Origin of the sequence: Streptosporangium canum (genome assembly GCF_900113865.1) — a bacterium.
GTDB lineage: Bacteria > Actinomycetota > Actinomycetes > Streptosporangiales > Streptosporangiaceae > Streptosporangium > Streptosporangium canum.
The window spans coordinates 1-57,254 of the sequence record NZ_FOQY01000040.1 but is presented as its reverse complement, the minus strand read 5'-3'; the positions used below and the strand labels follow the sequence as shown (position 1 = coordinate 57,254).

The following is a 57,254-nucleotide window of genomic DNA, read 5'->3' as shown; positions in this document are numbered from 1 at the left end:
GGTGTGGCCGCCGTTGGCCAGCACGCACACCACCGTCTCGGTGTCGGGGACCGCCCAGAGCATGGCCGCCTGGCCGATGGTGTTGCCGCCGTGGGAGATGACCCGGCGCCCCTGCCACTCGTCCAGGATCCAGCCCAGGCCCCACTGCTTGCCGAGGGTGTACGGGTTGGGGATGTCCACCTGCGGCTCCCACATCGCCCGCGGGTCGGCGAGCAGCCCGGTGCCCAGGTGCGCTCGGGCGAAGGCGACGACGTCGGCGGGACGGGCGCAGATCAGCCCGGCCGGGCCGCAGGAGCGCATCAGGCCCCAGACGGGGGCGGGCGCTCCGTCCAGGTGGCCCATGGCCCCGCGGAAGCGCAGGACGTCCTCCGGCAGGGTGTGGGTGTGGGTCAGGCCGAGCGGCTCGATGATCTGCTCGCGCAGCGCGGCGTCCCACACCTTGCCGGTGAGGCGCTCGACGACGCGCCCGGCGATGGTGAATCCCGCGTTGCAGTACGACTGGGTGACGCCGAGGGGGTGGTTCTGCGCGAGGTCCGCGCAGGCCTCGACGTATTTCTCGATGCAGTCGTCACCGCGGCCGGTGTCGAGGAAGAAGTCGCCGTCGATGCCGGAGGTGTGGGAGAGCAGGTGCCTGATCGTGACGGTCTTGGTCACCTCCGGGTCGGCGACCCGGAACTCCGGCAGGACCTGGACGACCGGGGTCTCGAGCGTCAGCGCGCCCCGCTCGACGAGAAGCATGATCTGGGTGGCGGTCCACACCTTGCTGACCGAGCCGATCTGGAAGAGCGAGTCGGTGGTCACCTCCACCCCGGTGTCCATGTTGAGCACGCCCGCGGCGAACTCGTGGACCTCCCCCTCGTGCAGGAAGGCCAGGTTCGCGCCGGGAACCTCGTACTCGGCGATCAGTCCTGCGAGACGGTCGTGCCAGCGACCGAGATCCATTGCTCCAGCCACGCGACGATCCTTTCGTTGTAGTCCACCCGATGGGACGGGCGGCCGTTGAGGATGAACAGGTGGGAGCCGCCGGGATAGCGGACCAGCCGGACCGGCACGCCCCGCTCCCGCAGGGCCGCGAACCACTGCTCGGCCTGACCGACCGGGCACCGATCGTCGTTCTCGCCGTGCAGGATGAGGGTGGGCGTGGTCACCCGGGCGACATGGGTCATCGGGGACTGGCTCGCCAGGTCGCCGCCGCACTCATACATCTTCAGGAAATATCCCATGTCGGAGGTGCCGGCCATGCTGACCAGGTCGCTGACGCACCCGCCGGGGACGGCCGCCTTGAAGCGGCCGGTCCGGGTCGGCAGCCAGCAGGAGATGTAGCCGCCGTAGCTGTAACCGGTCACCGCGAGCCGGTCGGGATCGGCGAGGCCCTCGGCGACCAGCTCGTCGATCGGGCTCAGGAAGTCGCCGGTGTCGGCGATCCCCCAGGCGCCGAGGGCGGCGGTGTAGAACGCCTCACCGTAGCCGTCGCTGCCGCGCGGGTTGACGGTGAGCACGGTCCAGCCCCGGGCCGCGAGCACCTGGTGGTAGAGGTGCACGCCGTCGAAGACCGGCGCCCACGCGTTGTGCGGGCCGCCGTGCACGTCCAGCAGGAGCGGTCCGGGCTCGGTGAGCCTCTCGTCCCGCAGCACGAACCCCTCGACCGCTGTCCCGTCGGGGGCGGTGAAGGTACGGCTGCGCGGGGTGAACAGCTCGACGTCGGGGAGCGCGTAGGCGGTGAGCCTGGTCACGCCCGGCGCCGTCGCACCGGAGACAGCCGGGCCGCCGCCCGGTGGGACGCCGGTCCGGCCCGCGGGCCACTCCGCGAGGTAGACCTCGCCCGCGCTGTACGGCGTGGCGGCGACGTAGGCGATCCCGCCCTCGGCGGCGCTGACGCCGGAGACCACCTGATCCCCGCCGACGATCTTCTCGCCGGGCGCGCGGTACAGGTGGGTGAGTCCTCTGTCCCGGGCGCAGAAGATCAGGTCGTCCCCCGCGAGCTGGGGCGCCGCACCGGGATAGCCGGGCGCGCCCACCATGACGTTGCGGTCGAGCCCGGTCTCGACCTCCACGAGCCCGTCCGTCCCGAGGCTGAACAGGCGGGTGTGCCCGACGGGGTCGCCGGCGTATCCCGCCACCAGCAGCCGCCCGCCCAGCCACCAGGCACCCGTGCAGATCACGCCGGCGCCGGTGAGCCGCTCGGGCTCGCCGCCCGAGGCGTCGACCGAGTAGACCGCACCCGTGACGGCCAGATCGCGGTCGGGCTCCATGCTCGCGGCGAAGGCCAGCTTCCGTCCGTCCGGCGACCAGGACGGCTCGCCCGCGTGGAAGTCTCCCGAGGTGAGCTGCCGGGTCTGTCCCGTCGCCACGTCCACCACGGACAGGTGCGTGGTCAGACCCCGCAGCAGGCCCGCGCCGTCCGCCTTGTACTCCAGGCGGTCGGCCACGACCGGGGCGTGCGGGTCGGGGTCGCCGTGCGGCGCGCCGTAGGCGATCCCGGTGCCGTCGGGAGACCAGACCGCCGCGCCCGCGCCCAGCGGCGCGGCGGTGAGGACGCGAGGCTCGCCGCCGTCCATCGGCAGCAGATGGATCTGCGGTTTCCCGTCCACGGGACGGAGGAAGGCCAGCGAGTGCCCGTCGGGCGACCAGCGCGGGGAGGAGTCGCGCGGGCCGCCCGTCAGAGGCCGCGGCTCGGCGCCGGGTGCCGCGAGCCAGATCTCGGAACGGTTGTCGTCGGATTCCCGGTCGGCGGTCACGACCACGTAGGCGACGCTGCTTCCGCCGGGACGCAGCCGGGGATCTTCCGGTACCGCGATGCGGTAGAGGTCGCTGAGGGAGAGGCGGGGCATGTCCGAACGTTAGGCCGCGTTCGTCACCGCTTCTTCGGTCTCCATGACGAACCGGGCCCGATCCGTTGTGCTGTTCTCCAATCGCCGCGCGACGCCGCACGCACCACGTCCGCCCGCGGTCTCGGCATCCGCGTCGATCACGCACGGCCCGGCCGCCTCCGCCGTCCGGGCCAACCCGGCGGGCGGCTGAAAGTTACACGCCGGCCGGCACCGTCCTCACAGGTCAGCGGGCCTTCCGTGATCCGGCCGCTTTCCGTTCCGGGAAAAGCACGCCTAGCATCGGCCGGGACGACGGCAGGAGTGAGCGATGCGCGGAAGCGGTTCGGTTCTGGCGGTTCTGGCGGCTGTGGCCGTGACCCTCGGATTCCTTCTGGTGAGTACGGCGGTGCCGGCGCAGGCGGCGGCCGTCAGGATCATGGCGCTCGGCGACTCGATCACCGGCTCGCCCGGCTGCTGGCGGGCCCTGCTGTGGGAGCGGCTTCGCGAGGCCGGCCACACCGACATCGACTTCGTCGGGACGCTGCCCCCGCAAGGCTGCGGGATCGCCCACGACGGGGACAACGAGGGCCACGGCGGAGCGCTGGTCACCGACGTGGCCGACCAGAACCAGCTCCCCGGATGGCTCTCGGCGACCCGGCCCGACATCGTGATGATGCACTTCGGCACCAACGACGTCTGGAGCAACCGCCCCACCGCGACCATCCTGGCCGCCTACGGCAAGCTGGTGGACCAGATGCGGGCCGACAACCCCGACATGAAACTCCTGGTCGCCCAGATCATCCCGATGAACCCCAGCACCTGCGGCGAGTGCGGGCAGCGGGTGTCCGCGCTCAACGCCGCGATCCCCGACTGGGCGGCGGCCAAGACCACCGCCCGCTCGCCCATCGTCGTGGTCGACCAGTGGACGGGCTTCAGCACCGCGGCCGACACCTACGACGGCGTGCACCCCAACGCGGCGGGCGACCAGAAGATGGCCGGCCGCTGGTTCCCCGCCCTGACGGCCCTGCTCGGCACGGCTCCGACCACCTCCCCGACCCCGACCGTCTCACCGACCCCGACCGTGACTCCCCCGGCCGGTGCCTGCGCGGCCACCTACCGGACCGTCAACCAGTGGCCGGGCGGCTTCCAGGGCGAGGTGACCGTCACGAACACCGGGACCGCCCCGCGCACCGGATGGACCACGAGCTGGGACTTCGCCGACCGGCCGATCAGCCAGTCGTGGAACGCGACGGTCACCCAGACGGGATCCGCCGTGACCGCCGGGAACGCCGCGTGGAACGGCTCCCTGGCTCCCGGCGCGACGACGGCCTTCGGGTTCGTCGCCGCCGGGAACGGCTCCCCCGCGCCCGCGGTGTCCTGCACGGCCCGCTAGCCCTGTATTCCGCACGTGACCCTCATCGACCTGGGGCGATTACCCCTGCACTGGACCAGATATAGCTTCTGACCCGCAACGATGCGGCACGTGCGGGAAACGGGGCTAGCCGTACTTCCCGCCCCGGCGCCCGGCCTCCCGCCACGAGGCCCCTACGGCTCCGCGCGCGTCGGCGCATCGCCGGCTCCTACAGCGCCGCGCACATCAGCGCCTGCTCCAGCGCCGCGCGTCCCTGCTCGGGCCGGCCCGCGTCACCGTGGAGATCGGCGACGACCATCCACGCCGCCGATGCCGGCCGCAGCGCCGTCATCCTCTCCAGCGCCTGCGCCGCCCCGGTCTGGGCGAGCGCCGCCTTCTCCAGCCGCCCCAGGGCCCGGTAGACCTCGGCCAGCAGCTCGTGCGCCTCCACCGCCACCGGCCCCACCATGCCCGCCGCCTGCTCCACCGCCGACAACGTACGTTCCAGGGCCACCTGCGGCTCCTCGCGCAGCAGGTCGAGGCGTGCCATCGCGAGCCGGCACGAGACGATGTCGCCCGGGTGCGCCGAGGCCGCCACCAGCTCGGCATGGGCGTCGGTCAGCATCTGCCCGATCCGCTCGACGTCCTGCGGCCCATGCCGCAGGGCGTACTGGGCCATGCACATCCGCAGCCGGCCCATCGCCAGCCCGTCGTCCAGCTCCGCCTGGAGTCGCAGGGCGCGGTTGCTCAGCAGGTCCGCCTCCAGCGGGTCGTCGAGAATGCGGGCCACCACCGCGCTGTTCCACGAGGCCGCCGCGATCGCGCGGGGCGATCCGATCCGGTCGGCCTCTTCCAGCAGATCGGTGGCGAACTGCGCCATCCGCTCCCGATCGCCGCGCTCGACATAGGCTCCCAGCAGGGTCGAGGCCAGCTCCACCAGCCGGTCGGTCCACCCCGAGGGCACCTCACGTTCCAGCGCCTCCTCACCGACCCGCACGGCGGACGGCAGGTCGCCCACCTCCCGGTGGCACCGGCACAGGGCCAGGGCGATCGAGATGCGCTGCTCGCGGAGCTGCGCCTCCACACCCGCCAGCGCGGCCGTCGTCTCCGCGTGGTCGGAGCACGCCTCGTCCAGCGCGACCGTCAGCTGTTCGATCGCGGCCGGCCGGTTGCCGGCGGCCTCCAGCGCCAGGGCGTAGCCGTAGCCGACACGCCGGCACAGGTCGGGCAGATGGCGGAGCGCCGGTTCGGCGATCAGCCGTGCCAGCTCCTGCCCGGCCTCCTCGACCCGGCCCTGGCGCAGAGCCGTCTCCGCCTGGGCCACCCGGGCGTGCAGGGCCGCCACGTACCGGTCGGTGATGCCGTGTCCCAGCTCCGCGGGAGAGCAGCCCAGCCGGTCGGCCAGGATCCTTATCTCCGGGGCGCTCGCATCCCGCATGCCGTCCTCGATCGCCGCCACGTCTTCTTCGCGCAGTCCCGGCTCCGCGACCTGCGCTATCGTCATGCCGCGCTGCTTGCGCAGCGCCTGCAGACGCCCGCCTACGTTCGTGCTGCTCACGTCGGACTCCCTGGATGCCGCACAGGACGCGAATCCACCCTTGATGTGGATCATCTCAACAGCGCATCTTAACGTCGCTTCCCCTCGCTTCACCAAAGCCAATCCGGTATCCATATTCGGGCGTTGTGTCACACCTACGACACAGGAGACAATCTTCATGATGATCCATAAAATGTCACGGAGGTATCTGTGAAAAGGCGTGTACTGGCCGGAATCGCCGTCACGGCGGCCGCATTGTCCGTTGCCCTCGGATCGGCGGGCACAGGCATGGCCGGTCCAGCCGTGCAGAGCCCCCAGGAGGCCGCGGCCCCGCCGGTGAAGGTCTCGCCGCCTCCGAACCTCGAGGGCGGCGGCCTGTGCTGTTACGAGTAGGCGCCGGCCGCTGAGGGGCATGGCGGCCCTGGCCCGCCGACGGGCTCCGCGGCCCCCAGGGGCTGATCGGGCGGGTCTGCGGGCCTACAGGCCCATGCAGGTCAGTGCCCGCTGGTAGGCCGCGACGCTGTCGCCCGGTTCCTCGACCTCCTGCAGTATCCGGGCGACGGCGAGCCAGGAGCGCGTGGTCCGCCGCGTGGAGGGCACCTCCCGCAGCCACGCGGCCACGGCGGCCAGCTCGCGCACCGCTTCGCGCCGCCGCCCGAGTCCGGCCATCGTCTGGCCCGCCAGGAGACGGATCTCGGCCTGCCGGTCGCGCGGCAGATGCTCGATCTGGTCGCGCACCGCCGCCAGGTACCCTTCCGCCGCCTCCGGGGAGCCCAGCAGCAGTTCGGCACGGATCAGGTTCACCGTGCATTCGAGAGCCTCCGCCGCGCCGGCCGGGCCGGTGGCCGGTTCGGCCCGCGCCGCGATCAGCAGCCGGCGCCACCGGCCGGCGTCCGCGGGCCGCGCGCTGAGCGCGATCCCGGCGCACGCGACGCGCAGCCGGTTCAGACCGGGCGGGTCGCCGAGCTCGGACTGGACGGCCAGGGCCCGCTCGACGTGTGCCAGCGCCTCCTCGCCGTGCCCGCTCTCCATCGCCAGCACCGCGGCCGCCCGATGCGCCGCGATGAGCGCCACGGGGGTGCCGAGACGGCCGGCGGCCGCCAGCAGTTCACCGCGGAACTGGCCTCCCCGCAGCAGGTCTCCGCGCTCGGCGTAGGCGAGGAGCAGCTCGGCGCCCAGCCGGACGTGCTCCTCGCTCCAGGCCGGCCGTACCGCGCCGCCCAGGATCTCCTCGGCCACCCGCACGGCCGCCGCCAGGTCCCCCCGCCGGCGGTGGCACTCCGACAGCGCGCGGGTGACGCTCGCGTACAGCTCGGCGGGCATCTGGGCCGCGTCCCGGTGCCGCACTCCGGCCAGCAGCGGGATCGCCTCATCGAGTTCGTCGCAGGCCCGCAGGGCGCCGGCCAGGCCGAGCTCGGCCTCCTGGCGCAGGTGGGGAAGGCTCGCGATGGCGTCCTCGGCGAGCAGGGCGGTGTAGCGGGTGCGCGCTTCGGCCGCCCTGTCGCCGTCCAGCGCCTGCCGGGCATGTCTCAAGCCGAGTTCGAGCTCTTCCTGCTGCTCGGCCGTCACGCCGCTGACCAGGTAGGACAGGGAGCATTCGAGCTTCTCGGCCAGTAGCTCCAGCACCGCCGGCGGTGCGGTCCGCTTGCCGTTCTCGATGAGAGAGACGTAGCTGTCCGACAGTTCCGGATGAGCGAGCTCCGCCTGGGAGATGCCTCGCTGGCGGCGAGCGGTTTTGATGCGCTGTCCGACTGGGGCTGTAGCAGTAGACACGATTATCCCTCGCACACGGACCGTTCGATGGGCAGCGAGCCTGCGCCCGGACGTCTGCGTGCTCGACAAGCCCCAGGCATCCTTCACATCCCGCTACGGCATCATTCGCCACTTTAGGAAATGCTATGACCTTTACCACCCAATTTGCTGATCAACGCCCCTGATCGGCGTGTCATCCGAGCACTCCTGGCGGGCGGGACCGCCGGCCGGGGAGCCGCGGCGGCGGGGCGCGTCTTGCCCGGCCCTTGATGCGCGCGCGGTGGAGCCGTCCGGCTCCGGCGTGTCATCGTCGAGGAGAGGGAGGAGGCGACCCATGACCCCGCTCTACCTGCAAGGCTTCCTCGCCCCGGTGCCCGACGAGATCGACGCCTTCGACCTGCCGGTCAGCGGGGCCCTTCCTCCCGCGCTCACCGGCCGCTACTTCCGCAACGGCCCCAACCCGCTGCCCGGCCGCGACCCCGGCCACTGGTTCACCGGGCCCGGGATGGTGCACGGCGTACGGCTGCGCGACGGCCGTGCCGAGTGGTACCGCAACCGCTGGGTGCGGACCCGCGCGTTCACCGAGGACGCGCCCTTCGTCCGGGACGACCTCTCCGTCGACCTCACCGCGGTGCCCGCCAACACCCACGTCCTCCCGCACGGGGGCAGGATTTTCGCGCTGGTCGAGAACGGCCTGCCGTACGAACTCACCGCAGAGCTGGGGACGGTCGGCCCGTGCGACTTCGGCGGCCTGCTGACCACCGCCATGACCGCCCATCCCAAGCGCGACCCGCTCACCGGCGAGCTGCTCTTCTTCGGCTACGGCTTCATACCTCCCTATCTCACCTACCACCGGCTCTCGGCGGACGGAGCGCTCGTGGAGAGCCGCGAGATCCCCGTGCCGGGGCCGACGATGATGCACGACTTCGCCATCACCGCCGGTCACGTCGTGTGGATGGATCTGCCCGTCGTGTTCGACCTGGCGCTCGCCGAGGGCGGCATGCCGTACCGGTGGGACGAGCGCTACGGCGCCCGCCTCGGGGTCATGCCGCGCACCGGCGACGCCGGCGTGACCTGGTCCGACATCAACCCGTGCTACGTCTTCCACACGGCCAACGCCCACGAGGACGGCTCCGGCCGCGTCGTGCTCGACACCGTCCGCTACACCCCCGCCGAGTTCGCCGCCGTCTGGGAGGACATCGGCGGCAGTGCCCACCCGGCGGCCAGGGCGGCCGTGAGCGGGACGGCCCACCTGCACCGGTATGTCCTCACACCCGGCGCCGCCGCCCGCGAGGAGCAGCTCGACGACCTCGACGTGGAGTTCCCCACGCTGCACGACGGCCGGACCGGCGGCCGCAACCGCTACCTCTACGCGGTCTCCTCCGAGGCGATCGTCAAATACGACGTGCGGAGCGGGGCGAGCGCCCTCCACAAGACAGGACCGGGCCGGATGGCCGGTGAGGCGGTCTTCGTCCCCGCCCAGGACGCGCGAGGAGAGGACGAGGGCTGGCTGATCTCCATCGTCACCGGCGGGCCCGGCGTCGGCTCCGAACTGCTGGTCCTCGATGCCGCCGACCTGTCCCGGGTGGCCTCGGTACGGCTGCCGCGGCGCGTCCCGGCGGGTTTTCACGGCTCCTGGATCCAGGACGGCTGATGGCGGCACCGCGACCGCTCGCGGCGCCCGCCCCGCCGGGGGGATCAGCGCCTGAGCGCGTCGGGAAGCTTGTCCAGCAGCCCCTTGAGGTCGTCGGCGTGCTCCTCCTCCTGGGCGAGGAGGTCTTCGAAGACGCGCCTGGTGGTCACGTCGTCGTCGCCGAGCCACTGGACGATCTCGGTGTAGGAGGCGATCGCGACCCTCTCCGCGACCAGATCCTCCTTGATCATCTCCACCAGGTCGAGGCTGGCGTCGTACTCCGCGTGTGAACGGGTGGTCAGCGTGTCCGGGTTGAAGTCGGGCTCACCGCCGAGCTGCACGATGCGCCGGGCGAGCCGGTCGGCGTGCTCCTGCTCCTCGGCGGCGTGCTCCAGGAACTCCGCCGCCACCGGCTCGGCGTAGATGCCGCTGGCGGTGTAGTAGTGGCGCTTGTAGCGGAGCACGCAGACCAGCTCGGTGGCCAGCGCCTCGTTGCACACCTGGATCACCCGGGGGAGATCGGCGCCGTATGCGGAGGTGATCGGCCCCTTGTCGATCTCCTGACGTGCGCGGGCCCGGATTTCCTTGATATCGGTCAGAAATTCAGCCATGGTCTTCCCCTACCCCGAATCTCCGATCCATCAAGTCCCGCGGACGTCAACAGAAGATCGACGTCAACAGAAGATCTTTGACGCGGAGCGGTGCTCGGCCGGCGGAAAACCCCGGCTCGGCACTTCCGGGAACAGGACCGCGTCGCCTGGTGACGGCCCGGGACACGGCCGGGAGGAGGAGGCGGGCGGTCGGGAGCGCGCTGCCACCGGGTTCGCAGACGCTCACGGCAGAGCGTGGCCGGGCCCGGCGGCGGGCAGAGCGACTGCACCGCGACCGGTCACTCATGACGGCTTCAGCCGCCCACCCTGCCGTCCGACGCGCGGATCGCGTACACGTTGCCGTTCACGCTGCCGACGTGCACCCGCCCGCCCGCCACCACGGGGGTGGTTCCGATGTCGCCGCCGGTCTGGAAGCCCCACCGGCGGGTGCCGGTGGCGGCGTCGAGGGCGTGCAGTTCGCCGTCGCCGGCCGCGACGTACAGGGCGTCGCCGGCCAGGACGGGGGTGAACGGGCCTGGGGCCCTGAAGCCCGCCCCGCCGCCGAGGGAAGAGGTCCACCGGGTCCTGCCCGTGGTGGCGTCCAGCGCGTGGAGCCGGTCCCCCACGCGTGCCAGGTACGCGACACCGCGGGCGACCATGAGGGCGTTCGTGGTGGTATGGACGCCGCGGCCGGCCTCGAAGGTCCACAGGCGCGCGCCCGTGGCCGCGTCGAGCTTGTGCAGCACTCCCCCGCCGCCCACGTAGACGGCCCCGCCGGTCGCCAGGGGGCCGGTGAGGATCGGGGCGCCGATCTGGGAGCGCCACCTCGGCCTGCCGGTGATCCGGTCCAGCCCGTGGAGCCGGCCGTCCCCGGCGGCGACGTAGACGGTGTCGGCGGTCGTGGCCACGCCGGCGACGCCCGTGCGCCCGTCGGCGCGCAAGCGCCAGCGGCGTTCGCCCGAGCCGGCGTCCAGCGCCACCACACCGCCGGGGCCGATGGCATAGACGAGGTCGCCCGCCGCGTGCGGGGTGACGCGGCGGATGAAGCCGCTCGCCCTGCCACGCCATCGCGTCCGGCCGGAGGCGGCGTCCAGGGCGATGACCCGCGCGCCGGTCCAGGCGTACACCGTGCGCCCGTCGATCACGAAACCGCTCGCCTCCGGGGTCCTGCGGCTCCACCGCGTCCGGCCGGAGACCGCGTCCAGCGCGACGATCCGGCTGAAGGTGCTGGCGTACACGGTGCCGCCGGCTCGAATCGGGCCGGACGTGACGAGGCCGCCGGTCTGGTGACTCCATCGCAGGGCGCCGGAGACGGCGTCCAGCGCGTACACCTTGCCGTCGCTGCTGCCCGCGTGCACGAGGCCACCCGCCACCACCAGGTCGTCGCCGATGGGACCGTCGGCGGGGAAGCTCCATCCGGCCGGGCGGGCGGCGAGCGGGCCGTCGTCGGGAACGACGGCTGCCGGCTCGTAGCGGGCCAGCAGGCTTCTTTGAAGCCGCGGGGTGAGCACCCGGATGGCCCGCCGCGAGGCGGACCGCAGGTGGACCAGGGCCGGGCCCGCGGTGACGATGGACTCGCTCAGCATCCCGCTGGGCAGGCGGGGCAGCGTCTGCGACAGGGCGTGGGAAGTTTCGGTCGTGGGGTCGTACCTGCCGGTCTGCTTGACGCGGCGGACCATGGCGGCGAACGCCTCCCGTGCGGCGGCCGGAGTGGAGAACACCCAGGCGACCGAGACGGACACGACCGCTTCCTCGTCCGTCGCCGGTATCCAGTCGCAGTCCGCCGGCTTCGGCGTCGATGCTCCCGCCACGGTCCGCCGTGCGGGGCCGGGGCGGTAACCACCGCCGAGGACGCCCAGCGCGCGGTCGCCCAGGAGGGCACAGGCGTCCGGCCAATCGGACAGGGGGGCACCGCCAGGCGGGGCGGGGTCGCCGGACAGCCCGTGAACCAGCGTGTACGCGACGATCCAGCCGGCCTCGTCGTGGACGAAGGCCATGTCCCCGGTCGTGCCCACCAGGTTGGGCCAGGTGGGGGGCAGCGCGATGGGCAGCGCGCGGATGCGGCCGGTGACGGTGTTCAGGGAGATCAGGAAGGTGGGCGCCGACCGCCTGCCGTCGATCAGGAGCCCTTCATCTCTGAGCTCCGGGTAGTTGCCGACCTGGAAGGGCCGGCTCCATCGCTCCGGTTCCGAGGACCCGGCGGCCGGAGAACGCGCAAGGGCCTCGCGCGCGGTCGACAGCAGCCGGCCGTCCGGCGCGAAGAACGACTCCACGCCTCCGCCCACGATGTCCAGGTACCCGTCGGCGCCCGCCGTCAGCGAGAGCGAGGCGTCGGCCTGCCCGGACGGCGGCAGTGAGCGCGTCCAGTCGGGGCGCAGGGTGTGCGGGTCGACGGAGGCGAGTTCGATCCTGCCCGCGCAGTCGCTGACCAGCACGACCGAGCGGGCGGAGGCGGCGCTGTGCAGCAGGCAGTCGCGCGGGCGGACCGTCTGCGCCGTGATCCTGCCGGTGCGGAGATCGAGGGAGGTGAACGTGTAGGAGCCGCGCGGCCGGTCGAGGAAGGTGAACGTGTAGGGGCCGCGCGCCCCGTCGAGGAAGGTGACGCCGCGCTCGGTCACCATGATCCTGGGGCCGATGTAGCGGGGGACGCCCTCCACGAGCTCGACGGGCTCGACGGTGACCGTTGTGCGCCACAGCGGGGCCCCGTCGGTCAGCTCGTAGCCGGACAGGCGGCGGTCGGCCTCGCCGGGCACCTGTCTCGCCACGACGATCGTCGTGGCCGCGACCCACACACCGGCGATGGGGACGGCGTCGGCGGGGATGGCGTACCGCCGCCTGCCGGTCCGAGGGTCGTGGACCGTCACCGCCCCCTGCGGCGTCGCCACGGCCAGGCCCCCCTCCGCCACCCCGTGGCGCGGGTTGTTGAGCGAGAACGAGGCCTTCTCCTGGTCGGGCATGGACCAGGCGGTCCGCCAGGCGGCGGGCGCCCACGGCAGGCGCGGCGCGTCCCCTGCCACGACCGGGCAGACCGCCAGCGCCAGGAGGATCGCGAGGACGCGCAGACCGCGCACCATCAGCATTTCCTGGTCTTCGGGAACAGCTCGCACGCCTCGGCCGCCGGCATCGGCGCCCATCCGCCCAGCGATGACGTGGTGGAGAAGGAGCGATAGGTGTCGCCCCCGCCGGTCAGCCGGAACGGGCCCCCGTCCGGCCCGTTGATCACGAGTTGCTCGGCCCGCTCCTCCGCCAGCACGGTGGCGAGAAGGTCGAACTCGTAGTACGCCTCCGTGCCGCTGATCGTCATGCTCAGCGTGACGCGCTCGTCCCTCGTCAGGTCGATCTGCTTCGTGGAGAAGTATCGGACGCCGGGATCCTTGGCGGTGACGAAACGGGGCGCCGCCTTGTCGAGGTCCGCGCGGAGCTCCACGGTGCCGACCTCCCCGCTGCCGCTGGCGGCTTTCAGATACGCGCCGTCCGACACGGATTTACGCGCGACAATCCGCGGCTTCAGGTCGACGATGCGCATACTGCTGCGATTTCCCACGAGGACGACCGTGATATTCATCCAGTCGATTACGGCAGCCCGGTGGCGGGTCAGCAATGCCTGCCGTTCGTCGTCCGTCGCATGGGCGCCGAGGAAAATCCTCCGCTCCTCCGGATCCGTCACCGGCTCTCTCAAAGCGATGTCCCGATCGTCGGTTTCCACGGCCACGTGGCCGATCGTGACGGGCGGAGCACCGCTGACCCGGTCGATCACATCCGTGCCACGGGAGCCGAGCCAGGCGGTGAACACCGCCCCGGCGGCCGCGACGAGCACCGCGCCGACAATTCCGGCCACCCACGCACGCGCCGCTTTCCACCCGCCGCCTTCGGGGTTCTCTTCTGCCGGCGGCGCATTCTCGCCGTCCTGGCATTTCTTTCCGGGCTTTCCTCCTCGACCATTTCCCATGGTGCGATGTCCCCCAGTCAGAAAACGCGAACAGGGTGAGCACGAATATGCCGATCATAACGTCGCGTGCCCGGCCGGTGACGTGATTGCGGCAAGAAACCACCCCACCGCTCGCGGGTTTCTCCGAGATCGGCCAGGATGAGTCGTTTCGGTGCTCCGCCCGGCCGGTGTCGCGTTCGTTGATCCCGGTCGGGGGTGCGGGCCGGCCCGGCGTGGCGGCGGCATCGTTGAGATGTCCGATAGCGGCCATCACCCGAGACGGCCATGCGGAGGCGGGTACGGTCCGGGCGTGGTATCCCTACGTAGGACTTTTGGCAGCAGCGTACGCATTCCGGCCATCACCTCCGCGCGTCTTGCGCGTGGACGGCTGGGCCCGAACGGCAGCACGGAGATCCGGGTGCCGGTCGGCGGCCAGGCCGGACGCCGGCCGGAACCGCGGGATGGGGGCTTCATGCGGCGGATGGGTGCGATGGCGGCGGTGTCTCTCGCGCTGGTCTCGGGCGGGTGCGCGTCAGGGGCGGACGATCCGGAGGGCACGCCCACCAAGGCGGCCGCGCCCGTGGTCCCGCCCGCCGTCGGGAGCGCGGAGGCGGTGGTCGTCTCGCAGCGGGACTGCTCCGAGCCGGCCCGCGCCGCTGACGGGTTCCAGGCGGCCTCCGTCCGGCCGAGTTGGAAGCCGCTCTCGGTGACCGGTGAGGCGGGCGCCCTCCATGGCGGCGCGATGGCCTCGGACGGGGCGTTGTGGGCGCTGCGCGACACGGGAGAGGACCTCACGACGCCGGTCCGCTGGAAGGACGGCCGATGGGAGACGATGGCCCCGCCGCCCGGAGTGAAGGTCGTCAAGGCCCTGGCGACGAGTCCCGGCGGCGAGATCTGGGCGGTCCAGCCGGGGGCGGAGACCTGGCAGGGGGGCGTGCTCGGGAGCGCCGGGTGGCGGGAGTCGACGCTGACCGTGCCAGGCAATGTGCGGGAGGACGGCCCTGCCGACGCGCACGGCGGCTGGGTGAGCTTCGGCGCCGCCGCCGTCCACTGGGACGGCACGAGCTGGAAGCGGGTGGACCTGCCCGCCGGCCAGGGAGGTGAGGGGGCCCCCGTCGGATACCGGCTGTCCGGCTCGGACGAGGAGGTCTGGGCCGTGCCCGCCGAAGGGCACAGAGCCGTGCGGTTGCGCGACGGCGTGTCGCAGGTGGTGGAGTTCGCGCTGCGGATCGATGCGAAGGAGGCCATCCACGACACCCAGGGCGGCGCCTTCTATCCGCAGGCCGTCGCGGTCGTCGGCGCCGACGAGACGTGGGTGCTCGGGGCGGCGGCGTTCGGTACCCATTACCTGGAGGAGGGCGAGGACACCGAGGCCGGACGGGTGGTGGCGCTGCGCCACACGCGGGGCACGTGGCGCTGCACGTGGGGTCCCTTCCACCGGGAGAACTTCGAGGGCGCGTTCACGGACGCGGTGCCGGACGGGGACGGCGGGCTGTGGGCGGTGACGGCGGAGTCGACGCTGTGGCACCTCAGCGGCGGGCGCTGGACCAGGGAACGCCTGCCTGCCGGCGAAGGCGCGGAGCCGCACGTCACCGACCTGGTGGCCACCGGCCGTGAAATCTACGCGCTGGGCTCGGTCGCCTCGGGGGAACAGTCCCACGGGGCGCTCTGGCGCGCCGGTTAGGTGGTTTCCCGCCGCCTGCCGGTGACGGGCGGGCGGCGGCCCCGGCCGGGAGCCTGATATCACCCGCCACGACACGGGGACGAGGGGATCACCTCGCCTCCGGCTGTGCCCGTCTCACTGGTTGAGGCGGGCGGTGACGAGGTCGGTGAAGCCGTTGGCGAGCAGGATCACGGCGATCGCGGTCAGCAGGATGCCCGCGACACGGTCGAGGATCATGGCACCTTTGAGCGAGATACGTCGCTGGACGTGACCGGACAGATACAGCGTCACCCCGGTGACCGCGGCGAAGCACAGGGCGGCGATCGACAGGGCGAGCTTGTCCTGCAGGGTGGTGGCCGCCGCCGCGGCGGCGACGCCGAAGGCGAAGGTGGTGCCGCCGACGGTCAACGGGAAGCTGAGCGGGGTGAACAGAATCGACTTGGGATCCGGGACCGGCTCGGATGACGGTGCGACGCCCGACTTCTCCTGTTCCTGAAGTTTTTCCAGCTCTTCGACGGCGCCGGCTTTGCCGCGCATCAGCGGGATGGAGGCGTACGCGAGGGCGATGCCTCCGGTGGCGGTCAGCGCCGCGGTGCTGATGCCGAGCAGTTTGAGCAGCGGCTCGCCGACCCACAGCGCGGCCAGGACGAAGACGGCGACGTTGATGGCGAGGCCCAGCGCCAGCCGGTTGACCTGTGCGTGACTGTAGGGCCGGACGATCGGCAGATAGGACGCCAGCGCGGCGACGGGGCTGTAGAGCCCGAACAGCGCCAGGAAGAGAATCAGTGCCGGGTGAGTCATCGCGGTCCTCCCGCCGTGAGGCTGATGGCCGCCGATCCCGTGCCGGATCGGCTGCCGCCGGTCACGGGGGGATGGCGCGGGGACGGCCCCGGCCCCGTGCGTCGCTTCGGGATCTAGACCGGGTCGCGCAGGATGGGGCAGGTCATGCAGTGCCCACCGCCGCGGCCCTTGCCCAGCTCGAAGCCCTCGATCTCGATCACGTCCACACCGTGCTCGCGCAGCTTCCTGTTGGTGAACTCGTTCTTGTGGTACCCGACCACGACGCCCGGTTCCAGTGCGACGAAGTTGCTGCCGCTGTCCCACTGCTCCCTGGCCCGCTGGTAGTCGTCTCCCCCGGTGGGGACGATGTCGAGCTTGCCTATGCCGAGCGCGTCCTCGAACGCGGCGGCCAGGTTCGGCTCCCGGTGCACCTCGACGACGCCCTCCTTGTCGCCCGGCCGCAGCGAGTAGACCGCCGCGTTCTCCACGACCGGCGGGTAGCCGGTGGCCTTGTCGACGTCCAGCAGCGTGAACACGGTGTCGAGGTGCATGTAGGAGCGGTGCGGCGGGATGTTGACCGCGAGCACCCGGGTGGCGGCCCCGGCGGCGAACAGCTCCAGGGCGAGGTGCTCGATCATGATCGGGCTGGTGCGCTCGCTGACGCCGATGGCCACGACGCCGTTGCCGATGGGCATCATGTCGCCGCCCTCCAGCGAGGCGCGGCCGAAGTCCTCCTCGTCGAAGCTGCCGTCGTCGCCCATCGGCGGGTACCAGTAGGCGAAGCCGTCGCCGGCGAACATCGGGTGGAAGTGGTAGACGATGCTCTGGTTGATCGTCTCCAGACGGCGGGCGTGATAGTAGAGCGGGTTCAGCGAGACTCCGCCGTACAGCCAGGCCGAGGGGTCGCGCTGGTAGAGCGAGTTCGGCAGCGGCGGCAGGATGAACGAGCCCGTCTTGGCCATCGCGGTGACCAGGGAGCGCGCGTCGAAGCCTTCGCGGCCGGCTTGGGTGGCGGTGACGAACTCCTCCTTGGTCAGCCCGCCGATCAGGTGTTCGGCCAGCTTCTCCCCGCTCCAGGAGGCGAGCTCGGCGCGGACCTCGTCGACGAGGACGGGTCCCACCGTCAGGTGGCTGACCATGCGTTCCACCGCGTGCCGCTTGGCCTCGGGGGCGGCCTCCAGGGCCTCGGCGAGCAGTTGCTGGTGGTGGAAGACCTCGATGCCGCGGCCGCGCATCATGGCCACGAACGCGTCGTGCTCGCTCTGCGCGCGGCTGACCCAGAGCACGTCGTCGTAGAGCAGCTCGTCCTTGTTGCTCGGGGTGAGCCGCTTAAGGCTGAGATCGGGCCTGTGCACGATCACCTGCCGCAGCGTGCCCACCTCGGAGTGGACTCCGTATTTCGTGCTCACAACGCCCCCGAACGTTGTCGAGGAAGCATCTGCCGATGCTCCGCGGAGAAATGGGCCGGGCGTCTGGCGGATCGCCTGCGGCATGTACACGTGGCTTTCGTATGCCGACGTGTTATGTCCGTTGTGCCCCGGGTCGGCCCAGTTCAAGCGTGCTCCCGGGCCGCGGTCAGGTCAGCTCGGCCAGCACCGACGCCAGGTCGTCGTAGGTGCCGCGGAGGCCCTCGGCGTTGCCCAGGCGGTGGCGCTCCAGGCGGATGGCCCCGATATGGCGGGCCTCGTAGATCCGCGAGCGCCACACCGCGGAGGCGGAGCGGTCCAGCGTGCCGTAGCCGTCGCCGTCCCAGAACGCGTCCCGTTCGGTGCCGGGCCTGGCCAGCGCCATCCGGATCGTCCAGTCCGCCGAGGGATCGCCCCACAAGGTCCGGTCCATGTCCAGCACGCCGATGATCAAGGGCTCCGGGGCCGTGTCGTCGAGCATCACGTTGACGGTCCACAGGTCGCCGGAGAGCATGCGCGGCTGCGTGATCTCGTCGAGGACCGTGTGGTGGTCGGCGGCGACGGCCGTGACCTTGCGCAGGTCTGCGGCGTCCAGCCCGAGGCCGTCCAGGTCGGCGGCGATGTCCTGCAGAGACGCGATCACCGCCTGGCTCCAGGTGGTGTGCGGCGGCCCGGCGACAGGACCGAAGTGCGGGCCGCGCACCGCGTGCACCGACTTGGCGATCGCACCCATCTGCCGGAAGAAGCCGGCCCGGGCCGAACGCGGATAGGCGCCGAGGCGCTCCGGGGCGGGCACGCCGTCGAGCAGGCTCTGCACCATCCAGTCCCGGCCGATCACCTCGTGCGACCAGTCCGCCGCGATCACCCGCGGCATCAGCGGCGCGATCGCCGTGAGCCACGGCACGCTCGCGTACTCGTTGCGCATCAGCTGCCGCTCGGACCGGAACTGCCGCTCCGGCTCCGGGGCGATCCGCAGGATCACCGGTCGTTCCTGCCCGGTCACGGTGACGCGGTAGGTGGTGTTGTACATCCCCAGGCCCAGTTCGACGGCCGAGACGGCACGGGCGTCGGCGCCGAAGACCCGGTGACAGATCGACTGGATCTCCTCCTCGGTCGCCGGCCGCTGGAACGCCTGCGCGCCGCGCTCGATCGGCTGGAATCTCATTGCGCGTCCTCGCCTTCGGGAGGGCCGGCGAGCGTGCGTGCGGCCGCCACGTCGTTCTCGTCCCAGCCCCGGTGGCCGTCGCGCCGGTGCTCCCTGGCCTGTTCGTCGATCCATCGGTTGTGCGCCTCCCAGGCCGCCTGCTTGCTGGTTCCCAGGGCGGCGCCGATCTGCGACCACGAGGCGCCGGCCTGGCGGGCGGAGCGCACGGAGAGCTGACGTCCGTAGCCCGCCTTCCGCGCGATCACCTCGCCCAGCGCGAGAAGCTCCAGCGCCTCGCCCCGCGTCAGGGGCTCCGCGCCGGGGTCGGGAGGTGTGGGCGAGTCGTCCTCGTCGGCCGGCGACGCCAGGGCGTCACGGGCGCGCAGCGCGTCGTAGCGCGCGACCGCGGTCAACAGGGTGAACTGAAGCTCGAGTTCGTCGGGAGTGGACATGGCCCCAGTATTTCGTCAGGACACCTTGACGTCAAGGCACCCTGACGTCAAGGTGCCGGGCTCCCCCGAAGTCACACCCCTGAGGGCTGAACAACCTGGAGAAGCGCTCGGGAACCGAAGGCTCACCTCTTACGAGATCGCATCAGAGCGTGGCGCTCAGCCGTTGTTGTTGTTGTTATTGTTCTGCGGCCTCGGGCGCGGCGTGGGCACAGCCGTGGACGTAGCCGTGGGCGTGGGCGTGGGCATGATCTCGACCTGTACGACGGTCGTCCCGAGGGAACCGGCCCCGGCGGCGGGGGTCGCGGTGCCGACCATCGACGCGTTGCCCGACCTGGAGTCGGCCGCGTAGGCGGACTCCTGGACCCGTACGGCGGTGACGGCCTCGGACGTCACCGCCATCGCCGCCGCCGCCACCATCGCGGTGGCCGCCACGGCCGCAAGACGCCGGACGCCGGACGCCGGTCCGCGCCACTGTCGCCGGTCCGTCAGTTCCTGACGGCGATTCTGACTTGTTTTTCTCATCCAACGCGCATGCATTGGAACCTCCTATGTCGGTGATGACAGGAATCCTGTCTACGCCCCCGGGGCGTCACACCCCGGCGAGCGGCGCGCCCGGCTTGCGGTCTCGTGCCGATCAGCTGACACATCCCTGAGCTTGGCCGCAGCCGGACCGACGAGGGGGACGCGGCGTTGACCAGGGGCAGACCGCCGCCGCCCGGGACGGCTACCGCCGGACCCCGCCCGCCCCGCGGACGCGGTGCGTCATATGGCAGCCGCCGAAGACCAGAGAAAGGTCATTATCGGGCAATTGGTTCATAAAGCCGCTTCCTGGGTAGCCGCTCTCCCGACATGGGAACCGCGACGAAAGTGCCGCAGACACGGAGCATGAGCGGCGAGGAGCTCTCGGCCGACCACGCGTGGACGACCCTGCGCAGGTACGGCCGCTGGCACCTCATCCGTGACTCCTTCGCCAGATTCAGGTACGGCGACGGAATGACCAACTCACGGGCACTGGCCTTCCAGGTCTGCCTGTCCATCATCCCCGGCGCCATCGCGCTGGTCGGGCTGAGCTCGGTGCTCGACCAGGAGCAGCTCGGCCAGGTGCTGGAGCTGACCCTGAGCAGGATCGCTCCCGGGGCCGGGGTCGAGGCGGTCGAGGACGTGCTCGCCGACAGCCACCGGCAGGCGGGCCGCACCGGGGGGACACTCGCCCTGTGGCTTGGCCTGGTCACCGCGCTGTTCTCGCTGACCAGCGCCATGGCCCAGGTGGAGCGCGGGGCCAACCGCATATACGGCGTGGAGCGCGACCGCCCGTTCCATCGCAAGTACGGCAAGGCCCTGCTGATGGCCGTCACCGCCGGCGCCTTCATGACCGTGGGCTTCGTGGTGATGGTCGGCGGCGGGGCGATCGGGCGGGCACTCGCCAAGGTCTACGGCTGGGACGACGGCATGATGGGCGCGTTCACGCTGGTCCGCTGGCCGGTCGGCTTCCTGCTGGCCCTGCTGTCCGCCTCGGTGCTGTTCCGCGCCGCCCCCCGGCGCCGCCAGCCGGGTCACACCTGGCTGGCGTTCGGCGCCCTGGTCTCACTCGTCCTGTGGACGGTCTTCACCCTGCTGCTGGCCCTGTACACCGAGCGCAGCGGCACCTTCGGCGCCACCTACGGCCCGCTCACCGCCGTCATGGCACTGCTGCTGTGGTCCTTCCTCAGCTCGATGGCGCTCTTTCTCGGGCTGGCCTTCGCCGCGCAGCTGGAGGCGTGCCGCGGCGGGAGCGCGGGGCCGGTCGAACCGGATCCCGGGCCCACCGCCGAGGAGGAGCGGGAGCCGCTGGTGGGAGCCGTCGGCGCGGCGGTCGCCGAGACCGCGCGGGGACTGGCGCGGCTCTGGCGCGGGCGCCGGAGGCGGGGACCCGGCGGGGCGGCGCTCCGGCGGCGGCCCGCGGCCACGCCCGTGAGTGCGCCGGTCGACCGAGAGTGATCGCGCCGGACGGCGGAGGGGACCGCCGGGTCCGCGCACGGCCCGGCAGGCGGCATCCTGTGAGAATGAGCTACCGCGTATGCGTCGTGTGCATGGGGAACATCTGCCGCTCCCCGATGGCCGAGGTCGTGCTGAGGAAGACGCTGGCCGACCACGGGCTGGGCGATGCCGTCTCGGTCGACAGCGCGGGCACGGGCGGCTGGCATCAGGGCCACCCGATGGACGAGCGGGCCTCGGCGATGCTGGCCGACCACGGCTACGACGGCTCCTCGCACCGGGCCAGGCAGTTCCTGGCCGGCTGGTTCGGGCAGGTGGACCTGGTACTGGCGATGGACACGGACAACCTGCGGGCTCTGCGCCGCCTGGCCCCGGCCGGCTCCGACGTGCGGCTGTTCCGCTCGTTCGACCCGGCCGCGCCGCCCGGCGCCGAGGTGCCCGACCCCTACTACGGCGACCGCGAAGGCTTCGCCGACGTGCTGGAGATGGTCAGGGCCGCGTCCAAGGGACTCGCCGAGCACCTGTCGCGGGCTCTGCGCCGCTGAGGACGATCCCCGGGGCGACGGCGCGGACCACCCCGCCGAACGTCGTCCGGGCCGCCCCGCCGAACGCCGTTTGACCCGCCCCGTCGAATGCCGCCCGGCCCTGCGCGCCGAACGCCGTCCGGGCCGCCCCGCCGGGCACCCCGCTGCCCGCCCAGCGCCGTCCGGGCCACCCCGCCGGGCGCCCTCATGCCCGCCACCCCGGGACGGGCGCCCGGGTGAAGTGGGAAACATCCCGGTAACAGAGCCAACCATGCTCTTGACCCCTCCGTGAGGGGCTCTTATGGTTCCCTCCATATTCTATAGAATCCAGAATCCAGAATATGGAGGGAACCGGATGAGCACAGCGGCGCGAGCAGCGATCGTCGTGGACGCCGCGGGCGCGGTGGAGATCCGGTCCTACGCCGTGCCGGAGCCCGGTCCGGGCGAGTTCGTTCTCAAGCTGGAGCTGTGCGGCGTCTGCGGCACCGACGCGCACATCTACCGGGGGCGCCTGGCCAGCGTCACCTTCCCCGCCCTGCTGGGACACGAGATCGTCGGCACCCTGGCCGCCCTCGGCGACGGGGTGACCGCCGACCACGGCGGCCGCCCCGTGGCCGTGGGCGACCGCGTCGGCGTCTTCCCCGCGCTGAGCTGCGGCCGCTGCCACCAGTGCCAGGTACGGCGCCGCCCCGCCAACTGCCCCGACCGGCGGCCCTCCTACGGATTCAAGTCGCCGGTGACGGGCCCGCCGCACCTCACCGGCGGGTTCGCCGAATACCTCCACGCCGCCAACGCCGGCACGGTGTTCTACCGGACGGACCTGCCCCCCGAGGTCGCGGTTCTGCAGGAGCCGATGTCGGTGGCGCTGCACGGGATCGAGCGGGGCTCGGTCGGCGTCGGCTCCACCGTGGTCGTCCAGGGCGTGGGCGCGATCGGGCTGATGGCCGTGGTCGCGGCCCGCGCCGCGGGGGCGCACCGGGTCGTCGCGGTGGGGGCCCCCGCCGCCCGGCTGGAGCTGGCGGCCGCGCTCGGGGCGGACGCGACGGTGAGCATCCACGATCTGACCGGCGTGACCGAGCGCCGCAGCGCGGTGTTCGACGCCCTCGGCGCGTTCGGGGCCGACTGCGTGATAGGCGCCAGCGGCTCGCCGGAGGCATTCATGGAGGCCATCGGCCTGGTGGCCGACGGCGGCGTGCTCGCCGAACTGGGCAACTTCACCGACCGGGGGACGGTGCCCTTCAACCCCTTCAGCGACCTGCTGAAGCGTGACATCACCATCGCCGGCGTCTACGGCGCCGGTCCCGACATGCTGCGCCGCTACCACCAGGCGCTGCTCATCCTGGAACGCGGCGGCTGGCCGTACGACCGTGTGGTCAGCCACCGGGTGCCGCTGGAGCGGGTGGGCGAGGCCCTCGCCGCCCTCGGCGGCGGCTCCCCTCTCGACGGCCGGGAGATCGTCAAACTCGCGATCGACCCCACCGCCTGAGCCTGCCCCCTTTCCCCAATCCCCCTTCCCTTCCTGTACAGCTTCCTTGAGAGGAGGACCGGCCATGCGCCGTTCCCTCCGGCTGGCCGCGGCAGCCACCGCGCTCGGCCTGACGATCACAGCTTGCGGCTCGACGGCACCCGAGGTCTCCGCCGACGGCGGCGGGCTCGGCACGGCGGAGAACCCCGTGTCGATCAGGGTCATCGCCAACGACGCCTTCGCCAAGCAGTGGCAGGACCAGCTGGTCCCCGAGTTCAACAAGAAGTACCCGAACATCAAGGTCTCGGTGGACGGCGTGCCGTACAACGACCAGCTTCCCAAGACCATGCTGGAGCTGACCGGGCCCACCGCGACGTACGACGTGGTGCTCGGCGACGACTCCTGGATTCCGCAGCTCGCCAAGACCGGCGGCCTGATGGACCTCAAGGCCGACGTGACCAAGTGGACCGACCCGGGCTACGACTGGGCCGACTTCAACCCCTCCCCGCTCGCCGCGGGCGAGTGGGAGGGCAAGCAGTACGCCGTCCCGGTCCGCTCCAACCTGCTGCTGATGCTCTACAACAAGACGCTGTACAAGAAGGCCGGCGTCAAGGAGCCCACGGCGGAGACGACGTGGGAGCAGTACTTCAAGGACGCCGAGAAGCTGGTCCAGGACACCGACGGCGACGGGAAGACCGACGCCTGGGCGGTCGGCACCTACTTCACCAAGGACCCGCTCACCCCGACGATCTGGCAGACCGTCCTGAACTCCAACGGCGTGGCGCTGCTGGATGACAACCTCAAGGTCGCCTTCGACAACGAGACCGGCGTGAAGGCCCTGCAGACCCACGTCGACCTGCTGAAGTACGCCCCGCCGGGGGCGAGCACCTACCAGTTCAACGAGCCGCTCGAGGCCTTCCGCCAGGGCAGGACCGCCACCATGTTCATGTGGGGCAGCGTCTACAAGGGCTCGGCGGTGGACAAGGCGTCCACCACGCTGACGCCCGAGGAGGTCGGCGTCACCACCCTCCCGGCCGGTTCGGCCGGTCCGGGCGCGCACCGCGGTATCTGGTCGGCGGGCGTCGCCAAGAAGTCGCAGCACCCGGCCGCCGCGTGGACGTGGCTGCAGTGGGTCACCTCCAAGGAGGGCGAGAAGTTCACCGGGAGCGCGTTCGGAACGTTCCCGGCGCGTAACTCCTCGCTGGACGGCACCCCGCCGGCCGAGTGGGCCGCCCCCGTCTACAAGGCGCTCAAGGACGGCTACACCGTGGTGGACAAGAACAAGATGTGGCGCCCGCGGCTCCCCGAGTCCGACGCGGTCCAGCAGATCCTCGCCCTGCAGACGAGCCGGGCGATGTCCGGTCAGGCGACCGCGGAACAGGCGATCGACCAGGCGGCGAAGGACGTCACCGAGCTGCTGAAGTCCAAGGGCTACCAGCAGTGAGTGTCTCCACTCCCGCGCGCCGGACGGGGGCCGCCAAGGCCCCCGTCCGGGGTTCCGGGAACACCCCCGGACGGCGGTTCCGGCTCGGCGAGCCCGGCACCGCGTGGTTGTTCATGACCCCGGCGCTCGTCCTGCTGGCGGGCATGCTGCTCTATCCGATCTTCTACACGCTCTGGGTGAGCTTCTCCGACTTCGACCTGGCGCTCTTCCAGCCCACCGGCTGGGTGGGCTGGAAGAACTACGAGGCGGTCCTGAAGGACCCGGGCTTCCTGGAGTCGCTCAAGGTCACCGGGATCTACCTGGTGATCGCGCTGCCGCTGCAGATGATCCTCGGGTTCGCCATCGCCTTCCTGCTCAACGTGGAGTGGCGGGGCCGCGGCGTGCTGCGCGCGCTGTTCCTCATCCCGATGGTGGTCGCACCGGTCGTGGCCGGCGGTATCTGGCGGATGCTGCTCGACCCGCTCTGGGGCGTGGTCAACTACACGCTCGGCCTGGTCGGCGTCGGGCCGGTGGAATGGATCGGCGACCCGAATCTCGCCATGGCCAGCGTCATCCTGATCGACACCTGGCGGTGGACGCCGTTCGTGGTCCTCATCGCCGCGGCCGGGATCATGGCCCTGCCCGGCGACGTGTACGAGGCGGCGAAGTCCGACGGCGCCACCCGGTGGCAGACGATGTGGCACGTCACGCTGCCGCTGCTGGTGCCGGTGATGGCCGCGGCCTTCGTGGTCCGCTGGCTCGGCGCGGTGAAGATGTTCGACATCGCGCTCGCCGCCACCAAGGGCGGCCCCGGCAACGCCACCAACGTGGTGAACCTCTACATCTACGAGAAGGGGTTCCGCGGCCTGGAGTTCGGCTCGGCCTCCTCGATGGCCACGCTGGTGCTGATCATCACGATGATCCTCACCTACTTCCTGTTCCGCATCAGCCGTCGTCTGGAGAACCGATGGTGAGCACCACCGCCCCGGCGCCGAAGGGCCGCGGGACCGGCCGGAGCAGCCTGGGACGGATCGCGACGATCGCCGCCGCGATCCTGGTCACGCTGGCCTTCCTGTACCCCGTGATCTACATGGTCAGCATCTCGTTCAAGCTGCCCAAGGACATCTTCACCGTCCCGCCGAAGTGGATCAGCACGGTCACCTTCGACAACTACGTCAGCTACTTCCACCAGGCCCGCATCCTGCCTCGCATGATCAACACGATCATCGTGGCGGCGGGCGCGTCGATCATCTCGATGGTCGCCGGGTCGATGGCCGGGTACGCGCTGTCCCGGATGAGGATGCGCGGCGCGGGCGTCGTGGGCGGCCTCATCCTGGCCTCGCGCGCGGTGCCGCCGATCGCGCTGGTCGTGCCGATGTTCCTGGTGGCCCGCAAGATGGGGCTGACCGACCAGTACATCACCGTGATCCTCGCCTACGTGACCTTCCTGGTCCCGTACGTCGTCTGGCTGATGCGCGCGTTCTTCAAGAGCCTGCCCAAGGAGCTGGAGGAGGCCGCGATGATCGACGGCTGCTCCCGGTTCGGGGCGTTCTTCCGGATCATCGTGCCGTGCAGCCTCACCGGCATGGTCTCCACGCTGATCTTCTGCATCATCCTGGCCTGGGAGGAGCTGCTGTTCGCCCTGATCCTCACCAACGACAAGGCCGTCACCATCCCGGTGGCCATCGCGGGGATCGCGGCCGACACCGAACACGGCGGGCTCTGGGGCCCCCTGGCCGCCGTGGGCACGCTCACCGTGCTTCCCGTGGTGATCTTCGCCCTGGCCGTGCAGAAGTACCTGATCAAGGGTCTCGCGGACGGAGCGACCAAGGGATGAGAATCCGAGATGTCCGGGCACGCCTCATCGAGCTGCCCTACCCGCGCCCGTTCGTCCCGTCGTGGGCTCCCGAGGGCGCCCACCGGAGCATGTCCGCCGTGATCGTCGAGGTCGAGACCGACGAGGGCGTGATCGGCGTCTCGGGCGGCGACATGGGGCACGAAACCGGACCGCTGCTGCTGGAGACCATCAGGGGATGGATCCGGCCCCGGCTGGTCGGGATGGACCTGTTCGCCACCGGACACATCGCCAACCACCTGCGCTACGTGGCCGAGTACGTCTTCCCGCGCCCGTGGGTGGTGGGCGTGGCCGTCTGGGACGCGGTGGGCAAGGCCTGCGGCCGCCCGCTGTACAAGCTCTGGGGCGGGCACGCCGGCAAGGTCCGCGCCTACGCCAGCTTCGGCGAGGTCCGCGCTCCCGAGCAACGGGCCGAGGACGCGCTGCGCGTGGTGTCGGAGGGCTTCGCCGGGGTGAAGCTGCGCGTCCACGCCGACACGATCGCCGAGGACGTCGCCCAGGTCGCGGCGGTCCGCGAGGCCGTCGGCCCGGAGGTCGCCATCATGGTGGACGCCAACCAGGCGGCGGCGCGCTGGCGCTACCGGCCCGACGGCAGCCGCATGCTGTGGGACTTCGACAGGGCGCTGACCACCGCGCGGGAGCTGGCCGACCTCGACGTCGCCTGGCTGGAGGAGCCGCTCCCCCGCCACGACTACCGCGCGCTGCGCGAGCTCACCGCGGCCTCGCCGATCCCCATCGCCGGAGGCGAGCACAACCGGGGCATCGGCCAGCTCGTCCGGATGCTGGAGGACGACTGCTTCACCATCTACCAGCCGGACGCCAACGAGAGCGAGGACATCGCCGCCCTGCGCGACTTCGGCGCGATGGCCGCGGCCAAACACCGCCGGGTCATCCCGCACGCCTGGGCCACCGGACTCGGTGTGGCGGGCAACCTGCAGCTGTGCGCCTCGCTGCCCAACTGCGACTGGCTGGAATACCCCTACGATCCTCCAGTGATCATTCCGGAGGTTTTCCACGTCATGCTCACCAAGCCGCTCCTGCCCGATTCCACCGGGCTGGTAGCCGTTCCGGATCTCCCCGGTCTGGGTGTAGAGCTGGACCGCGCGGCGATCGAGCCGCTGACCGTCCAACGGGTCTGAGGGGTGTCTGAGACCGATGACAGAGATGTTCCCCCCGCCGGAGCGGCCGCAGCCGTTCCGCACCAAGGCAGAGCTCGCGGCCGAGCACATCAAGCAAATGATCATGTCGGGCCAGGCCCCGCCCGGCACGAAGATCCTCACCAGGGTGGTGGCCCAGGCCGTCGGCATCAGCGACACCCCGGTACGTGAGGCCATCAAGCAGCTCGTCTCCGAGGAGTGGCTCGTCGAGCGCCCGCACATCGGCGCGGTGGTCGCCGACTTCACCGTGGAGAACGTGCGGGAGCTGTACGGCATCCGCGCCGCGCTGGCCTCCCTGGCCCTCCAGCTCCACCCGGCCCCGCTCAGCGGTCAGAGGCTGCTGGCGATAGACGAGGTCCTCGCGGCCTCGGCCGTGGCCATCGACGGCGGCGACGTCGCCTCGTTCGCCCGGCTGAACCGCCGGTTCCACTCGCTGATCTGCGACACCGAGCAGTCCCGGCTGGTGCACCGGATGCTGGTGGGCCTGTGGTCGAAGACCGAGACGGCCCAGCGCGGCTTCCGGCTGGTCCCCTGGCGGCTTCCCAAGTCCCACGCCGAGCATGTGGCGATAAGGGACGCGCTCGTCGAAGGGGACATCGCCCGCGCGAGCGAGCTGCAGCACGCCCACGAGACGGCCGCGATGAACGCATTGATCGAAGCGATGGACGGTGAGACATGAAGACAGGACAGGCACTCGTCGGAGGGCGCTGGCGGGACGCGGCGGCGCGTTTCCCGGTGACCGACCCGGCGACCGGCGAGACGATCGCCGAAGTCGCCGACTGCGACGGGAGGCTGACGGCCGAGGCCGTCGACGCGGCGGCCGCCGCCCTCCCCGCCTGGCGTGCCATGCCCGCCCACGAGCGCGCCGCAATCATGCGCCGGGCCGCCGAGCTGCTGGCCGGACGGGCCGGGGCGATCGGCGCGGTCATGACCGCCGAGCAGGGCAAGCCCCTGGCGGAGGCCACCGGCGAGGTGGTCGCGGGAGCCGACCACCTCCTGTGGGCCGCCGAGGAGACGCGCCGCGTGTACGGCGAGACCATCCCCTCCACCAGCACCGACACCCGCATCTGGCTGCTGCCGGAACCGGTGGGCGTCGTCGCGGCGATCACCCCCTGGAACTTCCCGGTCTCGATGATCACCCGCAAACTGGGCCCGGCCCTCGCCGCGGGGTGCACGGTGGTGCTCAAACCCTCCGAGCTCACCCCGCTGTCGGCCATCGCGGTCGCCGAGTGCCTGACCGAGGCGGGCTTCCCGCCGGGCGTGTTCAACCTGGTCACCACGGCCCGGCCACAGGAGTTCGCCGAGGCGATCATGGCCGATCCGCGGGTCAGGAAGATCTCGTTCACCGGTTCGACGGCGGTCGGCAAGAACCTGATCCGGCAGAGCGCCGACGACGTCAAACGGCTCAGCGTCGAGCTGGGCGGCCACGCCCCGGTGCTCGTCTTCCCCGACGCCGACGTGGCCGCCGCCGCCGCGGGCGTGGCCCGGAGCAAGTTCATGAACGCCGGCCAGGCCTGCACCTCCCCCAACCGGATCTACGTGCACGAGTCCGTCGCCGCGGAGTTCACCGACGAGCTGGTCAAGCTGGCCGAGGCGATCACCGTGGGCAACGGCGCGGACCCCGGCGTCACGATGGGCCCGCTGATCGACGACCGGGCGCTCGCCAAGGTCCGGCGGCACATCGAGGACGCGCTGGCGCACGGCGCCCGGCTGGCGACGACCCGCCGGGAGGGGCCCGGCAGGCTCCACCCGCCCACGGTCCTGACCGGCGTCACCGACGAGATGCTCCTGTGCCGGGAGGAGACCTTCGGCCCGGTCGCCCCGGTCCTGACCTTCGGCGACGGTGAGTCCACCGGGGAGGTCGTGGCCAGGGCCAACGCCACGCCGTACGGCCTGGCCGCCTATCTGTGGACGCGCGACCTGGCCCGGGTCGTGCGCGTCTGCGAGGACCTGCAGTTCGGCATCGTCTCGGTCAACGGAGCCCCGCTCGCCCCGCCGCAGGGGCCGTTCGGCGGGGTCAAGGGCAGTGGATACGGCCGCGAGGGCGGCCATCACGGAGTGGAGGATTTCGTGGAGTACAAGTACGTCAGCGTGGGGCTGGGCCGATGACCGGCGACGCCGCCCCGGCGAAGGACGTCTCCCGCCGGGTCACCGAGCGGGAGATCACCACCCGCGTGGACCTCTGCCGTCCCGACGGGCGCCTCAACCCGGCCGCCGTCGGCTGGAGCCGTACCCCCCTGCACCGGACCAACATCCGCGGCTGGGGCCGCACGATGCGCTGGGAATACTGGTGCCTGACCAGCCCCGAGCACGTCTTCGCCTTCAGCGCCTCCAGCCTCGACTACCTGGCCAGTGAGGGGGCGTGGTACCTGGACCGGACCACGAGGAAGGACGTCTCCAGCCGGAGCCTCATCGTGCCGAGCCGGGGCACCTCCTTCTCCGAGCGCAGCGGCGAGGGCAGCGTCCGGATCGGCAAGGGGTCGCTCAGGATCGCCGTCGACGAGACCGCCGAGGGCACCCGGCTCCGGCTGAAGTCGCCCGAGTTCGACGCCGACCTGATGGTCCACCGGATCGAGGGCAGGGACAGCCTGGCGGTGGTGGTGCCCTGGTCCTCCCGGCGCTTCCAGTACACCGTCAAGGACCTCGGACGGCCCGCCGAGGGCACGCTGGTCGTCAACGGCCGCCGCATCAGGCTCTCCACCGACGACACCCTGGCCACCCTGGACCACGGGCGCGGACGCTGGCCGGGCAACATCCTGTGGAACTGGGGCGCGGCGGCCGGACGGTCCCGCGGGCGCGAGGTCGGCGTCCAGATCGGCGGCAAGTGGACCGACGGCACCGGAAGCGTCGAGAACGGCCTGTTCCTCGACGGCCGGCTGCACAAGATCAGCGAAGAGCTGGTCTGGCGCTACGACACCTCCGACTGGATGGCGCCCTGGAAGATCACGGGTGAGCGGGTGGACCTGGAGTTCGTCCCCGAGCACGTCCGGTCGGCCGACATCACCCGGCTCTACCTGCACAGCCGCGAGGACCAGGCCTTCGGCCACTACCGCGGCACCGTCATCGCCGACGACGGGACCGCCGTCGAGATCGACAACCTGTACGGCTGGGCCGAAGAAGTGCAGCGGCGCTGGTGAGGGAGCGAGAGATGACATCTGCCCACGACGGGCCCGAGCCGTTCGCGGCCGGGCTGCCCTTCGGCGCCGGCGCCGCGCTCGACCCGCTGCGCCGCGACTGCGACCTGACCGAGCTGACCCGCGACCTCCTGGACGTCCTGGTGGTCGGCGGCGGCGCCACCGGCGCGGGAGCGGCGCTCGACGCGGCCTCCCGGGGCCTGACCACCGCCCTGCTGGAGGGCGGCGACCTCGCCTCGGGCACCTCCAGCAACTCCAGCCGCCTGCTGCACGGAGGCGTGCGCTACCTGGAACAGCTGGAGTTCGGGCTGGTCCGCGAGGCGTTGCACGAGCGCGGCCTGCTCCAGGACCTGGCGCCGCACCTGGTGCGCCGGATGTCCTTCCTGTATCCGCTGACCCACCGGGTGTGGGAACGCGGCTACGTGGGGGCCGGGCTGACCCTCTACGACGCCCTCGCCGGGATCGGTGACCGGCACGGCTTCCGCCGCCACCGCCACCTCACCCGGCGGGCCCTGCTCAGGCAGGCGCCCCAGCTCCGCCCGGACGCCGCGGTCGGCGCGCTGTCCTACGACGACGGCCACGTCGACGACGCCCGGCTGGTGCTCGCCCTGGCCCGTACGGCGGCGCGTGAGGGCGCCACCGTGCTCAGCCGGGTCCAGGTCACCGGCCTGGCCACCCGCCCCGGGCACACCGTGGCCACCTGCACCGACACCCTCTCCGGGGAGCAGTTCACCGTCCGCGCCCGCCGGGTGGTGCTGGCGACCGGCCCCTGGTCGGGGCTGACCCAGAAGATGCTCGGCACCGGTCAGGTGCGCGTGCGGGCCTCCAAGGGCGTGCACCTGGTGCTCCCCCGCGAGCGGCTGCCGATGGACAGCGCCCTGATCGCCCGGACGCCCAGCTCGGTGCTGTTCGTCATCCCCACCGGCGATGTCGTCCTGCTCGGCACCACCGACACCCCGTGGGAGATCGGCCCCGGTCCGGTGCTGCCCACCGGCGCCGACGTCCGCTACCTGCTGGAGCAGGCCAACCACTGGCTGCGCGAGCCGCTGGTCCCCGAGGACGTGCTCGGCGTCTACGCCGGCCTGCGTCCGCTGGTGGACCAGCCCGACCGGCAGAAGACTCAGGCGATCAGCCGCGAGCACGTGGTCAGGGAGGTCGCGCCCGGCTGCGTCGTCGTGGCCGGCGGCAAGCTCACCACCTACCGGGTGATGGCCCGCGACGCGGTCGACGCCGCCGTCGCCGGGCTGCCCGCGCCCCGCGCCTCCGCCACCGAGCACCTCGGGCTCGTGGGCTCCAGCGGCTTCGCCCAGGCCTGGGCCCGCCGCGACTCCGCGGCCCTGGCCGCCGGGCTTCCGGTGCGGGCCGTGGAACGGCTGGCGCAGCGCTACGGCTCGGACTACCCCGCGCTGCTCGCCACGGGGCGCCGGGACCCCGCGCTGCTGGAGCCCGTGCCGGGCGCGCCGTCGCTGCTGGCGGCCGAGGTCCTGTACGCCGCGCGGCACGAGGCCGCGATGACCGTCGACGACGTGCTGCGGCGCCGCAGCCGGGCCGGCCTGGAGACGGCCGACGGGGGCGCGGGCGCCGCGCCGCACGTGGCCGGGCTGCTGGCGGGCGCGCTGGGCCGTACCGGGAACTGGGCGGCCGAGCAGGCCGAGAGCTACGCCCGCGCGGCCGGCGTGACGCGCTCGGCGCTGGCCACCTCGGAGGACGCCGAGCTCGTCCCGCTGCTCGCCGACCTCGCCGACCGCTGGAGCGGCGCCGCATGACCCGCCACCGCACCGCTCACGCCGGAACCGGCCCGGCCCGGTCCCGGGGAGACGCCGCATGACCCGCCACCGCACCACTCACGCCGGAACCGGCCCGGTCCGCCCCCAGAGAAGGCGCCGTATGACCCGCCACCGCACCACCGAACCGACCGGCCTCCGGGGAGGCGCCGTATGACCGTTCTGGCCATCGACGCCGGGACCACCGGCGTCACCTCACTCGTGATCGCGCAGGACGGGCGTGTCCTCGCCCGAGGCCACCGCGAGTTCCCGCAGCACTTCCCCGCGCCCGGCCTCGTCGAGCACGACCCGGACGAGATCTGGACCGCCACGCTGCAGGCCTGCTCGGACGCGCTCGCCGCGGCGGCCGTACCCGTCTCCTGCATCGGGCTGACCAACCAGCGCGAGACCGTCGTCCTGTGGGACCGCGCGACCCTGCGGCCGGCGACCCGGGCGATCGTCTGGCAGGACCGCCGCTCCGCCGGGGAGTGCGACCGGCTCCGGGAGCACGAGCCGCGGATCCGCGAGCTCACCGGGCTCCCGCTGGATCCCTACTTCTCCGCCACCAAGCTGGCCTGGCTGCGCGGGAACCTCCCGGAGGTCTGGGCCAGGGTGCGGGAGGGCCGCGTCGCGATCGGCACGGTCGACTCCTACCTGCTGGCCCGGCTCACCGGCGGGCGGCTGCACGCCACCGACCCGTCCAACGCCTCGCGGACCCTCCTGTTCGACCTGGCCACGGCCGGCTGGTCCGCGGAGCTGGCCGAGCTCTTCGACGTGCCGGAGGCCGCGCTGCCGGAGATCGTCCCGTCGAGCGCGCTCATCGGCCGTACCGCGCCCGACCATTTCCTCGGGCTGGACCTGCCGATCTGCGGAGTGGCGGGAGACCAGCAGGCCGCGCTGTTCGGCCACGCCGCGTTCACGCCCGGCGCGATGAAGTGCACCTACGGCACGGGCAGCTTCCTGCTGGTCAACACCGGCGACCAGATCGCTCCGGCCGGCGCGGGACTGCTGTCCACCGTCGCCTGGCAGCTCGGCGGCGACCCGGTCCAGTACGCCGTCGAGGGATCGGTGTTCGTCACCGGAGCCGCGGTGCAGTGGCTGCGCGACGGGCTGGGCGTGATCGACGACTCCGCCGACAGCGAGCGGCTGGCCGCGTCCGTGCCCGACAGCGAAGGGTTGATCTTCGTTCCGGCCCTGACCGGCATCGGCACCCCGCACTGGGACCCGCGGGCGAGAGGCGCCCTGCTGGGCATCACCCGGGGCACCACCGGCGCCCATCTCGCCCGGGCCGTCCTCGACGGCATCGCCTACCAGATCCGCGACGTCGTCGAGGCCGTCAGCGGCACGGCGGGCATCCCCGTGTCCCACCTGGCGGTGGACGGCGGGGCCGCGGCCAACGACCTGCTCTGCCAGATCCAGGCCGACCTCCTGGGCCGGCCGGTGGTGCGGCCGGAGACGACCGAGGCCACCGCCCTCGGCGCCGCCTTCCTGGCCGGCCTGGCGGGCGGCGTCTGGGGCGACCTGGCGGAGGTCGCCGAGGTGCGGGGCGGCGGCAGGGTCTTCTCGCCCCGCGAGATCCCGGAGGACGGCTACCGGCGCTGGCTCGAAGCGGTGGACGCGACCCGGCGGTTCGGGTCGTGAACCCGCCCCCCGCCCGGCGTTCCGGGCACGGCGCCCCGGCCCCCTCCCCCGCCCGGCGGCCCCCGCCCACCGGCCCGGTCCTCCGTCCGGACGGGCGGGCGCGGGCTGTTTCGGGCCGGTGGGAGGGGCGATGACGGGCCCCCTCGACGGGATCCGGGTCGCCGACTTCTCCCGGGTCCTGGCCGGGCCGTACGCCACCATGATCCTCGCCGAGCTCGGCGCGGACGTGGTCAAGGTGGAGCATCCGGAGCACGGCGACGACACCCGGGCCTGGGGCCCGCCGTACGCGGGCGGCGAGGCCGCCTACTACCTCGCCGTCAACCGCGGCAAGCGGAGCGTCGCGCTCGATGTGAAGCACCCCTCCGGCCGCGAGATCGCCCAGCGGCTGTGCGCGGACGCGGACGTGGTCATCGAGAACTTCCGCCCCGGGGTCGCCGAGCGCCTGGGCGTCGGGCACGAGTCGGTACGGCAGGCCAACCCGGGCGTCGTGTACTGCTCGATCATCGGGTTCCCGGGCGGCGACCGGCCGGGCTTCGACGCGACGATCCAGGCCGAGAGCGGCTACATGCACATCACCGGCGAGACCCCGAGCAAGGTCGGCGTCGCGATCACCGATGTGCTCGCCGGGCTCAACGCGGCCGTCGCGATCCTGGGCGCGCTGCACCGGCGGGCGACCCGGGGGCAGGGCGAGCGGGTCGAGGTGTCGCTCATCGGCTCGGCGCTGTCCGGGCTGGTCAACGTGGCGCAGAGCGCGCTGGTCTCGGGCGAGGAGGCGCTCGCCTACGGCAACGCGCACCCGACGGTGGTGCCGTACCAGACGTTCGAGGCGGCCGACGGCCGGTTCGTGGTCGCCGCGGGCAACGACCGGCTGTTCCGCGCCCTGTGCGCGGCGATCGGGCGGGAGGACCTGGGCGCCGACGCCCGCTTCCGCACCAACGCCGGGCGCGTGCGCGACCGCGACGCGCTGATCGCCGAGCTCACCGCCGTCTTCACGGCCCGTCCGGTGGACGAGTGGCTCGCGCTGCTCGGCGCCGCCGGAGTCCCCGCCGGCAAGATCCGGGGCGTCCTGGACGCGATCCGGACGGCCGGCGGCGCGACCCTCCAGGTCCGGCATCCGACCGCGGGCCCGCTGGAGCTCGTCCGCACCGGATTCACCCTGGAGAGCGTCCCCGCCGACCGCGACATCGTTCCCCCGCCGCTGCTCGGCCAGCACACCCATGAGCTGCTGACCGAGCTCGGCGTCACCGACGACCGCATCGCCCTCCTGGAGCGGGCGGGCGTCATCCGTCAAGCCGCTCACCAAGCCAAGCGAGGCCCCGTTGAACCCGCATGATTTCCTGGAAGTCGACCGCGACCTGGACGACGAGGAGCGAGCGATCCGCGACGCCGTACGCGACTACTGCCGCGCCGAGCTCCTGCCGCACGTCGCCGGCTGGTTCGAGGCCGGCACCATCCCCGATCCGCACGCGGTGGCCAAGGGGCTGGGCGCGCTGGGCGTGTTCGGCATGCACCTGGAGGGGTACGGCTGCGCGGGAACGAACGCGGTGAGCTACGGCCTGGCCTGCCGCGAGCTGGAGGCCGTGGACAGCGGGCTGCGCAGCCTGGTGTCCGTCCAGGGCTCGCTGGCGATGACCGCGATCCACCGGTACGGGTCCGAGGAGCAGAAGCTGGAGTGGCTGCCGCGCATGGCGGCCGGCGAGGCCCTCGGCTGCTTCGGCCTGACCGAGCCCGACTCGGGCAGCGACCCCGGCTCGATGCGCACCCGGGCCCGCAGGGACGGGACGGACTGGGTCCTCGACGGCACCAAGATGTGGATCACCAACGGGGCGGTCGCCGACGTCGCCGTCATCTGGGCCCAGGCCGAGGACGGCATCCGCGGGTTCCTCGTCCCCCGGGGCACGCCGGGCCTGTCCGCCACCGTGGTCCACGGGAAGCTCTCGCTGCGGGCCTCGATCACCTCCGAACTCGTCCTCGACGGTGTACGGCTCCCGCACGAGGCGGCGCTGCCGCTCGCCGAGGGCATCAAGGCCCCGCTGACCTGCCTGTCCGAGGCCCGGTTCGGCATCGTGTGGGGCGCGGCGGGAGCGGCCAGGGACTGCTTCGAGGCGGCACTGGACTACGCCCGGACCCGTACGCAGTTCGGACGGCCGATCGCCGCCTTCCAGCTGACCCAGGGGAAGATCGCCGACATGCTGGTGGACGTCAACCAGGCCAACCTGACCGCCCTGCGGATCGGCCGCCTCAAAGACGAGGGACGGGCCCACCACTCGCACATCAGTTTCGGCAAGCTCGCCAACGTCCGCGCGGCCCAGCGGGTGGCCGCCACCGCGCGCGGCGTCCACGGGGCCAGCGGGATCACGCTTGAGTACCCCGTGATGCGCCACATGGTCAACTTGGAGAGCGTCGCCACCTACGAGGGCACCGCGGAGATCCACGCCCTCACCCTCGGCCGGGCGGTCACCGGCCACTCGGCCTTCCGCTGACCCTCGGCCTTCCGCTGATCGTCCGCCTTCGCTGACCCTCGGCCTTCCGCTGATCGTCCGCCTTCGCTGACCCTCGCCCTTCCGCTGATCCTCGCCCTTGCGCTGATCCTCGGCCGGACGGGGGCCGTCTCCGGCCGGCTGCCGGGATGACCCGTGCCGCCCCGATCTCGGCGGGCGGTGCGGAGAAAGCCCCTCTCTCTGCGGATCTCGCCGCAGAGAGGAGGCTTTCTCTGTTTCCATGGACCATTATCCGCGGGCTGTGCGCCGGTTCTATCCGCAGGCTTGTGCACCGGTTTCTATCCGTGGGCTTGTGCACCGGTTCTGCGAGCGGAGGCCGCCACGGTTCTCCAAGCGGGCGCCACCACGATTTCACGGGGGATCTTCCATCTCACCGCCGCCGCCGGGCGGCGGTTCTGGAGTTGTTCCGCCAGTTTGACGGCGGGGCGGGGTTAACTCGCCCGGACGGTTACGCTGCCACCGGTTTCCACATGCACGCGGACCGCCCCCGACCATGAACAGGATTAAGCACGAGATAATCACAGACACGAATGCAACCGGCAGAAACCAGGTCCAAGGACCGCCGGTCGCCGCAGCAGTGGACGGAAAGAGGCTCCCCGCCTCCGTTCAGGCGGGAGAGCCTCTCCGCCGGCTAGTGCGCCGCTTCGTACTGCTCAACGACCTTCGAGGCGATCCGGCCGCGCTCGCTGACGTTGAGGCCGTGCTCCTTCGCCCACGTGCGGATCGCCGCGCTCTTCTCACGGTCCAGAGCACGCCCACCGGCGGCGCTGACCCTGCGGCCACGTCCCGGTCGCTCCTGGCGCACCGGACGGGCCTTGGTGATGAACGGCGCGAGCACCGCACGAAGTTTGTCCGCGTTCTCCTCTGACAGGTCGATCTCATAGGACGAACCTTCGATGGCGAAGGCGACGGTGCCCGTTGCCACACCACCGTCAAGGTCGTCGATGAAAGTCTCCACGATCTGCTTGGCCATGATCACCCTCCAAAACGACGTTTAGATGCTGGCGGTACCTTAGCGGCTCCACTAGACGCTGCGAGGCGAAGGGGCTTAGTCGCTCCGGTACATCTTCTCTTTCATTGCAATTCCATGCGGGCGGACAGGGAAACCAATATCAGCCAAAAGACTATGAGGCATAGGGCCAAGAGTCCCAAGAACCCGCCTCAAGGTCTCATCCGGATCAGATGCCCGCCCGTCTCCTCATGCCCTGGAAGTGAAGCGGATGGCAACAGAGAAGTAAGGAAAGACCGAGGCTCGCGCAGTCCCGTTAGTGCGCCGGCCCCGGTATGCGGGGGATTTTTTCGGCGGCCCGCCGGCCGGCCACGTGTGAGTCCTCTTTCGGCGGCCTGCCGACGAGACCCGGGTGGACCTTCTTTCCGGGGTCCGCCGAGCAGATCCGTCTGAACCGCATTCCCGGAATCGGGCCGTCCGTCAAACTTCTCCGGATTCACCGTCCGCGTCGAGCAGGGACCACACGGCCTGAGGGGTCAGCGGGGTGGCGGTGATCCGGCCGGCGATCTCGGGCAGGGCCGCGGCCACCGCGTTGCCGACGGCCGCGGGCGGGCCGATCGTGCCCGCCTCGCCCGCGCCCTTCATGCCGCCGGGCGTGATGGGGGACGGGGTCTCCATCAGGACGACGGCGATCTCCGGGATCTCCCGCACCGTCGGCAGGAGGTAGTCCGCCGAGGGCTGCCCGTCCGGGGAGTAGACGACCTCCTCCGTCAGCGCCATGCCGATCCCCTGGGCCACCCCGCCCCTCAGCTGGCCCTCGACGATCGCCGGGTTGACCAGCACGCCGGAGTCGCCGACCACCCAGTAGCCCTCGACCTCGACGGCCCCGGTCTCCTCGTCCACGGCCACGGCCGCCGCGTGCGCGCCGTAGGCGTAGGTGTAGGCGCTGGGGTCGTGGGTGACCCGTTCCTCCAGGCCCGGCGCCATCCCCTCGGGCAGGTCCCAGCCGCGCCACGCCGAGGTGGCGATCTCCCGCAGGGTCCGGTGGGCGGCGGGATCGCCTTTCACCCGTACGGCGCCGTCCATGATCTCCAGGTCGTCCGGGGCCACCTCAAGCTGATGGGCGGCGATGGCCACGATCCTGTCGCGCAGCAGGTCCGCCGCCCGGTTCAGGGCCCCGCCGCCGACCACCAGGGAGCGGCTCGCGATGGAGCCGACCGGGGAGTACGGCGTGGCGGAGGTGTCGCCGAGCACCACGTGGACCCAGTCCAGCGGCACGCCGACCGCGTCGGCGGCGAGCTGGGCCAGCGTGGTCTCGATGCCCTGTCCCATCCCCGCCACCCCGGCGTGCACGACGACCGAGGCGTCGAGGTCCATCCGCACGATCGCGGTCTCGAACCCGCCGGCCGCCTGGCCCGCGGCCTTCATCCCCATGGACGGCCCCATGCCGGTGGCCTCCACGTGACAGGAGAACCCCACCCCGCGCCTGCGCCCGTCGCGCGACGGCTCGGCCCGTGCGAGATCGCGCAGCGTCCGCAGGGCGCCCGGATAGTCTCCCGAGTCGTAGGACTGCCAGGTGCGGGTGGCGTAGGGCAGTTCCTCGGGGCCGATCATGTTGCGCAGCCGTACCTCGACGGGGTCGAGCCCCAGGCGCCGCGCCGCCTCGTCGATCAGCCGCTCCCTGGTCCAGGTCACCTCGGGCTGGCCGAATCCCCGGTAGGAGCCGGTCGGCGTGGTCGTCGTGACGGCGGCGCGCAGGCGTGCCCCCACCCTGTCGAAACGGTACGGCCCGGGCAGCATGATGGCCGACACGGCCATCGGGGCGATGCCGACGTTCGACGGGTGGGCGCCCAGGTCACCCAGGATGTCGCAGTGCAGGGCGACGAAACGGCCGTCGGCGTCCAGCGCCAGCCGGCCCCGGTGCACCGCGTCGCGGGCGGGCAGCGTGGCCACGAGGTGGTCGCTGCGCGACTCGGTCCACGTCACGGGGCGGCCGAGGCGGATCGCGGCCAGGCAGACCAGCGCCTCGTCGGGATAGAGGTGCTCCTTCGCGCCGAACCCTCCCCCGACGTCGCATCCGATGACGCGCACCCGGTGGTGGGAGAGCCCGAGGGCCTCGGCCGCGTGGTCGCGCACATGGTGGGGGGCCTGGGCGGCGGCCCAGATCGTCAGCGCCTCCTCGGCGTAGGCCGCCACGATCCCGCGCGGCTCGACCGGGCTGGGCGCGGCCCTCCCGAGCCGGAACGTCATGTCGACGACATGGGCCGCGCCCGCGATCGCCTCCTCGCAGTCGGTGTCGCCGACCGCGAAATCGGTGACCAGGTTGGTGCCCCAGCCGGGATACAGCAGCGGGGCGTCACTCCCGATCGCCGTCTCCACCCCGATCACGGCGGGCGACTCCTCGAAGGTGAGGCCGATCAGCCCCGCCGCGTCGTGGGCGGCCTCCGCGGTCCGCGCGACGACGACGGCGAGCGGCTGCCCGGCATAGCGGATCACCTCCTCCAGCACCGGGTAGGAGCTCTCACGCTGTCCCGGCGCCAGGGACACGCACGGCAGCCGGACCGTGGCCGCGTCGTCGGCGGTGATGACGTCCAGCACCCCGTCGGCCGCGCGGGCGGCCTCGACGGCGCGTCGCGTCACCCGCCCGTGCGCTATGGGACTGCGGACGACCACCGCGTGGACCATGCCGGGCAGGCGGACGTCGCCGACGAACCTCCCCCGCCCGGACAGCAGGCGGGAGTCCTCACGGCGGGGAGCCCGGGCGCCGACGTACGGATGACCATCGCTCATGGCCTGATTGTGAGTGCCGCCGCCGCCTTCGCCAAGACCGCCGTGCCGTACGGCCCCGGCCGCGTAGGCCTGGCCTGGCCGCGTAGACGCAGACCTGACCGGACTGGGGCCTGTGTGATGTTGTGATCAACAGGTCGTCTGCTTGACGAGCGCCCTGTTCTGGAACCGGTGCACCAGCGTGATCGCCGTATACACCGCGGTCTCCTGCGTGGTCGGTTTCGTTGTCGGTCCGCCGGCGGGGTGGGCGTCATTCGCTTACCGACGCCGGGCCATTCGCGCTCGCAGCAGCTCGCGGGCCTGGAGGAATGGCGCGCGCAGGAAGGCCATGTGGTCCTCCTGTCCGTGCCTGTGGCAGGCTCGACCGGGCCACACGCTGCGGCTGCGCTCATCGATGTAGGCCAGGGAACCGTCGATGAGGTTGAGCATGTGCCGGATCGTGGCCTCGTCGAACCTGCCGTAGCCGTCCCCCGTTCGGGCGTAGACGGGCGAGGAGTGCGCCATGATCGGGCGGCCCCACACGTCGTGGTGCCGGGCGACGTCCGCGCCGGGCCCGTAGCACCGTGCCGCGATCCAGGCGTCCTCGGTGACGGGCACGTCGGCGGCCAGTTCGAGCGCGTGCGCCGGATGCGGCGAGCGGCGCTCGGCGACGACGCGGCCGTTCACCACGATCTCGATCCGCTCCAGGTCGAATATGGACTCGGCTCGGGTCTCCACCCGGACGGTGCCGTTCCCGGTCACGCGGACCTCCTGCCCGGGGCGGCGGCCGTCCACGTCCAGGTGTAGGAGCGGCCCGCTCGTCACGAACGTCGTTCCCTGCCGTACGGCCCGGCACCAGGCCCAGTAGTCCAGTTCCTGCTCCGGCGGCACATGGGCGTAGGTGCGGATGAGACCGATCGGCACCTCGCTGCTCATCTTGTCCGTGCCGCCCACCAGGGGGATCCGATAGCCGGCGTTGAGATAGCGGTAGTACTCCTGGATGTTATAGGGGTCATAGGCGATCATCTCGACGGCGTCGAGGCGTCCTGTGGCGAGGAGTGCGGCCGCCTCTCCGTTCGGCACTGGGAAATGCGCCAGCACGACGGTGCCGCCTTGCTCGTGGCATTCGTCGGCCCAGCGTGACAGCGTGCTCTCCAGGCCGCCTCCGAGTTCCGACTCCTCCGCGCCGCCGGTGCACCAGGGCATGATCGGGCGGCGCAGCCCGAGCAGGTTGATATGCCCGAGCATGCCACTGCGGTTCTCCTGCCCGGCGAAGACGTGTGTGTGGCCGTCGGCGGAGGTGTGGGGCCGGCCGGTGAACTCCTCGGTGTTGGTGAACAGGTGGCCCCATTGGCTGAGCAGGAGGTTGGTAATGCGCACGTCCTCGCCGCGCGCCTCCAGTTCGGCGCCCAGCGTCGAGACGAAGTGCACATGGGTGTCGCCGCTGTACCAGCCGGTCGCCGCCAGGTCGGCCATCCGGGTCAGGGTCAGTTCGAGCTCGGCCTGGCCCGGCCGGATCGTGACGACCGTGCGAATCGGCCGGTATTCGAACCCGCGGGCCGCCTCGACCGTGACCTCGCCCAGCGGCAGCCAGCCCTCGCAGGTGCCGTCGATGTAGGAGTACGTCGTGGCCCCGAGGCGGACATCGCCGCCGATGTCGAGGTTCCAGGTGTTGCCGTCTGAGTTGATGTGCCCGTGGTGGCCGTGCGGCGGGTACGGCACGCCGTCGGCGGACCGGAAATGGATCCGGCATGGGACCGGCTCGCCGGTGGCGGCGTCCCTGACCACGGTGCGCACCCAGGCCCGATCGGCGTCGGGAACCCGCCAGGCGACCCCGCCGTCGCTGCGCCGTCCGGCGGTGAGCAGCTCGTCCCAGCCGCAGGTGCCGATGACGGACGTCCTACGGGTGAGGGTCAGCCGCGCCGACGGGGTCGCAGCGACGCGCACGTACGCGCGGTGCTCGTCTTCGACGGGCGCCCCCCAGGCCGGTGTGCTGGCGCCCCCGGCCCTGTCCTCCGAGGCGTCCGCGCTGAGGCGGCGGTAGAGGTAGGTGGCGGAACCGCGATCGACGGTGACCGCCAGGTCCTCCGTGACCGGGCCGAGCGACGGGTCGAGGTCGATCAGGACGTCCCGCCACACCGTGCGTCCGAACGGATCCTCATCCAGGTCGCTGGTGGTCACGGCGCCGATGAGGACGCTCGGTCCCAACGAGCTGATCTTCAGGCTGTGGACCTTCACGCCCGGCCGGGGATTCCTGAAGGGCCACAGATAGAACCGGTAGGGCAGTACGTATGGCGACCTGGCCTGGGGGTCGTCGATGTCGACGAACCGCGCGCCCGCCGCGTCGAAGCGGCCGTGGGTGCGCGGCATCAGCCGGTGTTGCGCATCGGGCACGGCCAGGAACGGGGTCTGCCCCCAGTCGAGGGGGATCGCCCTGTCACTCCACAGCCGCGGCGTCGGGCCGATCTCGAAACGCTGGCGCACCGGCAGCCGTTCGGTGCCGCCGTTCTCGTACACCAGCGTGTAGTGCGCGCAGACGTCGCCGACCATCTGGCCGTCGAACAGGTCGGGCGACTCCAGGGCGTGCGCGATCACCATCCACTCGAAGGCGCGCTCCACCGGTATGGTGACGGCGCCGCCCGCGACCCGCAGCAGCGCCGCGTCCGCGGCGCGCTCGTCGCCGAACAGGAACGGGATGCCGTACAGCGTCCGCGCCCCAAGCGGGTAGGAGTCGCCGTCGTCGAGGATCGAGCGGGGCGCGTTGAGCACGCCCGTTAGGTCCATCGGCCGGTAGCCGCGTTCGGAGTCTGCCGGGTAGCGGCCGGGGTGGGCGTCGTGTTCAGCCATGGTCAGACACCAGTTCCTCCCGCCCGGCGGGCGTCTCGTCGACGGATGTACGGGCCAGCCCGGCGTAGAGCTGGGGAGAGCGGGCGCGCAGGCGCAGCGTACGGGCGACGCCGATGACGAAGGCGGCCAGGCCGACGCCGACGATGACGACGTTGGTGGCGGTGCCCGCGCCAGTCAGCAGCGGCAGGTTGGTCAAAACGAGGAAAAGCACCACGGCCAGGGCCAGGAAGCTGAGGCCGGGGGCGATCGTGGTGCGAAACAGCCCGGCCTCGGGCGCCTGACGGCGCAGGAACCGGATGATCGCCAGGCAGCACAGCGCCCACAGGCTGATGATCCCGAGGAAGCCGAGCGTGCTCCCCCATAGGAGCAGGCCCAGGTAGGGGTCGAGCCCGAAGGCGGCGAACGCGGCGACGGCCACTGCCGCCAGGGCGGTCTGTGCGAGGCCCGCGACCCACGGGGCCTTGGTCCGCGGGTGGACTCGGCCCAGGGCGCGTGGCAGGAGGCCCTCGCGGCCCATCGCGAAGAAGTAGCGGTTGGCCGCGTTGTGCAAGGCCAGCAGCGCGGCGAACGCGCTGGTCAGCAGGAGGACGTGCATCACCTCGGTGATCGGGGCGGGCACGTAGGCGTCGAAGACGGCGACGACGAGGTTGACCGGGTCTGCCTCGGCCGCCGCCGCGATCTTGTCCGCGCCGTACGCCATGACGACGATCCAGGTGATGAAGGCGTAGAAGACGGCGATGAACCCGACCGCGATGTAGGTGGCGCGCCGGACCGTCCTGATGCCGCCGCGTGCCTCCTCGCTGAAGATCGCAGTGGCCTCGAATCCCATGAAGGCTCCGGCGACGAGGGCGAACATGGCCCCGTTGCGCGGGTCGAGGACCTTGCCCGGCGCGAACGACTCGGCGGACCAGTGACCGGCTCCCCCCTTCGCCAGGACATACACCGCAAGCACGACCAGGACGGCCGTCTCCAGCACGAGCAGGACCCCGAGGATCCGGGAACTGGTGTGGATGCCGCGATATCCGAGCCAGGCGACGAGGACCACGCAGACGAGCGCGAACACATACCACGGCACGTCGCGGTGAAAGTAGTTCTTGAAGGTCTGCGTGGCGTAGACGCCGAGCGCGCCGTATGTGCTGATCTGCAGCGCGTTATAGGCCGCGATCGCGAGCATCGCCGCCCCCGAGCCGACCGGCTTGCCGAGACCGCGGGAGATGGTGGCGTAGAAGGCGCCCGCGTTGCGCACGTAGCGGCTCATGGTCATGAAACCGACGGCGAAGAGCGCCATGACCACGCCGGCGACTAGGTATCCGCCCGGTACGGATGCGCCGCCCATGAGGAAGTGCAGTGGCGCGACGGCGACGATCAGCGTCAGGGGCGCCAGCGCGGCCAGGACCGTGAAGATGAGGTCCTTGGTTCCCATGGCATCGCCGGCCAGGGCATTGGGCGCGTTCGGGGAACTCTCGGTGACATGACCTGGCATGGGGTCGCTCCTTACTGCGGGCGGTACACCGGCGCGCGGAAGAAGCAGGAAGAGAAGAGAGAGGAGAAAGCCTGGGGGGCGGGTGCGCGCCGGGCCGATGTAACGCTGGAGCCTATGGCGGGTGCGGCGAGCCGACGATTGACAATCCGTCCAGACTTCGCTGCCAGCGATGTATGTTCCGTACACTACGGCACAGATACCGCGAAACGCCCAGGCTCTGGCCGGTTCGGGGAGAGTCAGATCAAGCTCAGAGCTCTTCGAGGGTCCGGAGGGCGAGGTACAGCTCCACCCGCGTGTCCGCGTCGGCGAGTTGGCAGCCAAGGCTCGCCTCCACCTGCCCGATCCGGTGGCGCACGGTGTTGCGGTGGACGCCGAGCTCATCGGCGGTGCGGTCCCAGTGGCCGTTGTGGCGCAGCCAGACCCGCAAAGTGGTGAGCAGATCGGCGGCGTCCTGCTGGCGGCGCTCGCGCAGTGGCCGGAACCGGCGGTCGGCGTAGTGCCGTAGACGTCTCATGTCCAGCGCCCCCGCCAACCCGTCGATCTCCGTATCGCTCACCACGCAGCTGCCCTGGAACAGCGCCGTACGCAGCGCCTGGCCGGCTTCCTCGTGCGCCGCGCGCAGCCGCGTCACGGGATGGGCCGAGCTGATGCCGGCCAGCCAGCCGGCATGGGTAAGATCATCGGTGATCTGGGAGAGCGGGGCGGATTCGGGCAGCAGGGCGATGAACACCACGCCGTCCTGGTCGACGAACGGGGACGCCAGCAGGGAGGCCAACTCGCCGAGCCGGGTACGGGTGCGGGTGCGGGTGTCGGCCGCCCGATCCGTGGTGCGCGCGCAGAGGACCCGCCAGAGGGATCCCGAGCCCTGCACCCCGAAGACGGCGGCGGCGTGCTGGATCCAGCGGGGCGAGTGCGGGTCGAGCGCCAGCGCGAGCGCCGCCTGGCCGACCTGGTGGGAGGGCCAGTTGTCCGTCGGGTCCGGGATGATCAGGCTGAGCAGGGAGGCCGCCGTCAGTATGAGGGCGTGGTCGGTGACCCCGGCCACCATCGGGGCGCCGACCGCCAGCGCGTAGCCGCAGGGCAGCGGTCCGGCCACCGACTGCACCATGACGCGCTGGTCGACCGAGCTCATCGTGGCGCTCGTCGGGCGAGTGCTCACGCAGATCCGGTCGATGGCGGCGCGCACGTCGGCGTCGATGCGCGGCACCCCGCCGGACCACTCCCGTCCCCTGACCCGGTCGTACAGCACCGCCCAGCCGCCGGTGTGCGCGGCCAGCAGCTGCAGCGTCCTGGTGAGCGGCGACGGGCCGGTGGCGGTCTTGATCAGTGCGCGCTGCGCCTCGGTCAGCCGTCTGATCTCCGACAGCTCCGATGAGAGGAGCTCGCCGTAGAGCAACTCGGCGCAGGACTCGAACGCGACCGAGGCGGGGATCTCCAGCAGCGGAAGATCCTGCTCACAGCAGGCGGTCACGAGCTGGTCGGGCACGCGGTCGAAGACCGGCGTCACGCCGAACCCGAGTGCCGTGATGCCGGCCGCCTTGACTAAACGCACGTACTCCGCGCTTTGCTCGGGCCGTAGGTTGGTGCCCGCGAGAAGCAGCAGCTCGTTGCCCTGCAGATAGTGCGAGGGATCGGTCAGCTCGCTGACGTGCACCCAGCGAACCGGGGCGTCGAGGTGGTCCTCGCCCGACAGGACCGCCAGGCCCAGCTGGGCGACGAACACGCGAAGCGGGACCATGCTGTAACCCTATGTCGTCGTCGTGGTGCCCTCGCCGCCGGCCGTGCCAGCGGCCGGGCTCAGCGACTGACCGCGATGAAGATCTTCTCGCTCGGCTCCACGGTGATCCAGTCGCCGCGGAAGCCCTGCGGGATGTGGAACGACTCGCCGACGCCGAACTCTTTGCGCTGCCCCTCGGCGTCCTGGACGGCGACTCGGCCCTTGAGGATGAAGCAGATCTCGTCGTACGGCCAGGAGTCGAAGCGCACGGCGCCGGGCTCGCCCCTCCAGAAGCCGCCGGTATAGGAGGTCGCCGCGCCGCCGAAGACGCGGAACTCCTCCTCGCTCCACTCCGAGGACAGGAGGTGGTAGTCGCTCAGCGGCGGCACGAAGCGCTCGCCGTTCCGGGCGTCGATGGCCCGGACCTGGTCAATGCCGGCCTCGGAGGCCGGAACGGGGTTCGTCGAGGTGGTCACGAGGCGGCTCCGAAGCGGCGAAGGACGTTATGGGTGATGCGTTCGACGAACGGGTCGCCGAGACTAAGGACGTGGGACCACTCCGTGCTGCCGCCGTTGAAGACCTCGCCGTCCCCGCGGGTGAAGGCCGCGATCATCCCGGCGCCGCGCATCTCGCCTTCGTGCACGTAGTCGGGCAGATCGTCGCCGAGGTCCTGGTTGTAGTCGTAGACCTCTTCCTCGGGCCCGCCGATCGGCACGCGGCCGCCGAAGCGGTCCTCCTCACCACGTACGGCGGGTGCGAGAGCGAGGATCTCCAGGGACTTCGGGGCGCCGTCCTCGAACGTCGGGTACGGCAGGCCGCGCCGGAAGGTGTACTCGACCGAGTCCAACTCGAAGGCGGCCAGGAACGAGGGAGGGCCGCCGAGCAGGTCGCCGTAGTAGAGGTCGGTGCCCTCCATCGCCCAGTGGTGCGGCCGGTAGACGGTGAATCCTCCCGACGAGCGGGGCGTGGCCACGCCGTAGCGGTTGTAGATCCCGCCGAGACCGTTGAGGCCCATGGTGGTCGCGCCAGGTCGGCCGACCGACTTCGCCTCCCACACGGTCGTGGCGAGGTGGGGCGTCTCGTCGGCGGCGGGGTCCAGGGACGGCAGCCGGTAGCAATACTGTGTGGTCTCGTCCTCGCTGAGCCGCACCTGCCACTGGTAGTTGCCGCCGAACCTGGCGAGGTTGCCGCCGCCGTCCACGTAGGCGTCGACGGTGTCGCGCATCGGCCACGACCAGTACTCGTCGTGGCCGATGATGACGACGCAGGAGTACCCGTCGAGCGCCTGCGGGTCGAAGTGCAGATCGTGCTGGGTCAGGTAGTCCAGTTCGTATCCGTTGCGCTCGGCCCACACCACGAAATGCCGCTCGTAGGTCGCCCAGAAGGCGTCGGCATGGTGGCGGCTGTAGCCGAAGAGGCGCGCCCACTCATAGGAGGGGTAGCGGGGGGCGCCGCCGATGGGTAGCACACCCGGGTTGGCCTCGCGCGGCGCCCCGGCCGGCTTGCGGATCATGCCCCGGGCGATGGGCCGCTGCGTCGAGGCGAGCGGCGACCCGGCGTCGTGGCGCGGGTCGTCCCCTAGGCCACGGTAGTGGTTGGCGCCACCCCAGTCGTTGTAGGCCAGCATCGTGCTGGTGGTCAGCACGAGCGCGGTGCGGGCCCGCCGGTGCGCCGGGGCCTTCACGACGAAGAAGTGGTCGCGTTCCCACAGTTCGCCCTCGGGGGAGGTCGCGCGGACGGTCACGATGTAGAAGCCGCTCCGCCAGTCGTCCGGGATCTCCAGCTCCAGCCCCACCGGCCAGCCGCAGCCGGCGGCGTGCGCATCGGCCGGCGCCTCGAAGCGGCCCGCCGACAGGCCCTGCCGCGACCACACCACTTGCGGCTCCAGTCCGTCGCAGACCACCTCCAGGTCGAAGGACGGGACGCTCGCGCTGAGGTGGAATCGCACAGTCTCACCCGGAAGGTAGGAGAACCGGTCGGTGTAGCACCAGACCTCGGCCGTGTCCGGCGTGACGAACGCGCGTTCCGACGGCCAGCCCTTGGGCGACCAGGCGAAGGCGGCCGGAAGCCTGGCCGCTGTGATCTTTTCGCTCACGATTCTCCTCGGCTCGTACGTGAAGACCGAGTCTATGAACGGGCCGGTGACGCGAAAGTGGATGAATCGTACAATGCCTCCCGTCTCTCATGGACGGTCCAGCCAGAGGCGGCGCGCCCCGCTCCGGCTAGTGTCGGCCCGCGTCCGCCGCCTCTTCGTGAAAGGACCGACCACGATGGCCGAGCCCCGAGGACCCGTCGACTCCTCCCGCATCCCGCGCTTCGCCGGCCCGGCGACCTTCGCCCGGCTGCCCCGCCTGGAGGAGGTGGGGCGCGCCGACGTGGCGATCGTCGGCGTGCCGTTCGACAGCGGGGTCTCCTACCGGCCCGGCGCACGGTTCGGCCCTTCGGCCGTCCGCGAGGCCAGCCGCCTGCTGCGGCCCTACCACCCCGGCCTGGACGTCTCACCGTTCGCGACCCAGCAGGTCGCCGACGCCGGGGACATCGCTTGCAACCCCTTCGCCATCAACGAGGCCGTCGAGACCATCGAGGAGGCGGCCTCCGCGCTGACCGCTGACGGCACCCGCCTGGTCACCATCGGCGGCGACCACACCATCGCGCTGCCGCTACTGCGCGCCGCCGCCCGCGTCCACGGTCCGGTCGCGCTGCTGCACTTCGATGCACATCTGGACACCTGGGACACCTATTTCGGAGCTGAGTACACCCACGGCACGCCGTTCCGGCGCGCGGTGGAGGAGGGCATCTTGGACACCGAGGCGCTCAGCCACGTTGGCACCCGCGGCCCGCTGTACGCCAAGAAGGACCTCGACGACGACCGGCGGATGGGCTTCGGCGTGGTGACCAGCGCCGACGTCATGCGGCGCGGCGTGGATGAGGTGGTGGACGCGCTGCGGCAGCGGATCGGGGAGCGGCCGCTCTACCTGTCCATCGACATCGACGTGCTCGACCCGGCGCACGCGCCCGGTACCGGGACCCCGGAGGCGGGCGGTCTGACCAGCCGCGAGCTACTGGAGATCCTGCGTGGCCTGGCGGGGGCGAACCTGGTCGGCGCGGACGTCGTGGAGATGGCTCCGGCCTACGACCACGCCGAGATCACCTCGGTCGCGGCCTCGCACGTCGCGTACGACCTGGTCAGCCTCTTCGCCTTGAACGAGAAGCACGGCACGCCCGCCGAGCGTGGCTGAGCCGATGCCGCCCTCCGTAAGGAATAACCCTTGCAGGTCGCCGCTCTGGAGCGGTCAGCGGGGCCGTCGGCGGGCGGCGGGCGACGGGGTCGGCGGCGGGCGGCGGGGTCGGCGGCGGGGTCGGCGGCGGGTGCGCGCCGGTCTGCGAGGAAGAGCGGCCCGTAGGTTCCCCACGGAGCAGCCGGAGCAAGAGGCGAGCGGTGCCTGTGGCCCAGTGCACGTATTCGGTCGCGAGGCCCTTGGAGGTGACGCGGCTGGCCGCCGACCGCAGGTGCCGCCCTTTGGCGTTCGTCCTGGCCGCGGGACAGGCCGCCGACAGCCCGCACCTCGTCCCCGTGCTCCAGAAGGTGCGCATTCGCCTGCCCGTCGGCCGTCCCCGCCCCCCCGCCCCCGCACCCGGCGTGGTCGCCGGCGACAAGGCCCACTCCTGCCGCGCTAACCGCGCCTACCTGCGCGAACGCCATATCAAAGCGGTCATCCTTCGTGCGTCGATCATCTGGATCGGCGACCTCCTCCAGACGACCTGTTGATCACAACATCACACAGGCCCTAGTCCGGGCTGCAGATCACAACGGGCTCGTGGCGGACCGGGAAGTTGACGGAGTTGGCGATGAAGCACATCTCGTGGGCGCGCCCGTGCAGTGCCGTGGCGCGTTCGACCTGTTCCGGAGCGGCGACGGTCACCCGGGGCCGCAGCACGACCTCCTCGAAACGGCCGCCGCCCCCGGCCTCCTCCAGCATGGTGCCGCGCGGGCGGTCGGTGTAGGCGGTGACCACGACTCCGGCTCCGGCGCACAGGCCGAGATACCAGAGCATGTGGCACTGCGACAGCGAGGCGACCAGGAGCTCCTCGGGATTCCACCGGTCCTGGTCACCTCGGAACGACGGGTCGGAGGAACCGGCGATCGGCGTCTTGCCGTCGGCGCCGATCTCGTGCGCCCGCTCGTAGGCGCGGTAGGCGCTCGTGCCGGTGCCGCTGTTCCCGGTCCACGTCACGTCCACCTCGTAGTGGTGAACCCTCGCCATCGCCTTCTCCTTCCGTCCGAAGCGGCTGTGCCCATGGTGATTGTGCCCGTGGTGACACCGGCTCCGTGGCACCGGGGCCGGGCGGGCACAATTGGGCGGCGACCAGCCTCGTCGCCCGCTCCCGGAGAGCCCGTACGAGGGCGGGTGCACCCTGGACGGCGACCGGCACCCCTCACCCACTCCCGGAGAGCCCGTACTTGGCCCGCGCGGCGGCGGTCCTGTCGGGCAGGAACTCGGTCGGCCACGGCCCCTCGGCCGGGGAGTAGTCGCGCAGCACCCGCCGGGAGATGGAGGCCAGGTGCACCTCGGTGGGGCCGTCCATGATGCCCATCAGCGGCGCGCTCTGCCAGAGCCTGGCGAGCGGCGTCTCGTTGGAGACGCCGAGCGCGCCGTGGATGTGCATCGCGCGGTAGACGACATCGTGGAAGACCCTGGCGGCGGCGACCTTGCAGGCCGCGATCTGCGTGCGGGCCTCCCTGGTCGAGGACTGGTCGATCAGCCACGCGGTGTGCAGGATCATCAGCCGGAACTGCTGGATCTGGATGTAGGAGTCGGCGATGGCGGCCTGCACCATCTGCTTTTCGGCCAGCAACCCGTCGTGCGTCTGCCTGGAGAGCACCCGCTCGCACATCATGTCGAAGGCCTTCTTCACCGCCGCCACCGTGCGCATCGAGTGGTGGATGCGCCCGCCGCCCAGACGGGCCTGGGAGACGGCGAAGGCGCCGCCCTCCTCGCCGAGCAGCGCCTCCGGCGGGACGCGGACGTCGTCGTAGCGGATGTGGGCGTGCGCGCCGTGGCCGGGCCGCTCGCCTATCGTGCCGATGTTCCGCAGGATCTCGACGCCGGGCGTGGCCGTCGGCACGAGGAACATCGACATCCGCTTGTAGGGGTGGGCCTCGGGGTCGGTCACCGCCATCACGATCAGGAAACTCGCCGACGAGGCGTTGGAGGTGAAGTACTTCTCCCCGCTGATCACCCAGTCCCCGGAGGCGTCCCGTACCGCGCGGCAGCGGAACAGGCGCGGGTCGGCGCCCGCGTGCGGCTCCGTCATGGAGTAGGCGGAGAAGCACTCGCCGTCCAGCAGCGGCTGGAGGTAGCGCTCCTTCTGCTCGGCGGTGCCGTACATCGCGATGATCTCCGCGTTGCCGGTGTCGGGGGCCTGGCAGCCGAAGATGACCGGCGCCCAGCCGGACCGGCCGATGAGCTCGTTCATCAGGGCCAGCTTGAGCTGCCCGTATCCCTGACCGCCCAGCTCGGGGCCCAGATGGCAGGCCCACAGGCCCTGGTCCTTGACCTGCCGCTTGAGCGGCTCGACGATCCCGCGCAGCCTGTCGTCCATGTCCCGGTGGGCGTGACCGCCGAAGACGAGGTCGAGCGGCTCGACCTCGTCACGGATGAAGGCGTCCATCCAGTCGAGCTTCCTCTGGAACTCCGGCTCTGTGAAGAAGTCCCACATGGCGCCTCCCTGATGCCCTATCCGAATAACGTTCGGTTCGGCGCGAACTTATAATGTGACCGCATTAACAGTCAACGGCCGGGAGGCGTGATGACACGTCTGACGGGGACCCGCGAGCGGTTGATCGCCGCGGCCGAGGAGCTGTTCTCCACCCGGGGCATCGGGGCCGTCAGCCTGAACGAGATCGTCCGGGCCGCCGGGGCGCGCAACGCGACCGCGCTGCAATACCACTTCGGCGACCGGGCCGGGCTGCTGCGCGCCGTGCTCGACAAGCACGCCAGGGACGTCGACGAGCGACGGCACGCCATGCTCGACGCCTACGAGCTCGGCCACCCCGAAGCACCGCGGCCCGGCACGCCCGGCCATCCCCGGACACCCCGACCCGACGCGCCCGACCATCCTCAGGCGCTCTCGCCGGCCGCCGCCCTCGTCCACCCGCCGGCGCTCTCGCTGGCCGCCGCCCTCGTCCACCCGCCGGCCGCCAAGCTGGCCGACCCCGACGGCGGCCCGGCCTACCTGCGCATCACGGCCGAGCTCATCAACCACCCCGCGGCATCACTGGCCACGGCCGAGCAGGACGACCCCGCCGGGAGCATCCACCGCTGGCGGCGGCTGGCCGCGCCGGTGCTCCAGCAGGACGCGGTCCGGCTGCACCGGCGCCTGGTGGCCATCCGGTTCACCATGGTCGAGCTCGGCCGGCGGGCCCGGTCGGGGCCGCACGCCGACGACCGGCTGTTCGTCGGCCACCTCACCGACCTCGTCGCCGCACTCCTGCTCGCGCCGCTGTCGGAGGAGACCCTCCGGCTCGCCGCCGAACGCGACGCCGTGACCGGCGCCTGAGAGCCGGCCTCCCCCGGGAGGACACCGGCCGGACCGCCTTCACACAGGTTTCCTCCGGGCCCTCCGGCGCGGGACACCGGAAATCAGCGAAGAGTGACGGAGGATTGACCGACAGCGATCAGGGCGCGTCTCAGACCCGTCCCTTCCCTCACCCTCGGGAGCCCCTTGATGCAGTTCAGCCGCCTCCTCTCCGCCGTCACGCTCGGCGCCGTACTCACCGGATGCGGCGGCGCGGGTGCCGCCGTCCCCGCCGTGACCGTCACCACGCCCCAGCCCGCCCCCCTCACCGGGGACGCCGGGGACGGGCCCGCCAAGTCCGGCGAACCGGCCGCGGAGAGGAAGTCGCTCCCCGACGTGGTCGGCATGAACCTGCAGCTGGGACAGGACACGATGCAGGCCGCGGGCTTCTACGTCCTGGACGACCAGGACTCCACAGGTCAGGGCCGGCTCCAGATCTTCGACCGCAACTGGGTGATCACCGAGCAGGATCCGGCGGCCGGTCAGAAGGTCGCGACCGACACACGGGTCACCCTGTACGCCAAGAAGTACGGCGAGTAGGAGGAGCCCGAAAGCCCGAGCCCGGCAGCGGGAGCGGCGCCGGCACCAGGAGCGGGAGCGGGAGATGTACGGCGGGCCGGGGAGCGTGGCGGCCGGACGGCTGCCGCGCCGAGGCTCAGGGCGGCCCGGCGGGACGTGGCGAGGCGTGCCGGGGACCTCGGGCAGCCGGCAGGTTGGCGAGATCCTTAACCGCGCCCAGGCCGCCGGCACCGGGATGACCTACCGGGCCATTGCCATCCGGCCCCGAGGTCCCCTCATGGGAGCATGGGCCTCCGGCGACGGTCAGTAACCGACTGTGACCGAAAGCTTCCTTTCGGCGCCTGTCCGCTATCTGAGGGTAATCCGATCGGCCGAAGGCTTTGGGCTTCTCTGGATGACCGTCGAAGTTCCCTCCGCCTAACGTGGAGTTCCAGCTCCGCCTCACCTGGAGTCCCTGTTCTACGCCGTGTCGGCGTCGTCCGCGATACCGGCACGGCGTCCTGCCAGCCCGGGCATCGCCCAGGGCGCAACCGATTCGACGTGGAGTGATCTGTCATGATCGAAATCAGGAACGCTCTCGCGGCCGGAACGATGGTCGCCTCCGCCCTCATCGCTCCGGTGACGATGCCGGCCCAGTCCGCCGGTGCCGAAAGCACGGCCAGAAGCACCTCCGCATCCCATCTCACTACCGTTCAGAAGCCCTGCTCGAAGCACAAGAACCCGGCCAAGTGCCGTGCCCGGCACAGCGGAGGCGGGCACGGCAAGGGCGGCGGTGTCGGCAAGGACATCATCGGCGACCTCGACGACGACCACGGCCCCGGCAGCAGCGGTGGCGGCTCCGGCATCAACAACTGACAGGCCCGCCGTACGCCCCCGCCACGGGCACGGTGCGCTCTTCGCGGCAATCTTCGCGGCAAGAGGAGCGCGGTTCCTCCCCCTGCCCGGGTACGGCCCCGCCGGAGGTCAGGGATAGGCCAGGTAGAGGAGCTTCCAGGTGCCGGCGTACAGGCAGTTCAGGGTCGGTTTCCTGGCCTTGCCGTGGCTGCACACCTTCAGCTCGACCTGGTAGACGTTCCGGTGGGAGAAGCTGAAGGACGTGGGGGCCGAGGCCGTACAGTCGCGGAAGTACTTGTGGGTGAAGGGCAGGTTCCCGTCGCCGGTCCGGTAGGTGATCCGGAAGACCGCCCACGCGCAGCCGGAGTCGTCGGGGGTGCGGTCGGTCACCTTGCCTCTCACCTGGACGGTGCCGACCGGCTGGAAGAGATCGGGGTTGATGCCGATCGCCCTGAGCCGGCCCTCGGCCGTGGCCTTCTTCCCCGGAGCGCTGTGCGGCCCCCACGACTTCCAGGAGGCCGCCGGCCCCTGGGCGGTCGCGGAGGCCGGCGCCCCGGTGACCGCCTGGGCGGCGGCCGGGATGACCACGACGGAGCCTGCGGCGAGGGCGAGTCCGGCGAGGACGCGGGTGAGGGCCGGCAGGAAAGCCCTCCGCGCGGAGGGGCGGTGGGGCGACGATGAACGGTGGACGACGGTCATGCCGATACTCCCGGGGGGGTCGAGGGCGGGAAGGCGGGCCGGTAGAGCTCAGGTGCGCTGCTGCAGGGTGTAGAGGCGGATCTCGATGCCGTCGGGGTCGGCTATGCCACCGATCAGCCATCCGACGCTGCCCTCGGTGATCCCGGAATGAGGCGTGCCGGTGGCGTCCAGGTGGTCCGACCACTCCCGTAGCGCGTCGTATGTCGGCACGCCGAGCGCGACGGGGTTGAATCCGCACATCTGCCCGGCCAGCCGAGATTCCTCGCGCAGCGCCAGCATGAGGGTGTCCGCCTGGTCGCGCAGCGCCACGCCGCGCAGCACGCCCGCCTCGACGAACTCGATCGCCACGTCGAAGCCGAGCACGCGCCGGTACCACTCGATGCTTCTGCGCACGTCGGAGACGGGCAGCTTGACGTGATGGAATCCGCTCAACGCCGTCATCGATCACCTCTCCCGGCCGGTGCCGGCCGCCTGCACGGAGCCGAAGAGATTAGAGTCACATTTTAGAGTGTTACTATAATTTGGTGTCAGAGGTCAATGGTCTCAGCCGGAGGTCCGCGCAGACCAGGCGCCGCATCGTCGAGGCCGCGCACGGACTGTTCGCCACCCGCGGCTACACCGGGACGACCTTCCAGGAGGTCGCGGACGCCGCCGGCGTGTCGGCCCCGACCGTCTACTTCCACTACGGGAACAAGAGCCAACTCCTCAAACACGTCGTCGACGTCGCCTCGGTGGGCGACGACGAGCCCGTCCCGCTTCTCGACCGGCCCTGGTTCACGGCGCTGAGGACGGCGCGGGACCCGGCGGTGGTCATCCGGCGGTGGGTCCACGAGTCCGGCGTCATCCTCGACCGGGTCGCCCCCATCCTCGCGGTGGTGCGCGACGCGGCGGCCGGCGATCCCGACATGGCCGCCCAGTGGGCGCAGAACAGTGAGCAACGACGCACCGCCCATGGCACGTTCGTCACCGTCCTCGCCGGCCTGCGCGCCCTGAGGCCGGGCCTGACCCGGCGCCGGGCCGCCGACGTCACCGTCGCGCTGCTGTCACCGGACCTCTTCCTCGTACTGACCCGCGAATGCTCGTGGAGCATGGCTCGCTGGGAGACATGGGCTGTGGATCATCTGGCTCACGGCCTGCTCCCGGATCCCCGGTGAAGCCCGCGGCACCGTAGCCCGGAGCGCCGTAAGACGAAACGACGTAGCCCGGAGCACCGTAGGACGGAACGCCGCAGGAAGGAACGCCATAGCCCGCAGTGCCGTAGGACGGCGGACGCCCGCCCGCCCGCATCCGTGGCGGGAAGGGCGTCGGCCGGGGCCGTCCGGCAGCGGAAAACCGCCTGCCCGCCGGCCGGGCGGGGCGGTTACGATCACACCATGATCACTACATGGGAGCCCACGACGGCGGGTGTGCTGCGACTGCCCTCGGGCCGGCTCGTCCGCGGCCGGGGACTGAGCCGGCCGCTCCCGCAGGGCCCGGAGCCCGCCTTCGCCCTCTACCTGCTGGGCCACCAGCCCCCGCCCGTCGCCTGGGAGAACCGCTGGCTCCGCTGGCCCGACTTCTGGCTGCCGTCCGACCGCACGGCGACCGGCGACGCGCTGCGCGAGGCATGGGCACGCGCCGAGACCGAACGCGTCGAGGTCGCCTGTGCCGGCGGTCAGGGGCGCACCGGTACGGCCCTGGCCTGCCTCGCCGTGCTCGACGGGGTGCCCAACCGCGAGGCGGTCGCCTACGTCCGCGCGCACTACGCCCCGCGCGCCGTCGAGACTCCCTGGCAGCGCCGCTTCGTCTCCCGCTTCCGGTAGGCCCCGCTCATCGGTCACGCCCTCGGGACGCTCCCGTGCCCAGGAGCACCCGTACATTCCGCGATCAGGACACCTGAGCACCCCTTCCGGGTGTAGAAAGTGCCTCACAGCGCGAAAGCGGTTGTGAACAGACCACAGGAGCCCGTAAGAGCATGACCGGAAACCCGGTCACCTGCGCAAACGAAGACGGCCCTGAGCCGGTGCGATCAACACCGGCCCAAGGCCTTGATCAGTCAACCTGCTAGCACAGGAGAAGGATCCATGCCCAAGGGTATCGGTGCGTCCGCACCCATTTCAAACACCCCGTCTGACCAGGCGTTCAGCGCCCGTCGTCGAGCCCGTCCCCCGGTTTCGGAGCGCGGACGGAGCGTCCGGCGCGCGACATCCCCTACCAGCCGGTTCAGTAAGATCGCCCACCGGTGGTCTCGCGACGAACGGCTGTCGTGGAAGGCCCGCGGTCTCCTGGCCTGGCTGAACTCCCACGCGCCCGGGTTCCGGATCTCGGAGAAGCGCATCATCTGCGCCGCCCCCGACGGCCGCGACGCGACCCGCACCGCCATCAGGGAGTTGGAGTCC

Annotated in this window: 48 protein-coding genes and 1 pseudogene (1 of these 49 running past the window's edge); 26 read left to right on the top strand and 23 right to left on the bottom strand. The window is 71.6% G+C overall.

Going from position 1 to position 57,254, the window contains the following annotated elements:
• Together BM085_RS45540 and BM085_RS45535 are read right to left on the bottom strand one after the other, a co-directional pair.
• Positions 1-954, bottom strand: partial view of a serine hydrolase gene (locus BM085_RS45540; RefSeq protein ID WP_245789917.1) — the 5' portion only. 372 nt of this gene lie to the left of the window's left edge; only the first 954 of its 1,326 coding nucleotides appear in the window; its start codon is at positions 952-954; its stop codon lies off the left edge, out of view.
• On the bottom strand, positions 903-2,831 hold the full coding sequence (locus BM085_RS45535) for a S9 family peptidase (protein WP_093891415.1): 1,929 nt from the start codon (positions 2,829-2,831) through the stop codon (positions 903-905). The genes BM085_RS45540 and BM085_RS45535 overlap by 52 nt, the downstream gene beginning before the upstream one ends.
• A gap of 307 nt (positions 2,832-3,138) precedes the next feature.
• Here BM085_RS45535 and BM085_RS36900 point away from each other — a divergent pair, with 307 nt between their 5' ends.
• Positions 3,139-4,203: a cellulose binding domain-containing protein gene (locus tag BM085_RS36900; RefSeq protein ID WP_093891414.1), complete on the top strand. Its 1,065-nt coding sequence runs from the start codon at positions 3,139-3,141 to the stop codon at positions 4,201-4,203.
• Between the two features lie 187 nt (positions 4,204-4,390).
• Here BM085_RS36900 and BM085_RS36895 read toward each other — a convergent pair whose 3' ends face one another.
• The gene (locus tag BM085_RS36895) at positions 4,391-5,719 is read right to left on the bottom strand and encodes a helix-turn-helix domain-containing protein (RefSeq protein ID WP_093891413.1); all 1,329 of its coding nucleotides are present in this window, start codon (positions 5,717-5,719) and stop codon (positions 4,391-4,393) included.
• A 189-nt stretch (positions 5,720-5,908) separates the two neighbouring features.
• Between BM085_RS36895 and BM085_RS45530 the strand changes: the two genes are divergently transcribed.
• The gene (locus tag BM085_RS45530) at positions 5,909-6,091 is read left to right on the top strand and encodes a hypothetical protein (RefSeq protein ID WP_143121231.1); all 183 of its coding nucleotides are present in this window, start codon (positions 5,909-5,911) and stop codon (positions 6,089-6,091) included.
• A gap of 84 nt (positions 6,092-6,175) precedes the next feature.
• Here BM085_RS45530 and BM085_RS36890 read toward each other — a convergent pair whose 3' ends face one another.
• Positions 6,176-7,471 (bottom strand): helix-turn-helix domain-containing protein, encoded by a 1,296-nt coding sequence (locus BM085_RS36890; RefSeq protein WP_093891412.1) that lies wholly within the window; start codon positions 7,469-7,471, stop codon positions 6,176-6,178.
• 313 nt (positions 7,472-7,784) lie between these two features.
• Between BM085_RS36890 and BM085_RS36880 the strand changes: the two genes are divergently transcribed.
• On the top strand, positions 7,785-9,104 hold the full coding sequence (locus BM085_RS36880; protein WP_093891410.1) for a carotenoid oxygenase family protein: 1,320 nt from the start codon (positions 7,785-7,787) through the stop codon (positions 9,102-9,104).
• Positions 9,105-9,148: 44 nt separating this feature from the next.
• Here BM085_RS36880 and BM085_RS36875 read toward each other — a convergent pair whose 3' ends face one another.
• From BM085_RS36875 to BM085_RS36865, 3 genes are all read right to left on the bottom strand, one after another.
• Positions 9,149-9,694: a ferritin-like domain-containing protein gene (locus BM085_RS36875; protein ID WP_093891409.1), complete on the bottom strand. Its 546-nt coding sequence runs from the start codon at positions 9,692-9,694 to the stop codon at positions 9,149-9,151.
• 293 nt (positions 9,695-9,987) lie between these two features.
• The gene (locus BM085_RS36870) at positions 9,988-12,747 is read right to left on the bottom strand and encodes an outer membrane protein assembly factor BamB family protein (protein ID WP_093891408.1); all 2,760 of its coding nucleotides are present in this window, start codon (positions 12,745-12,747) and stop codon (positions 9,988-9,990) included.
• Complete coding sequence (locus BM085_RS36865; protein WP_143121229.1) at positions 12,747-13,622, bottom strand: hypothetical protein; 876 nt, start codon at positions 13,620-13,622, stop codon at positions 12,747-12,749. Before BM085_RS36865 ends, BM085_RS36870 begins: the two co-directional genes overlap by 1 nt.
• Before the next feature lie 469 nt (positions 13,623-14,091).
• Between BM085_RS36865 and BM085_RS36860 the strand changes: the two genes are divergently transcribed.
• Positions 14,092-15,285 (top strand): hypothetical protein, encoded by a 1,194-nt coding sequence (locus BM085_RS36860; protein WP_143121228.1) that lies wholly within the window; start codon positions 14,092-14,094, stop codon positions 15,283-15,285.
• Between the two features lie 114 nt (positions 15,286-15,399).
• Here BM085_RS36860 and BM085_RS36855 read toward each other — a convergent pair whose 3' ends face one another.
• The 5 genes from BM085_RS36855 to BM085_RS36835 all read right to left on the bottom strand — a co-directional run bounded on the left by BM085_RS36855 (position 15,400) and on the right by BM085_RS36835 (position 19,478).
• On the bottom strand, positions 15,400-16,065 hold the full coding sequence (locus tag BM085_RS36855; protein WP_093891405.1) for a MarC family protein: 666 nt from the start codon (positions 16,063-16,065) through the stop codon (positions 15,400-15,402).
• A gap of 113 nt (positions 16,066-16,178) precedes the next feature.
• Positions 16,179-17,453: an arginine deiminase gene (locus BM085_RS36850; RefSeq protein ID WP_245789916.1), complete on the bottom strand. Its 1,275-nt coding sequence runs from the start codon at positions 17,451-17,453 to the stop codon at positions 16,179-16,181.
• A 166-nt stretch (positions 17,454-17,619) separates the two neighbouring features.
• Positions 17,620-18,615, bottom strand: a complete 996-nt coding sequence (locus BM085_RS36845) for a phosphotransferase family protein (protein ID WP_093891404.1) — start codon at positions 18,613-18,615, stop codon at positions 17,620-17,622.
• Complete coding sequence (locus BM085_RS36840) at positions 18,612-19,046, bottom strand: hypothetical protein (RefSeq protein WP_093891403.1); 435 nt, start codon at positions 19,044-19,046, stop codon at positions 18,612-18,614. Before BM085_RS36840 ends, BM085_RS36845 begins: the two co-directional genes overlap by 4 nt.
• Before the next feature lie 156 nt (positions 19,047-19,202).
• Positions 19,203-19,478, bottom strand: a complete 276-nt coding sequence (locus tag BM085_RS36835) for a hypothetical protein (protein WP_093891402.1) — start codon at positions 19,476-19,478, stop codon at positions 19,203-19,205.
• 453 nt (positions 19,479-19,931) lie between these two features.
• Between BM085_RS36835 and BM085_RS36830 the strand changes: the two genes are divergently transcribed.
• The 14 genes from BM085_RS36830 to BM085_RS36765 all read left to right on the top strand — a co-directional run bounded on the left by BM085_RS36830 (position 19,932) and on the right by BM085_RS36765 (position 36,465).
• Positions 19,932-21,023, top strand: coding sequence for a YihY/virulence factor BrkB family protein (locus BM085_RS36830; RefSeq protein WP_218158932.1), 1,092 nt, complete (start codon positions 19,932-19,934; stop codon positions 21,021-21,023).
• Between the two features lie 65 nt (positions 21,024-21,088).
• Positions 21,089-21,565 carry a low molecular weight protein-tyrosine-phosphatase gene (locus BM085_RS36825; RefSeq protein WP_093891400.1) on the top strand — a complete coding sequence of 159 codons (477 nt, stop codon included), beginning with the start codon at positions 21,089-21,091 and terminating at the stop codon, positions 21,563-21,565.
• 334 nt (positions 21,566-21,899) lie between these two features.
• On the top strand, positions 21,900-23,030 hold the full coding sequence (locus BM085_RS36820; protein ID WP_177245458.1) for an alcohol dehydrogenase catalytic domain-containing protein: 1,131 nt from the start codon (positions 21,900-21,902) through the stop codon (positions 23,028-23,030).
• A gap of 64 nt (positions 23,031-23,094) precedes the next feature.
• Positions 23,095-24,453, top strand: coding sequence for an ABC transporter substrate-binding protein (locus tag BM085_RS36815; RefSeq protein WP_093891398.1), 1,359 nt, complete (start codon positions 23,095-23,097; stop codon positions 24,451-24,453).
• Complete coding sequence (locus BM085_RS36810; protein WP_093891397.1) at positions 24,450-25,406, top strand: carbohydrate ABC transporter permease; 957 nt, start codon at positions 24,450-24,452, stop codon at positions 25,404-25,406. Before BM085_RS36815 ends, BM085_RS36810 begins: the two co-directional genes overlap by 4 nt.
• On the top strand, positions 25,400-26,269 hold the full coding sequence (locus BM085_RS36805) for a carbohydrate ABC transporter permease (RefSeq protein ID WP_093891396.1): 870 nt from the start codon (positions 25,400-25,402) through the stop codon (positions 26,267-26,269). The genes BM085_RS36810 and BM085_RS36805 overlap by 7 nt, the downstream gene beginning before the upstream one ends.
• Entirely contained in the window at positions 26,266-27,426 is a 1,161-nt protein-coding gene (locus BM085_RS36800; protein WP_093891395.1) for a mandelate racemase/muconate lactonizing enzyme family protein, read from the top strand. The genes BM085_RS36805 and BM085_RS36800 overlap by 4 nt, the downstream gene beginning before the upstream one ends.
• A 16-nt stretch (positions 27,427-27,442) precedes the next feature.
• Positions 27,443-28,123 (top strand): GntR family transcriptional regulator, encoded by a 681-nt coding sequence (locus tag BM085_RS36795; RefSeq protein ID WP_093891394.1) that lies wholly within the window; start codon positions 27,443-27,445, stop codon positions 28,121-28,123.
• Positions 28,120-29,553 carry an NAD-dependent succinate-semialdehyde dehydrogenase gene (locus tag BM085_RS36790; protein WP_093891393.1) on the top strand — a complete coding sequence of 478 codons (1,434 nt, stop codon included), beginning with the start codon at positions 28,120-28,122 and terminating at the stop codon, positions 29,551-29,553. The genes BM085_RS36795 and BM085_RS36790 overlap by 4 nt, the downstream gene beginning before the upstream one ends.
• The gene (locus tag BM085_RS36785; RefSeq protein ID WP_093891392.1) at positions 29,550-30,581 is read left to right on the top strand and encodes a DUF2804 domain-containing protein; all 1,032 of its coding nucleotides are present in this window, start codon (positions 29,550-29,552) and stop codon (positions 30,579-30,581) included. Before BM085_RS36790 ends, BM085_RS36785 begins: the two co-directional genes overlap by 4 nt.
• Before the next feature lie 11 nt (positions 30,582-30,592).
• Positions 30,593-32,344 carry a glycerol-3-phosphate dehydrogenase/oxidase gene (locus BM085_RS36780; RefSeq protein WP_093891391.1) on the top strand — a complete coding sequence of 584 codons (1,752 nt, stop codon included), beginning with the start codon at positions 30,593-30,595 and terminating at the stop codon, positions 32,342-32,344.
• Between the two features lie 171 nt (positions 32,345-32,515).
• Entirely contained in the window at positions 32,516-33,982 is a 1,467-nt protein-coding gene (gene glpK / locus BM085_RS36775; RefSeq protein WP_093891390.1) for a glycerol kinase GlpK, read from the top strand.
• A gap of 130 nt (positions 33,983-34,112) precedes the next feature.
• Positions 34,113-35,315, top strand: coding sequence for a CaiB/BaiF CoA transferase family protein (locus BM085_RS36770; protein ID WP_093891389.1), 1,203 nt, complete (start codon positions 34,113-34,115; stop codon positions 35,313-35,315).
• Positions 35,302-36,465, top strand: coding sequence for an acyl-CoA dehydrogenase family protein (locus tag BM085_RS36765; RefSeq protein WP_093891388.1), 1,164 nt, complete (start codon positions 35,302-35,304; stop codon positions 36,463-36,465). The genes BM085_RS36770 and BM085_RS36765 overlap by 14 nt, the downstream gene beginning before the upstream one ends.
• Positions 36,466-37,114: 649 nt before the next feature.
• Here the strand turns inward: BM085_RS36765 and BM085_RS36760 are convergent.
• From BM085_RS36760 to BM085_RS36730, 7 genes are all read right to left on the bottom strand, one after another.
• Positions 37,115-37,456 (bottom strand): histone-like nucleoid-structuring protein Lsr2, encoded by a 342-nt coding sequence (locus BM085_RS36760; RefSeq protein ID WP_086577730.1) that lies wholly within the window; start codon positions 37,454-37,456, stop codon positions 37,115-37,117.
• Positions 37,457-37,912: 456 nt separating this feature from the next.
• The gene (locus tag BM085_RS36755) at positions 37,913-40,222 is read right to left on the bottom strand and encodes a xanthine dehydrogenase family protein molybdopterin-binding subunit (RefSeq protein WP_093891387.1); all 2,310 of its coding nucleotides are present in this window, start codon (positions 40,220-40,222) and stop codon (positions 37,913-37,915) included.
• A 255-nt stretch (positions 40,223-40,477) separates the two neighbouring features.
• Entirely contained in the window at positions 40,478-43,045 is a 2,568-nt protein-coding gene (locus BM085_RS36750; RefSeq protein WP_093891386.1) for a CehA/McbA family metallohydrolase, read from the bottom strand.
• Positions 43,038-44,528 carry an APC family permease gene (locus BM085_RS36745; RefSeq protein WP_093891385.1) on the bottom strand — a complete coding sequence of 497 codons (1,491 nt, stop codon included), beginning with the start codon at positions 44,526-44,528 and terminating at the stop codon, positions 43,038-43,040. Before BM085_RS36745 ends, BM085_RS36750 begins: the two co-directional genes overlap by 8 nt.
• 247 nt (positions 44,529-44,775) lie before the next feature.
• A complete protein-coding gene (locus BM085_RS36740; RefSeq protein ID WP_093891384.1) occupies positions 44,776-46,266 on the bottom strand; it encodes a PucR family transcriptional regulator in 1,491 nt (496 codons plus the stop codon).
• A 59-nt stretch (positions 46,267-46,325) separates the two neighbouring features.
• Positions 46,326-46,721, bottom strand: coding sequence for a cupin domain-containing protein (locus BM085_RS36735; protein ID WP_218158931.1), 396 nt, complete (start codon positions 46,719-46,721; stop codon positions 46,326-46,328).
• The gene (locus BM085_RS36730) at positions 46,718-48,340 is read right to left on the bottom strand and encodes a N,N-dimethylformamidase beta subunit family domain-containing protein (protein ID WP_218158930.1); all 1,623 of its coding nucleotides are present in this window, start codon (positions 48,338-48,340) and stop codon (positions 46,718-46,720) included. Before BM085_RS36730 ends, BM085_RS36735 begins: the two co-directional genes overlap by 4 nt.
• Before the next feature lie 175 nt (positions 48,341-48,515).
• Between BM085_RS36730 and speB the strand changes: the two genes are divergently transcribed.
• Both speB and BM085_RS36720 read left to right on the top strand, forming a co-directional pair.
• On the top strand, positions 48,516-49,484 hold the full coding sequence (gene speB / locus BM085_RS36725) for an agmatinase (protein WP_093891382.1): 969 nt from the start codon (positions 48,516-48,518) through the stop codon (positions 49,482-49,484).
• 254 nt (positions 49,485-49,738) lie between these two features.
• Positions 49,739-49,963: pseudogene (locus BM085_RS36720) on the top strand (IS5/IS1182 family transposase); the annotation flags it as partial.
• A gap of 70 nt (positions 49,964-50,033) precedes the next feature.
• On the opposite strand, the gene BM085_RS36715 reads toward BM085_RS36720, so the two are convergent.
• The gene (locus BM085_RS36715; RefSeq protein WP_093891381.1) at positions 50,034-50,510 is read right to left on the bottom strand and encodes an OsmC family protein; all 477 of its coding nucleotides are present in this window, start codon (positions 50,508-50,510) and stop codon (positions 50,034-50,036) included.
• Between the two features lie 172 nt (positions 50,511-50,682).
• Positions 50,683-51,966, bottom strand: a complete 1,284-nt coding sequence (locus BM085_RS36710; protein ID WP_093891380.1) for an acyl-CoA dehydrogenase family protein — start codon at positions 51,964-51,966, stop codon at positions 50,683-50,685.
• A 90-nt stretch (positions 51,967-52,056) separates the two neighbouring features.
• Between BM085_RS36710 and BM085_RS36705 the strand changes: the two genes are divergently transcribed.
• From BM085_RS36705 to BM085_RS36695, 3 genes are all read left to right on the top strand, one after another.
• On the top strand, positions 52,057-52,806 hold the full coding sequence (locus BM085_RS36705; protein WP_093891379.1) for a TetR family transcriptional regulator: 750 nt from the start codon (positions 52,057-52,059) through the stop codon (positions 52,804-52,806).
• A gap of 168 nt (positions 52,807-52,974) precedes the next feature.
• Complete coding sequence (locus BM085_RS45525; protein ID WP_143121225.1) at positions 52,975-53,364, top strand: PASTA domain-containing protein; 390 nt, start codon at positions 52,975-52,977, stop codon at positions 53,362-53,364.
• Positions 53,365-53,898: 534 nt separating this feature from the next.
• Positions 53,899-54,198 carry a hypothetical protein gene (locus BM085_RS36695; protein ID WP_093891378.1) on the top strand — a complete coding sequence of 100 codons (300 nt, stop codon included), beginning with the start codon at positions 53,899-53,901 and terminating at the stop codon, positions 54,196-54,198.
• 108 nt (positions 54,199-54,306) lie between these two features.
• Here the strand turns inward: BM085_RS36695 and BM085_RS44905 are convergent, their stop codons facing one another.
• Positions 54,307-54,876, bottom strand: coding sequence for a hypothetical protein (locus BM085_RS44905; protein ID WP_093891377.1), 570 nt, complete (start codon positions 54,874-54,876; stop codon positions 54,307-54,309).
• Positions 54,877-54,924: 48 nt separating this feature from the next.
• On the bottom strand, positions 54,925-55,317 hold the full coding sequence (locus BM085_RS36685) for a VOC family protein (protein ID WP_093891376.1): 393 nt from the start codon (positions 55,315-55,317) through the stop codon (positions 54,925-54,927).
• Positions 55,318-55,400: 83 nt separating this feature from the next.
• On the opposite strand from BM085_RS36685, the gene BM085_RS36680 reads away from it, so the two are divergent.
• The 3 genes from BM085_RS36680 to BM085_RS45520 form a co-directional block, all read left to right on the top strand.
• Entirely contained in the window at positions 55,401-56,030 is a 630-nt protein-coding gene (locus BM085_RS36680; RefSeq protein WP_093891424.1) for a TetR/AcrR family transcriptional regulator, read from the top strand.
• Positions 56,031-56,249: 219 nt separating this feature from the next.
• Positions 56,250-56,678, top strand: a complete 429-nt coding sequence (locus BM085_RS36675) for a protein-tyrosine phosphatase family protein (protein ID WP_093891375.1) — start codon at positions 56,250-56,252, stop codon at positions 56,676-56,678.
• 261 nt (positions 56,679-56,939) lie between these two features.
• A partial coding sequence (locus BM085_RS45520) for a hypothetical protein (protein WP_218158929.1) occupies positions 56,940-57,254 on the top strand: 315 nt, incomplete at its 3' end.

Excerpts from the sequence above, each read along its gene's own strand:
- BM085_RS45535 (WP_093891415.1), bottom strand. The coding sequence starts at position 2,831 with ATGCCCCGCCTCTCCCTCAGCGACCTCTACCGCATCGCGGTACCGGAA.
- BM085_RS36900 (WP_093891414.1), top strand. The coding sequence starts at position 3,139 with ATGCGCGGAAGCGGTTCGGTTCTGGCGGTTCTGGCGGCTGTGGCCGTG.
- BM085_RS36880 (WP_093891410.1), top strand. The coding sequence starts at position 7,785 with ATGACCCCGCTCTACCTGCAAGGCTTCCTCGCCCCGGTGCCCGACGAG.
- BM085_RS36875 (WP_093891409.1), bottom strand. The coding sequence starts at position 9,694 with ATGGCTGAATTTCTGACCGATATCAAGGAAATCCGGGCCCGCGCACGT.
- BM085_RS36870 (WP_093891408.1), bottom strand. The coding sequence starts at position 12,747 with ATGGTGCGCGGTCTGCGCGTCCTCGCGATCCTCCTGGCGCTGGCGGTC.
- BM085_RS36865 (WP_143121229.1), bottom strand. The coding sequence starts at position 13,622 with ATGGGAAATGGTCGAGGAGGAAAGCCCGGAAAGAAATGCCAGGACGGC.
- BM085_RS36860 (WP_143121228.1), top strand. The coding sequence starts at position 14,092 with ATGGCGGCGGTGTCTCTCGCGCTGGTCTCGGGCGGGTGCGCGTCAGGG.
- BM085_RS36855 (WP_093891405.1), bottom strand. The coding sequence starts at position 16,065 with ATGACTCACCCGGCACTGATTCTCTTCCTGGCGCTGTTCGGGCTCTAC.
- BM085_RS36845 (WP_093891404.1), bottom strand. The coding sequence starts at position 18,615 with ATGAGATTCCAGCCGATCGAGCGCGGCGCGCAGGCGTTCCAGCGGCCG.
- BM085_RS36840 (WP_093891403.1), bottom strand. The coding sequence starts at position 19,046 with ATGTCCACTCCCGACGAACTCGAGCTTCAGTTCACCCTGTTGACCGCG.
- BM085_RS36830 (WP_218158932.1), top strand. The coding sequence starts at position 19,932 with ATGAGCGGCGAGGAGCTCTCGGCCGACCACGCGTGGACGACCCTGCGC.
- BM085_RS36825 (WP_093891400.1), top strand. The coding sequence starts at position 21,089 with ATGAGCTACCGCGTATGCGTCGTGTGCATGGGGAACATCTGCCGCTCC.
- BM085_RS36820 (WP_177245458.1), top strand. The coding sequence starts at position 21,900 with ATGAGCACAGCGGCGCGAGCAGCGATCGTCGTGGACGCCGCGGGCGCG.
- BM085_RS36815 (WP_093891398.1), top strand. The coding sequence starts at position 23,095 with ATGCGCCGTTCCCTCCGGCTGGCCGCGGCAGCCACCGCGCTCGGCCTG.
- BM085_RS36805 (WP_093891396.1), top strand. The coding sequence starts at position 25,400 with ATGGTGAGCACCACCGCCCCGGCGCCGAAGGGCCGCGGGACCGGCCGG.
- BM085_RS36800 (WP_093891395.1), top strand. The coding sequence starts at position 26,266 with ATGAGAATCCGAGATGTCCGGGCACGCCTCATCGAGCTGCCCTACCCG.
- BM085_RS36795 (WP_093891394.1), top strand. The coding sequence starts at position 27,443 with ATGACAGAGATGTTCCCCCCGCCGGAGCGGCCGCAGCCGTTCCGCACC.
- BM085_RS36790 (WP_093891393.1), top strand. The coding sequence starts at position 28,120 with ATGAAGACAGGACAGGCACTCGTCGGAGGGCGCTGGCGGGACGCGGCG.
- BM085_RS36785 (WP_093891392.1), top strand. The coding sequence starts at position 29,550 with ATGACCGGCGACGCCGCCCCGGCGAAGGACGTCTCCCGCCGGGTCACC.
- BM085_RS36780 (WP_093891391.1), top strand. The coding sequence starts at position 30,593 with ATGACATCTGCCCACGACGGGCCCGAGCCGTTCGCGGCCGGGCTGCCC.
- glpK (WP_093891390.1), top strand. The coding sequence starts at position 32,516 with ATGACCGTTCTGGCCATCGACGCCGGGACCACCGGCGTCACCTCACTC.
- BM085_RS36770 (WP_093891389.1), top strand. The coding sequence starts at position 34,113 with ATGACGGGCCCCCTCGACGGGATCCGGGTCGCCGACTTCTCCCGGGTC.
- BM085_RS36760 (WP_086577730.1), bottom strand. The coding sequence starts at position 37,456 with ATGGCCAAGCAGATCGTGGAGACTTTCATCGACGACCTTGACGGTGGT.
- BM085_RS36755 (WP_093891387.1), bottom strand. The coding sequence starts at position 40,222 with ATGAGCGATGGTCATCCGTACGTCGGCGCCCGGGCTCCCCGCCGTGAG.
- BM085_RS36750 (WP_093891386.1), bottom strand. The coding sequence starts at position 43,045 with ATGGCTGAACACGACGCCCACCCCGGCCGCTACCCGGCAGACTCCGAA.
- BM085_RS36745 (WP_093891385.1), bottom strand. The coding sequence starts at position 44,528 with ATGCCAGGTCATGTCACCGAGAGTTCCCCGAACGCGCCCAATGCCCTG.
- BM085_RS36740 (WP_093891384.1), bottom strand. The coding sequence starts at position 46,266 with ATGGTCCCGCTTCGCGTGTTCGTCGCCCAGCTGGGCCTGGCGGTCCTG.
- speB (WP_093891382.1), top strand. The coding sequence starts at position 48,516 with ATGGCCGAGCCCCGAGGACCCGTCGACTCCTCCCGCATCCCGCGCTTC.
- BM085_RS36715 (WP_093891381.1), bottom strand. The coding sequence starts at position 50,510 with ATGGCGAGGGTTCACCACTACGAGGTGGACGTGACGTGGACCGGGAAC.
- BM085_RS36710 (WP_093891380.1), bottom strand. The coding sequence starts at position 51,966 with ATGTGGGACTTCTTCACAGAGCCGGAGTTCCAGAGGAAGCTCGACTGG.
- BM085_RS36705 (WP_093891379.1), top strand. The coding sequence starts at position 52,057 with ATGACACGTCTGACGGGGACCCGCGAGCGGTTGATCGCCGCGGCCGAG.
- BM085_RS45525 (WP_143121225.1), top strand. The coding sequence starts at position 52,975 with ATGCAGTTCAGCCGCCTCCTCTCCGCCGTCACGCTCGGCGCCGTACTC.
- BM085_RS36695 (WP_093891378.1), top strand. The coding sequence starts at position 53,899 with ATGATCGAAATCAGGAACGCTCTCGCGGCCGGAACGATGGTCGCCTCC.
- BM085_RS44905 (WP_093891377.1), bottom strand. The coding sequence starts at position 54,876 with ATGACCGTCGTCCACCGTTCATCGTCGCCCCACCGCCCCTCCGCGCGG.
- BM085_RS36685 (WP_093891376.1), bottom strand. The coding sequence starts at position 55,317 with ATGACGGCGTTGAGCGGATTCCATCACGTCAAGCTGCCCGTCTCCGAC.
- BM085_RS36675 (WP_093891375.1), top strand. The coding sequence starts at position 56,250 with ATGATCACTACATGGGAGCCCACGACGGCGGGTGTGCTGCGACTGCCC.